A 57,671-nucleotide genomic window follows, 5' to 3' on the forward strand; every position below is an offset into this window, starting at 1 on the left:
AACAAGGGGACGGGGTATCAACATATCTGGCGTTGACTTTTAGCACGCTGTTGAGTTCTCAAAGAACGGACGCTTCCTTCGCAACCCTTTCACAGGCCACTCCGGGCGCTTCCCTCTCGGTGAATCCGACCTTACCAGAATCGCTTTCCTATTCCGTAATCCGGTCTTGGAAGGCTTCCGGCCGACGAGGTCCTCCGGACGAAGCTCGTCCGGTACCCGTCGAGGTGGAGCAGTAAACATACTCGGGCGGGGCGGCCCGATGCAAATCGAGGCGCCCCGCCCGGAGTTGGCGTCAGACCTCGACGACCACGGGGAGGATCATCGGGCGCCGGCGGTAGGTGTCGGAGACCCACTTGCCGACGGTACGGCGTACCAGCTGCTGGAGTTGGTGCGCCTCCGCGATGCCGTCCTGGGCCGTCTTGGCCAGGACCTCGTCGATCTTCGGCACGACGCGCTCGAAGTCCGCGTCGTCGATGCCCGATCCGCGCGACTGGATGTGCGGGCCGCCGACGATCTTGCCCGTGCTGCTGTCCACCACGACGAACACCGAGATGATGCCCTCGTCGCCGAGGATGCGACGGTCCTTGAGCGAGGACTCCGTCACATCGCCGACGGAGAGACCGTCCACGTACACGTAGCCCGCGTGCACCTTGCCGGAGATCTTGGCCTTGCCGTCCAACAGGTCGACGACGACGCCGTCTTCGGCGATGACGACACGGTCGCGGGGTACGCCGGTCTGGGCGCCGAGCTCCGCGTTGGCGCGCAGATGGCGCCATTCGCCGTGTACAGGCATCAGGTTCCGCGGCTGGCAGATGTTGTAGAAGTACAGCAGTTCGCCCGCGGAGGCGTGGCCTGAGACGTGGACCTTCGCGTTGCCCTTGTGGACGACGTTCGCGCCCCACCGCGTCAGGCCGTTGATGACCCGGTAGACGGCGTTCTCGTTGCCGGGGATGAGCGACGAGGCCAGGATCACCGTGTCACCCGGCACGATGCGGATCTGGTGGTCGCGGTTGGCCATGCGGGACAGTGCCGCCATCGGTTCGCCCTGCGACCCGGTGCACACCAGCACCACTTCGTCGTCCGGCAGGTCGTCCAGCGTCTTCACGTCGACGACGAGGCCGGCGGGGACGTTGAGGTAGCCCAGGTCGCGGGCGATGCCCATGTTGCGCACCATCGAGCGTCCTACGAACGCCACGCGGCGCCCGTATTCGTGTGCGGCGTCCAGGATCTGCTGGATCCGGTGCACGTGGCTCGCGAAGCTCGCGACGATGATGCGTTTCTGCGCGCTCGCGAAGACCTGCCGCAGGACGCCCGAGATCTCGCGCTCCGGCGGGACGAAGCCCGGCACCTCAGCGTTCGTCGAGTCGGACAGCAGGAGGTCGATGCCTTCCTCGCCGAGGCGGGCGAAGGCACGGAGGTCCGTGAGGCGGCCGTCGAGCGGAAGCTGGTCCATCTTGAAGTCGCCGGTGTGCACGAGCATTCCGGCGGGTGTGCGGACGGCCACAGCGAGGGCGTCCGGGATGGAGTGGTTGACCGAGACGAACTCGCAGTCGAAGGGGCCGATGCGCTCCCGGTGGCCTTCCTCGACCTCCAGGGTGTACGGCCGGATGCGGTGCTCCTGAAGCTTGGCCTCGATGAGGGCGAGGGTCAGCTTGGAGCCGATGAGCGGGATGTCGGCCTTCTCGCGAAGGAGGAAGGGCACGCCGCCGATGTGGTCTTCGTGGCCGTGCGTGAGCACGATGCCGTCGATGTCGTCGAGGCGGTCCCGGATCGAACTGAAGTCCGGAAGGATCAGGTCGATCCCGGGCTGCTCCTCCTCGGGGAAGAGCACACCACAGTCGATGATCAGCAGGCGGCCGCCGAATTCGATGACCGTCATGTTGCGGCCGATCTCGCCGAGACCACCGAGCGGTGTGACCCGCAGGCCGCCTTCGGCGAGCTTCGGCGGCGAGCCGAGCTCGGGATGCGGATGACTCAAAAGACTCTCCTCACCAGACGCGCGCCACGCTCCCCCTGGCCTCCGGCATGGGGACCCTCTGGCCCCCGGCTCGGGGAACCCCCTGGGACACGTGGCGCGCGCGATATTCGTGAATGCTTCGTTATGCGTATTCGGTCGTTCTGATCATGTCGTCGTTATGCGGGCTTCGCCCGTCGTGCTGCCGTCGCGTCGGTGTTCAGATTTCTACGCCGCCGTGGGCGAGGTCATGCCTGAGCTGCTGGGTCTCCTCGGGGGAGAGCTCGACGAGAGGCATCCGCAGCGGGCCGGCGGGCAGCCCGCGGAGCGCGAGGGCGGCCTTCGTCGTGATGACGCCCTGCGTGCGGAACATGCCCGTGAAGACGGGCAGGAGCTTCTGGTGGATCTCCGTGGCCTTCGTGACGTCCCCGCTCAGGTGCGCCTCCAGCATGGAGCGCAACTCTGGGGTGACGAGATGGCCGACGACGGATACATACCCGACCGCGCCGACGGAGAGCAGCGGCAGGTTCAACATGTCGTCTCCGCTGTACCAGGCGAGGCCGCTGGTGGCGATGGCCCAGCTCGCGCGCCCGAGGTCGCCCTTGGCGTCCTTGTTCGCGACGATGCGCGGGTGCTCCGCGAGGCGGACGATCGTCTCCGTGTTGATGGGGACACCGGAGCGGCCGGGGATGTCGTACAGCATCACCGGCAGGTCGGTGGCGTCGGCGATCGCGGTGAAGTGCCGGAAGAGGCCTTCCTGCGGCGGCTTGCTGTAGTAAGGCGTCACCGCGAGGAGGCCGTGCGCACCGGCCTTGGCGGCGTCGCGGGCCAGCTCGAGGCTGTGTGCCGTGTCGTTCGTGCCGGCTCCGGCGACGACATGGGCGCGGTCTCCGACCGCCTCGACCACCGCCCGGACGAGCTGGGCTTTCTCGACATCGCTGGTGGTCGGGGATTCGCCGGTGGTGCCGTTGACGATCAGACCGTCGTTGCCTGCGTCGACCAGATGGACGGCGAGTCGCTGCGCTCCGTCGAGGTCGAGAGCACCGTCAGCGGTGAACGGCGAGACCATCGCGGTCAGGACCCGCCCGAAGGGCGTGTGCGGTGTGGAGGTCGGAGCCATGGGGTCCACGCTACTCGCAGCCAGGCCCGGCGGGGGCCCTCGGGGCCATCGTCCTGGTCATCCGCGACGTGACGGGCCTCACCATGAGGGAGACCCGGCACTGCCTGCTCGGGGGTTCAGGCAGTACCGAGCCTCGTTTTCAGCGTAGGCGCACTTCGCGAATCCCCGCAATCCAGACAGTTACGGCGCGACGCGACCGTTGGCATTGAAGGCCGCGTGCGTCAGGGGCATCAGCTTCGCCCACTGCTCCTCCATCAACTCGCCCACCATCTCGATCTCGCGCTGGGGGAAGGAGGGCACCTTCGCCTGCTCGTGCTGGGTGCGCAGGCCGAGGAAGTGCATGAGCGACCGGGCGTTGCAGGTGGCGTACATCGAGGAGTAGAGCCCGACCGGGAGGACGGCACGCGCGACCTCGCGGGCGACGCCCGCCTCCAGCAGACGCTGGTAGGTCTCGTACGCCTGACGGTAGGACTCCTCCATCGCCGTGGCGGTAAGGCTGTGCTGCTCCGGGGTGCCCTCCACGAACTCGTACTTGCCGGGGCGGCCCTGCTGGACGAGTTTGCGCGCGGCGTCAGGCGTGTAGAAGACCGGCTGCAGCTCGCGGTACCGGCCGGACTCCTCGTTGTAGGACCAGCCGACGCGGTGGCGGTGGAACTCCCGGAACACGAACAGGGGGGCGCTGATGAAGAAGGTCATCGAGTTGTGCTCGAAAGGACTGCCGTGCCGGTCCCTCATCAGGAAGTTGATCAGCCCCTTGGAGCGCTCGGGATCCTTGTGCAGCTCCTCGAGGGATTTCTCGCCTCCGGTCGAGACCCTGGCGGCCCAGAGCACGTCGGTGTCCGCAGCGCTGTGCTTGACCAGTTCGACGGTCATCTCGCTGCGGAAGCTGGGGGCAGCTGTCCCTACGGGGGTCTCGGTCACTGACAGGTCCTTCCGGTAGTGCAACGGAGCGCGCCCAGCCTACGGCGCTCCGCCGACAGCCCGGCCGCGCGCTCCCCCGGCGAAGAAGCGGGGCCGCATGACGCAGGGCTGCGGACGCGGACTCGCCCGCGGGACAAATCAGGAAGGCGCTTCGCCCCGATATGCGACTTTCGTCAGGACAAATGGATCTTCCTTTTGAGATAAGGCACCCCGGTGCACGAAGTCACAAGGGCGCTTGGTACTTTTCACTGACGATCCCGGGCCTCGTGGCACTTCTCAGCCCTCCCGGACGTTCTTCACATCGCAGCCAAACACACGACCTCAAGACAGGAGCCCCCTGCCCATGCCCCGCCGCGGAGAGTCAGTTCCGTTCGCGTTCATCGCCGACGCCGACCGGTTCCGCAGCAATGTCACACCGCCGCCTCGCGCCGAGCGCAGCCTCGCCCAGCGGGCAGGAAGTGCGCTGTTCGGCCTGACCGTGGTCGCGGGGCTGGCCGGCTCCCTCCTCCTGGGCGTTCCGGCTCTCGACCCCGACGAGCAGTCCCAGCGGGGCGGCCCCGCCGCGGCTGAGGGCCGCTGACACACCCGCACGGCACACGTTCGACGCGCCGCGTCGACCTGCCGGGCTGGCCGGGTTCCGCAATAGCTCGCTAATGTCCTCGCGCACCACCCGAACGAGTCCACCGCGAGCGAGGATCAGCCTGTGCCACTGCCTTTTCTGACGGCCGATGGCCAAGCGGACAGCGACCACGCGGATCTGACCCCGCTGCCGCACGACGCACGCGAGTACTGGCGCCGGCCCTACCGGCCCGGCCCCTGGCGGGTCGGCGGGGCGGCGCTGCTGCTGCTGCTCGCTTCCTACCTGCTGTTCTCAGCGTTGATCATCGCGCTGGCCGGAGCCCTGCCCGGCATGGCCGTGTGCCTCGGCGCAGGTCTGCTGGTGATCGCTCTGGCGCTGCGGCTGCTGCGCGTGGGGATCTGGGTGAGCGCCTACGGAATGCGCCAGGTGAGGCTGCTGAACACGGTGTCGCTGAGCTGGCGCCGGGTGGCAGCCGTCCGCACCGTGCAGCAGCCCGTCAAGTGGCTCGGACTGCCCCGGACCGTGCAGGGGCAGGCCCTCGCCGTCGTACGTCAGGGTGACGACGAGCCGCTTCGTCCCCTGCTGACCGATCACAACGCCGACTTCCTCGCGAGACCGGAAGCGTTCGACCGTGCCGCGGACGTCATCGAAAGCTGGGCCGCTGAGTCCCGTCCGGGAGCCTCCCGGTAGCACTGCTGCCGGCGGCGGTCAGCCCTGGTCGCGTCCGGTGTCGTCGCCGACGCTGCCGTGGGTGCCGTCCTGACGCGTGCCGCGCTGCTGAGCAGCAGGCGCGGATACTTCGGCCCCGTCGTGCAGGACGATGGCGTGCCGCATGGCCTTGCGGGCGCGTGGTGTGTCACGGGCGTCTCGGTAGGCGACGGCGAGACGGAACCAGCACCGCCAGTCGTCCGGCGACTGCTCGACCTCGGTCTGACGCTTCGCGAACACGGCGTCCGCCGAATCCCTGTCGATCCGGCCCGAGGGTGTGCGCCGCAGTTCGTCGACGGGCAGACCGCCCTCGGCCTCCAGTTCGCGGGCCAGGCGCCCGGCGCTCCGGGCGAACCGTGTGGTGTGCCAGAGGAACCAGACGCCGATCACGGGCAGGACCAGCACCGCGAGCCCGAAGACGACGGTCACCGGGGTGCCCTGTTGGATCAGCAGCACCCCCCGGCTTCCGACCAGCACGAAGTAGAAGACCAGCAGCGCGGCGAGCGCGAAGTATCCGAGTCTGGCGCGCACGCTCGTCATCGGTCCAAGTCGAGGAAGTGCTCAAGCCCGAACGTGAGTCCAGGCGTGGAGACCACCCGCCGCACGCCGAGCAGCACACCCGGCATGAAGGAGCTGCGGTGCAGCGAGTCGTGCCGGATGGTGAGCGTCTCGCCCTCACCGCCGAGCAGCACCTCCTGGTGCGCGACGAGTCCGCGCAGCCGCACGGCGTGCACAGGAACGCCGTCCACGTCGGCGCCGCGGGCACCTTCGAGGCCGGTGCTGGTGGCGTCGGGCTGGTCGGGGAGGCCTGCTTCCTCGCGGGCGCCGGCGATGATCTGGGCGGTGCGTACCGCCGTACCGCTGGGTGCGTCGGCCTTTCCGGGGTGGTGCAGTTCGACGACCTCAGCCGATTCGAAGAACCGGGCGGCCTGCTGTGCGAACCGCATGGTCAGCACGGCACCAATCCCGAAGTTCGGTGCGATGAGCACACCGGTCCCTGGCGAACCGTCGAGCCAGCCCCGCACGGTCTCCAGACGCTCGTCCGTCCAGCCAGTGGTACCGACGACACAGTGGATGCCGTTGCGGACGCAGTGCTCCAGGTTGCCCATCACGGCGTCGGGATGGGTCAGGTCGACGGCGACCTGTGTGCCGGCGCCCCTGAGGGCTTCGAGGCTGTCGTCGCGGTCGAGCGCGGCGGCCAGCTCCATGTCGTCGGCGGCCTCCACGGCCCGTACGGCCTCGGAACCCATTCGGCCCTCGGAGCCGAGGACGGCCACACGCAGCTTGCTCATGGTTCTTTCCTTCGCGGACTTGCAGAGATGACGGCGGGACGGACTGAGAGGCCGAAGCCGTCAGGCGACGGCCTCGTGCAGCTGCGACGCCTGACGGTCGGTGAGCGGGCCGATCACGGCCAGCGACGGACGCTGGTCGAGGACGTCCCGTGCCACTGCCCGGACGTCGTCGGGAGTGACGGCGGAGATCTTCGCGAGCATGTCGTCGACCGACAGCTGCTCGCCCCAGCACAGTTCGCTCTTCCCGAGCCTGTGCATCAGCGCGCCGGTGTCCTCCAAGCCCAGAACGGTCGAACCGGTCAACTGGCCGATGGCGCGCTTGAGCTCGTCGTCGGGCAAGCCGTGGCGTGCTGCCTGGTCCAGCTCGTCGCGGCAGATCTTCAGCACGTCCGAGACCTGACCGGGACGGCACCCCGCGTAGACGCCGAAGAGACCGCAGTCGGCGAATCCAGAGGTGTAGGAGTACGTGCTGTAGGCGAGGCCGCGCTTCTCACGGATCTCCTGGAACAGACGGGAGCTCATGCCCCCGCCGAGAGCCGCGCTGAGCACGCCCAGCGCCCAGCGCCGGTCGTCGTTCCGGGAGACCCCCGGCATGCCCAGTACGAGATGTGCCTGCTCGGTACGGCGGTCGGACAGATCGACGCGGCCCTGAGCGCGCACGGACCGCGTGCCGGTGCGGGGCCCTACGGGTTCCGCGCTCCCGTCCGTACGGCTGAGGGCGCCTGCCCGGTCGAAGGCGGCACGCACCTGCTCGACGACCGTGTCGTGATCCAGGTTGCCCGCGGCGGCGACGACCAGGTGCGGCGGGTCGTAGTGCTTGCGGTAGAAGCGGGCGATGCGGTCGCGGGTCAGCGAGTTGACCGTCTCCACGGTGCCGAGCACCGGGCGGCCGAGCGGTGAGTCACCGAACATCGTGTGGGCGAACAGGTCGTGCACGCAGTCGCCCGGGTCGTCCTCGGTCATCGCGATCTCTTCGAGAATGACACCGCGTTCCGCCTCGATCTCGGCGGGATCGAGAACGGAGCTGGTCAGCATGTCGCCGACGACGTCGATGGCCAGGGGAAGGTCCGCGTCGAGGACGCGCGCGTAGTAGCACGTGAACTCTTTGGAGGTGAAGGCGTTCATCTCACCGCCGACGGCGTCCAGCGCGGCCGAGATCTCCAGCGCGCTGCGGCGTTCCGTGCCCTTGAAGAGCACGTGCTCCAGGTAGTGGGTCGCTCCGTTGAGGGCGGGCGACTCGTCGCGGGAGCCGACGTGGACCCAGATGCCGATGGTGGCGGAGCGCACGGTGGGCACTCTCTCGGTCAGAACCCGCAGCCCGCCGGGCAGCACGGTCTTGCGGACCTCGCCCCCGCCCGTAGCGCTGCCGGCGCTGCCGCCGCCGCTTCCACCGACGCGTCCGCCGACGGACATCGGCTTCACCCTCCCTGGTGTACGGGCGACGGCCCGCCCCTCCGTGGTGGTGGGGCGGGCCGTCGCGCGGTGCGTGTCTGTCACTTGTCGCCCGCGGCGTCCGCGGACGCGCCGTCGCTCTCCTCGGACTTCTCGGAGCCTTCGGCGTCCTCGTCCAGCACGGGGATCAGCGAGAGCTTGCCGCGCTGGTCGATCTCGGCGATCTCGACCTGGACCTTCTGGCCGACACCGAGGACGTCTTCGACGTTCTCCACGCGCTTGCCGCCGGCGAGCTTGCGGATCTGCGAGATGTGCAGCAGACCGTCCTTGCCCGGCAGGAGCGAGACGAATGCCCCGAAGGTGGTCGTCTTCACGACCGTGCCCAGGTAGCGCTCGCCGACCTCGGGCATCGTCGGGTTGGCGATGCCGTTGATCGTCGTGCGGGCGGCCTCGGCGGCGGGGCCGTCGGCGGCACCGATGTAGATGGTGCCGTCGTCCTCGATCGTGATGTCGGCGCCCGTGTCCTCCTGGATCTGGTTGATCATCTTGCCCTTGGGGCCGATGACCTCGCCGATCTTGTCCACGGGGATCTTCACGGTGATGATCCGCGGCGCGTTCGGAGACATCTCGTCCGGGACGTCGATGGCCTCGTTCATCACGTCGAGGATGTGCAGGCGCGCGTCGCGGGCCTGCTTCAGCGCCGCGGCGAGCACCGACGCCGGGATGCCGTCGAGCTTGGTGTCGAGCTGCAGCGCCGTGACGAACTGGCGGGTGCCGGCGACCTTGAAGTCCATGTCGCCGTAGGCGTCCTCCGCACCGAGGATGTCGGTGAGGGTGACGTAGTGCGTCTCACCCTCGATCTCCTTGGAGATCAGGCCCATGGCGATACCGGCGACGGGAGCCTTGAGCGGCACGCCCGCGTTCAGCAGCGACATCGTGGAGGCGCAGACCGAACCCATGGACGTCGACCCGTTTGAGCCGAGCGCCTCGGAGACCTGCCGGATCGCGTAGGGGAACTCCTCGCGGGTCGGCAGGACCGGCACGATGGCGCGCTCGGCCAGCGCTCCGTGGCCGATCTCGCGGCGCTTGGGAGAACCGACGCGCCCCGTCTCACCGGTGGAGTAGGGCGGGAAGTTGTAGTTGTGCATGTAGCGCTTGCGGGTCACCGGGGAGAGGGTGTCCAGCTGCTGCTCCATGCGGAGCATGTTCAGCGTCGTCACGCCGAGGATCTGCGTCTCGCCGCGCTCGAAGAGCGCCGAGCCGTGCACCCGCGGGATGGCCTCGACCTCGGCGGCGAGCGTACGGATGTCCGTGACGCCGCGGCCGTCGATGCGCTTCTTCTCCTTGATGACGCGCTCGCGGACCAGTTCCTTGGTCAGCGTGCGGTACGCCGCGGAGATCTCCTTCTCGCGCCCCTCGAACTGGGGAAGCAGCTTCTCGGCCGCCAGGCCCTTCACGCGGTCCAGCTCTGCCTCGCGCTCCTGCTTGGCGGCGATCGTCAGAGCCTGGGCCAGCTCGTCGCGCACGGCTGCGGTGAGGGCCTCCAGCACGTCGTCCTGGTGGTCCAGGAAGATCGGGAACTCGGCGACCGGCTTCGCTGCCTTGCCCGCGAGGTCCGACTGGGCCTTGCACAGCACCTTGATGAAGGGCTTCGCCGCCTCGAGACCGGCGGCGACGACCTCCTCGGTCGGCGCCTCGGCTCCGCCCTTGACCAGCTCGACGGTCTTCTCGGTGGCCTCGGCCTCGACCATCATCACCGCGACGTCCCCGTCGGGGAGGGTGCGGCCGGCGACGACCATGTCGAAGACGGCGTCCTCGAGCTCGGTGTGCGTCGGGAACGCCACCCACTGGCCGCGGATCAGCGCGACGCGCGTGGCGCCGATGGGGCCCGAGAAGGGCAGGCCGGACAGCTGCGTGGAGCAGGAGGCGGCGTTGATGGCGACCACGTCGTAGAGGTGGTCGGGGTTGAGCGCCATGATCGTCTCGACGATCTGGATCTCGTTGCGCAGGCCCTTCTTGAAGGACGGGCGCAGCGGGCGGTCGATCAGGCGGCAGGTGAGGACCGCGTCCTCGGAAGGGCGGCCCTCGCGGCGGAAGAAGGAGCCGGGGATCTTGCCGGCCGAGTACATCCGCTCCTCGACGTCGACCGTCAGGGGGAAGAAGTCGAGCTGGTCCTTGGGCTGCTTGGAGGCGGTGGTGGCCGACAGCACCATGGTGTCGTCGTCCAGGTACGCCACGGCGGATCCGGCGGCCTGCCTGGCCAGCCGGCCCGTCTCGAATCGGATGGTGCGGGTACCGAAGGCGCCGTTGTCGATGACGGCTTCGGCGTAGTGGGTCTCGTTCTCCACCAGGGATATCTCCTCGTCTGCGTCCACCGCCCGTGTGGCGGTGGACCGGCTGCGGAGGAGCGCTCCGTGTGCGGGCCGGTCTTCGATCGAAGCACCCGGAACCGTCTGGGTGTCCGGGGGCCACTACCGAGGACCGGCTACGGGCGGGGCGCCCCTGCCGCGTCAGTCTGCGTAGTGAGCGTGCATGTGTTCTGTTTCCGTACGGCCTGCCGTACGTGTTTCCGTCGCGCCGGCCGCATGTCGTGCTGAGGCCAGCCTACAAACCTTCCTGGCCCGGCAGGTACGGCGAAGGGAGCGGCCCCCTGCTGCGGGAACCGCTCCCTCCTTCACGTTCAGCGGGCGCCGGCCGCGCCACGGCGGATGCCGAGGCGCTCCACGAGCGCACGGAAACGCTGGATGTCCTTCTTCGCGAGGTACTGCAGCAGGCGGCGGCGCTGGCCGACCAGCAGCAGCAGACCACGGCGCGAGTGGTGGTCGTGCTTGTGGCTCTTGAGGTGCTCGGTCAGGTCCGAGATCCGGCGGGAAAGCAGCGCCACCTGGACCTCGGGGGAGCCGGTGTCACCCTCCTTGGTGGCGAACTCGGACATGATCTGCTTCTTGGTCGCGGCATCGAGAGACGACACACGTACTCCTTCAGGGGATCTGCCCGGCGAGCGCCCCTGGTCTTCGTCTCAGGGGATGCTTCGGCTACTCGGAGGGCCGGCCCAGCCTACCAGCGCTTCCGGACGCCTCCGCCCGCCCCCCGTGCTGCTGGGGGCGGGCGGAGGCACTGACGGCACAGGCGCGTACTCAGCCTCCGACGGAGCCGCGGACGGCGGCGTAGACGTCGAGCACCGCGAGGCAGAGCGGGATCAGCGACAGCAGGACGAACGTCTCCGTGAGCTCCATGACGCGGCCCCAGAAGGGGGTGAGGCCCGTCCGCGGCACGATCAGGCCGACGGCCGAGACCAGCGCCGCGGCGACCGCGATGGACGCCGCGATCCAGACCGTACGGACGTCGAGCCCGGCGCTGTCGCCCGTGACGAGGTCGCGGACCAGCTCCGTCGGCGGGTTCAGGGAGAGACCGAGCGCCAGCAGGGTCAGCGCGCCGAGTCCGGCGACGAGCGCACACGTGACCTGGGAGGTGTAGCGGAAGAGGCGGGCGCGCAGCAGCATCGCGATGCCGGTGGCGAGCGCGAGGAGCTGTCCCCAGCCGTTGTGGGAGAAGCCCAGCACGGCCGCCGAACCCACCACGGCGGCGCACCAGCCGCCCACGAGACCGACGAGCATCTCGTGTCCGCGGCGGGCCTGGGCGGCGATGCGCTCGGCGTCGAGGGGGCCCTGGATGGAGCGTCCGCTGTCGCGGGAGTTCTCGTAGCCGCCCGCGCGGGGTTCGAAGCCTATGGGCAGCCGCGCGAAGCGCGCGGACAGGCCGGGGAGGAAGGCGATGGTCCCGACGGAGAAGGGGGCAGCCACCGCCGCCGCGTCGACCGCTCCGATGTCGGCGATGACGGCGATGAAGGTGAAGACGGTGCCCACCGCCGAGACGATGGCGGACGCGACGAACGGGCCGTCACCCCGTGGCGTGATCGCGATCAGCACCGCCGAGGCGAGCAGCACCGCGACGCAGCCCAGCAGGAACTGGAGCCGGCCGATCCCCTCACCCTCGTCCAGGGGCAGGATCCCGGACCCGGCGATCATGATGTGCGGCATGGCGCCGAGCCCGAGGGCGATGGACGTCGCCCTGTCCTCGTAGACGCGGGCGCGGACGCATGCGAGCGCGACCAGCAGGACTCCCGCCGCGGCGGCGATGATGCCGGGCAGCCCGTGCATGTCGTGCTTGACCGGATCGGCGAACCACAGGGCGAAGGCCATGAGCACCAGCAGCACACCGCCGCCGGTGAGTCCGGCCGCCCGCATGTGCCGCTCGTTCCACAGGGCGCGGTCGCGCCGCACGCCCGAGGCGACGGCGTCGCTCACGTCGTCGAAGACGGCGGAGGGCAGCGAGTCGGCGAAGGGGCGCAGGAGCAGCACCTCGCCGTCCCGGATGCCGTTGCCCGCCAGGGACAGGCCCGACTCGAGGACCCGCCCGTCCCGGCGCACGAGGTGGTACCCCGAGAGCGAGCCCTCGGCGGGGCTGCCTCCGGAGAGCCGGGCGATCTCCGGATAGACGTCGGACAGGGGCACGTCCTCGGGCAGCGCCACATCGATGCGCCCCCCGGGAGCAACTACCGTGACGCGGCAGAAGCCTGTCGCTGCGGTCGTGGCCACCTTCTTGTTCCCCCTTGCTGACTGCTCGGACTCGGCGTCACGCCGAAATAAGACATCTCGGGCTTTGTGGATTGCCCCAAACTCCCGCGCCGTGGAAGCACTTGGGGAAGATTGCGCGTCACCTTACCGTCCGCGGCGGACAGTCGGTCCTCCCGGATACCGGAGACTCCCACACCTACTAGGATCAGCGTCTGCATGACCGGTAGCTGTTGCGAGGGCGGGGGCGTCGGTGCGGAATTGCGAAATAATCGTGAAGGACTGATGTAACGGTGAGTGTGGTCATCGTGAAGCGGCAGCCACGGGTCATGCCGCCGACCGTGCCCGAAGGGGAAGTCAAGCTGGAATCCCCTCCCGAACTGCCGCGCGACGGGGACAACGACATCTGGATGAATCTTCTGCCCGTGATGGGCATGGGAGGTTCGGTCGCATTCTTCTTCATGCCGGGCTCACAGCCTTACATGAAGGTCGTCGGCGGTCTGATGGCGGTCTCCACGGTCGCCATGGCGATCGCACAGGTCGTGAGGGCGCGGCGAGGGGGCCGCGCCCAGATGGTGCAGGCGCGGAGGGACTACTTCCGCTATCTCGACCAGATCCGCAAGGACGTCCGCAAGACCTCGGAGGCGCAGCGCAGCGCGCAGCTGTATCAGCACCCGAGTCCGGAGCAGCTCTGGGCGATCGCCGGTGACGGCAAACGGCTGTGGGAACGCCGGCCGTCCGACAACGACTTCTCGTCCGTGCGAATCGGCACCGGCTGGCAGCAGTTGAGCACTCCGCTCGTGGCGCCGGAAACAGCGCCGAAGGACGAACTGGAGCCGCTCACAGCGGAAGCGATGAAGTCCTTCCTGGACATTCACCGTTCACTTCCGGATCTCCCCATCGCGGTGAGCCTGAGGGCCTTTTACCACGTTGTCGTCACCGGAACTACCGACGAGGTGTACGGCAATGTCCGCGCGGCGCTCGGACAGCTCTCCGCGCTCCACTCACCCGAAGAGCTGATGATCGCCGTCGTCGCCCACCCGGGTTCGATGGCGGAATGGGACTGGACGAAGTGGCTGCCGCACGCGCAGCATCCGTCGCAGTCCGACGGGGCGGGCCAGGCCCGGCTGTTCTACGACGACCTCGGGCAGCTCGAGGAGTCGCTCTCCAGCCAGCTCGACGGCAGGGCGCGCTGGAACCGCGACGGGACGCCCGTGGCGGACCAGCCGCACATCGTCGTCGTCCTCGACGGCGGCTCGATCCCCCCGGACTCGCAGCTCGCCGGCGCCGAGGGCCTGCAGGGCGTCACGTTCATCGAGGTGGCCCCCGGCTCACTGGACGACCAGATGTCCGGCGGCCTCACCGTGCACGTACGTGAGAAGGCTCTCGACCTCTACGTCGGCCGGGAGGCGGCGTACTCGGGCAAGCCCGACCTGCTCAGCTACGAGCAGGCGGAAGCGCTGGCGCGGCAGCTCTCCCCCTTCCGGATGGGCAGCGGCGACGAGGGCGAACCCCTGCTCTCCAACCTCGACTTCACCGACCTCATGGGCATCGGCGACGCGGGCTCCGTCGACATGTCCCGGACCTGGCGGCCGCGCTCGCTGCACGAGCGGCTCCGCGTGCCCATCGGCATCGGCGGCGAGGGCGAACCCGTCATGCTGGACATCAAGGAGGCGTCGCAGGAAGGAATGGGCCCCCACGGGCTGTGCGTCGGCGCCACCGGCTCCGGCAAGTCGGAGCTGCTCCGTACGCTCGTGCTCGGCCTGGCGGTGACGCACTCCTCGGAGACGCTCAACTTCATCCTCGCCGACTTCAAGGGCGGCGCGACCTTCACGGGCATGGCCGACATGCCGCACACGGCGGCGGTCATCACCAACCTCGCCGACGAGCTCACGCTCGTCGACCGCATGCGCGACGCGATCACCGGTGAGCTCAACCGGCGGCAGGAAGTGCTGCGCAAGGCGGGCAACTACGCGAACATCACGGACTACGAGAAGGCGCGCGCGGCGGGAGCGGCGCTCGATCCGCTGCCCTCCCTCGTCCTGATCATCGACGAGTTCAGCGAGCTCCTCACCGCGAAGCCCGACTTCATCGACATGTTCATCCAGATCGGCCGCATCGGCCGCTCCCTGGGTGTGCACATGCTGCTGGCCTCGCAGCGGCTGGAAGAGGGCAAGCTCCGCGGTCTGGACACGTTCCTGTCGTACCGGATCGGTCTGCGGACGTTCTCCGCCGCGGAGTCCCGCACCGCGATCGGCGTTCCGGACGCCTACCACCTGCCCAACGTGCCCGGCGCCGGCTACCTCAAGTACGACACCGAGACGATGGTGCAGTTCAAGGCGGCGTACGTCTCCGGCGCCTACCGGGCAGCCGGCCCGACCCGGGTCAGCCAGTCCACGCAGACGCGGCCGGTCGAGTTCACCGCCACACCCGTGGCGCTGCCCGCGACGCCGGAGCCGCAGACCGTCGACAACGACACCGTCGACGACGCTCTCGCCGACACCGTGCTCGACGTCATCGTGCAGAAGATGGTCGGACAGGGCCCGTCGGCGCACCAGGTGTGGCTGCCCCCGCTGGACGAAGCCCCGTCCATCGACCAGCTGCTGCCCTCGCTGGCGCCCACTCCGGAACGCGGACTGACGGCGCCGGAGTACACGGCGCTCGGGCGTCTCGTCGTGCCGGTAGCACTGCTGGACAAGCCGTTCGAGCAGCGGCGTGACGTGCTGTACCGCGACTTCTCCGGGGCCGCCGGCCACGGCTTCTTCATCGGCGGTCCGCAGTCGGGCAAGTCGACGCTGCTGCGCACGCTGATGACGTCGTTCGCGCTCACCCACACCCCATCCGAAGTGCAGTTCTACTGCCTGGACTTCGGCGGCGGCTCGCTGCTGGCGATGGAGGGCCTCCACCACGTCGGCGGCGTGGCGAACCGTCTGGACGGCGAGAAGGTGCGCCGCACGGTCAGCGAGGTCATGGCGATCCTCAACGAGCGTGAGGAGTACTTCCGCTCCAACAACGTCGACTCGATCGCCACCTTCCGCCAGCGCCGCGCCGCGGGGCAGCTGCCGGACCAGAAGTGGGGCGACGTCTTCCTCGTCATCGACGGCTGGGCGACGTTCAAGAACGACTACGAGATGCTGGAGAGCGACATCACCGACATCGCCACGCGCGGTCTCGGATTCGGCGTCCACCTCATCCTCACCGCGTCGCGGTACACGGAGGTGCGTCCGGCGCTCAAGGACCTGCTGCAGAACCGGGTCGAGCTGCGGCTCGGCGACCCGTCCGAGTCCGAGATCGACCGCAAGGTGGCCGCGAACGTCCCGGCGGGGCTGCCCGGCCGGGGTCTCAGCCCCGACAAGCTGCACCTGATGACGGCGCTGCCGCGCATCGACGGCTCGTCGACGCTGGAGGACCTCTCCGACGCGACCCAGCAGACGATCCGCGCGGTGAACGACCACTGGAAGGGCGACCCCGCGCCGGCGGTGCGGCTGCTGCCGACGATGCTGGAGGCGTCGCGGCTGCCCAAGGGGTCGGACTACCCGGAGCTCGGTCTCCCGTTCGGCATCGACGAGGCCTCGCTGCGGCCCGTGTTCGTCAACTTCGAGACGGACCCGCTGTTCGTCGTCTTCGGCGAGAGCGAGTCCGGTAAGAGCGCACTGCTGCGGCTGCTCATCCAGAAGATCACGGAGCGGTACTCGCCGGACAAGGCGAAGATCGTCGTCGGTGACTACCGGCGTGCGCATCTGCAGGGCGTGCCGGAGACGCATCTGTCGCGCTACTGCGCGGCCGCGCCCGCCCTGCAGGAGACGCTGGAGGGCCTGGCGGGGTCGATGTCGCGCCGCATGCCGGGGCCGGACGTCACGCCGGAGCAACTGCGCAACCGCAGCTGGTACGACAGCCCGGACGCCTTCGTCATCATCGACGACTACGACCTGGTGGCCACGGGGCAGAACCCGCTGATGCCGCTGCTGGAGTACCTGCCGTTCGCGCGCGACGTGGGCCTGCGCGTCATCATCGCCCGTTCGTCCGGCGGCGCCAGCCGCGCGCTGTACGAGCCGGTGATGCAGCGCATGAAGGAACTGGGCGCACAGGGCATCGTCCTTTCGGGCGACAGGTCCGAGGGCGCGCTGCTGGGCAACATCTCGCCCACGCAACTGCCCGCCGGCCGGGGCTACTTCCAGACGCGGCGACGGGGCGGTCAGCTCGTCCAGACGGGATGGCTGCCGGCGCACAACTGAGGCGGCCGGGGCCCGCGGCAACGCTGCGCCTCGCACACGCGGGATCGGAGCCGGGCAGGGACGTGATCCCTGCCCGGCTCATGTGTGCGGGGCCGGACCGGGCCTCACCGGAACCGACTGTTTCCGTCACACCTCGTGATCGTCACGTGGGATGATGAGGGGACGGGCGCGGGGGCTGAGAACGCACGGAGTACGGACGGTCGCGCTGCCCGCCGCAGAACGCGAACCGGCACGGGAACGAGAAGGAGCAGGCGGCGATGGGGACGCAGCAGGAGAAGGACGAGCTGTACGCGATGGACATCTCCGACGCCGTCTGGGAGTCGGCGCCCGGCGCTCCCGAAGAGGAACGGGTCGAGATCGCCCATCTCCCCGGAGGCGCCGTCGCGATGCGCAACTCCAAGGACCCCGGCACAGTGCTGCGCTACACGCAGGCTGAGTGGCGGGCTTTCGTACTCGGCGCGCGGGACGGCGAGTTCGACCTCGAACCGGCACCGGAGAACGGCCGGGAGTGACGCGGGCGGACCCGGTGCGACCTCGCCGTGGCTCCTGACGGAGCGCCGGTCAGTCCCGGCCCGGGGCAGCAGCGAGGATGTCCGCGTAGTCGGTTCTGGCCGAGCGCCGTTCCATCGAGAGCACCTGCGTCCTGCGCCGCACGGTCATCAGCGCGTTGCCGCCCGGCAGCGCCAGGACACCGCCCAGTTCGAGATCCCCGGCGTACCAAGCGCCCCGCTGCATCGACTCGTCCCAGCGGTTCCAGCGAAGGGGATCGCGGGCGCACATGCTTTCCGACCAGGCCGATCCGTCGTCGTCCACGTACGTGCTCCTGCCGTCCCGCTCATGCCTGTCGGGCAGCCGGAACTGCACGGGAACGCCCCCTGCTTCCTTCGTCCCGGACAGCTTCCGCACCGCCGGGAGCGGTCGCCAGGGGTAGGCCTCCAGGATCCTGCGGGCCTTGGTCAGGCGGGACAGGGCACCGCAGCAGCAGTACAGCGCGCACGGGTACGCCAGGACGGCCGCCGCGCCGATGAGCCCTCCGGCGCTGTTGCCGTCCCGGGCGTCGGCGCCGTCCCACCGCACCTCGGCGAACACGCCGCTCAGCACCAGGGCCGCGACGAACAGGACGCTCCACATCCAGAGCTTGGCCACGACCCGGCGTCGCATGGCCTTCCACACGGCCTGAGTGCCCGGCTCGTCGAACGCCACCGGTGCCGACGGCAGTGGAGGCCCGCTGACTCCCACTTCCGGCTCCTCTCCTCGTGCGCCTGTCCTGGGGCGTGCACGCCTCATAGCGTGCGCGGGCTACAGCGACCGCCGTTCGAGACCTGCGCGACGGGCCTTCTCCAGGCGCTCGGTGCCGGCACGACCGCGCGCTGCGGCGAGCTCGTCCCACTTCAGCGGCTGTACCAGCATCAACTCGCCCGAGCCGGGCACCATCACGACTCCCCCGAAGATCTCGTCGCCCGCGAACCACACGCCGTCCTCGATGTCCCTCGGCCACAGCTTGCCCACCGGCTGGTGGGCGGCCAGTTCCGGGGAGCCTCCGCCGCTCCCGTCCCCAACGCCGAGGCGCAGCAAACGCTTGCCGGAGGCACGCAAGTTGAGCTTCTCCACCGGGCTGCGGAAGGTGAATTCGTAAACCTCCAGCACACGGGCGGCGAGCCGCACCGTGCGCATCTGCGCACCGCAGAAGCCCGTCCCGGTGAAGAAGGTGACAACCGCGGCGGGAGCAGCCATCACGGCGTAGTCGGACTTGCTCAGCGGCACCGCCGCCACCACCACGGCGACGCACCCCACGAGCAGTGCGTAACGCCTCAGCACGACGTTGCAGTGGTGACGCACCACCCCCCGGCGGTCCGAACCGTCCGTCGCGTACGGAACCTTGCCGCGGAAGGGCTCGTAGACCAGCAGCAACGTCGCCGTGACGCTCAGCGCCATGAGAGCGATCAGCCCCGGCACCGCGAGTACCACGAGATGATCGGTCAGCACCGTGAGGGAGAGCCCGTAGGCGGCGACGAACGCCAGGGCCCACTTCAGCAGCAACGCCGGCCGTGACGGCTGCCGCGCACTGCCCGGCCGCACCACGCGCCCCTTTCCCCCGCTGCCCGCCGGCTGCTCCGCGCTCACCCGAAGTCGCTCCGCACGGCGTGGGCGACCGACCCCGCCTCGGGCTCGGCGTGCCCCGGGGACGGATCGGTGAACGTGACCGTACTCGCCACGCCGCGCAGCACGTTCCGGAAGTCGTCGACCGACTGCAGGGACGGCGTGACCAGTTGAATGGCGATGATGGCACCCGCACGCGTGTCCGGAATGGCGACCATGCCCTGCCACACACGGGCCTCCTCCGGACCGTCGGCCCCTGCGGCGGCCGCCCCCGGCACCACGCTGCGCTTGACGGACTCGGTGAGGAACCCCGGCCCGCAAGGGAGTTCGAGAGGGACGATCCCGCTGTCGGCGCCCTCCCCCGCCCCCGAAGCCATGAGCGTGGCGAGTACCGCCTTCGGGTTGACCCCCTGCACCCCCACGCTGGACACCGTGAGCACGGACGTGGCGACGTCCCCCTGCCCGTCCGGATGCATACCGATCGCGCAGCCCTGCACGCGGTGCTTCTGCATCTCCCACATGGTGAGGGCATACAGACGGAACACCTGGTCCGCGCGCTCCCGCACGTCCTCCGGCAGGGCCAGGATCTGCCGCGCCATCCCGTCGAGCTGCTCGCGGTCCGGCCGGACTTCGAGCTGCAGGTAACCGTGGGGGACGTCGTACCAGAACTGCGTGGGCAGCCGTACGGCCGGCTCCTCGCGGGCGGTGCTCACAGTCTCAGGCCCGCTACGAGGTCGCCCACCCCGTCGGCCAGGTCGGCGACGCCGCCCGGCGCTCCGTAGGCGGCCGCACCGGCCTTGGTGAACTCCGCTCCGTCATGGGCGGGCCCGGCGTCCGGGATGACGCCCGCCGTCTCCAGGGAGGACGCCCCGTTGGCGAGCACGTTCGCTCCGTTGATGCCGTACTGCAGCAGCCCCGTGTTGGGGTCCGTGGCGACGTCGAGCGCCTTGAAGTTGAACGCGGAGACCGTCTCCCTGCCGAAGGCCGCGACCTTCGATCCGGCGGACATCACCTCGCCGCCTTCCCTGGCGGCACCGGAGAGCATGCTCACCTCACCGCCGGCCTTGCCGAGGGCGCCGGCGCCGGGGATCATCCCCAGCGCGTCGCCGCCCACGGACGCCCAGGCGCTGAAGGCCTCCATGCCGCCGTACTTGCCCATCAGCGAATTGCGGAAGTCCTCGCTCGCGAGGTTCTTGCTCATGGAGGCGGCACTGGCGACGACGGCGATGCCCGCGAAGACCGGCGCCAGCGGGGTGGGGAACAGGGCCAGGAGACCCGCGATCGCACCGATCGTGCCCGCGTGGTCCAGGAGGAACTTGCCCGCGGCCTTCAGCCCGTCACCGATGGCGCCGAGGGTCTTGCTCAGCCAGCCGGGTTCCTTCGGAGCGAGGTCGTCCTCCGCCTCGTCCAGGGCGTCGGCGACCGAGTTGGCCTCGCGCTCGTGTTCCTTCTCCAGCTCCTTGGCCTTCGAAATAACGCTCTCGTACGCCTTGTTGGCCTTCTCCAGGCTGGCGGAGGCGGACTTGAGGCGGCCCTCCGCGGCGCGCAGGCGCGCGGTCGCCGCGTCGGCCTCGGCCTGGCTCGGAAACTCCTTGCCGCCGAGCTTCAGGTCGGGGTCCTTGCCGGCCTCGTCCTGCTGCGTCTTGGCCGAGCCCTGGGCGGCCTTGGCTTCCTTCGCCTCGTCGTCGTACTTCTTCGCCAGTTCGCGGTTGGACGTCAGGTCGCCGTCCCACTTCTTGAGCTGGGCCGCCGCCTTCTCCAGGGACGCCGCGGCGTTCTTCATGTACTTCGGCAGGTCGCCGTCGAGTTCGTCGCGGAACGCGTTCGCCGCGTCGCCCTCCCAGTGGCTGCTCTCGCCGAGCAGCCGCTCGATCTGCTGGTGCGAACTGCGCAGGGCCTTCGCGGCCTTGTCCACCTTCGTCTTCAGGGAGTGGACCTCGCTCGGGATGCCCGGCACCGGGTTCCAGCCGAGATTCGGGTACGGATTCGCCGCCATCAGTTGCCCCCGCCGGAAGTGCCCTGGTCCGCCATCTGCTTGAGGGCCTTCTCCAGGTTGTCTTCCATCTCCTTGTAGCTCTTCTTGTTCGCCTTCACACCCTCTTTGATGCCGCCGATCAGCTCGCTGATCTGCTCGGAGCCGTACTTCCACTTGTCCTGGAAGGTGTCACACGCCTCGTCGAGCCGTGACGTTCCGATCTGGTCACCACGGACGTGAGAGAGAGCGGTACGGGCCTCGTCCAGGTCCTTGACACTGCTCTCCAACGACTTGACGAACTGATCGAGTTGATCAGTGTCCGTCTTGAAGTGATCCCCCATGACGTACCTCTCCTGAATGCGGACTGAGCACAAAGAGATGCTGGAGCGACGCAGTTACCCGCAGGAAGGGCTGGGCAGAGCGTTGCGCGCCGCGTAGGGCGCCGAGTATACGAGTCCAGGGAACGCCGACAGGCCACCCCGTGTGACAGGTCTGTACCGGTAGCTCTCAGCCACGGCCGACTCCCCGCTCTGCACGTCAAGTCGAACGCAAGCGGCGGTGACTTCCCCTGTAGACGGGCCACTTCAGGCCGGACATCCGAGCGGCCCGGAGCCCGGCATCGTCGCTTTCACTACCTCCGCGACCGCTCTCCGGCACGGCAAGGCATGATGGGCACCTCTCCAACGCGGTGCGAACACCGAAGTGCGGCATGACAGAAGGGCGGATCAGTGAACAACCAGCCCCGGGGCAACGCGTCGGGCGGAACTCCGCCGGGCCCGCAGTCCCAGAACAGGACCATGCTGAAGATCTTCCTGGGTCTCCTGGTGGTCGCCGCCGTCGCCTGGCTCGCGCTCGTGCTCACCGACGCCGCAAAGCCGTCGGACGCCCTCGTCACGGTCGGCGGCGCCTTCGTCATCCTCGCCGCGATCACCGACGCGACGATGCGCCACAAGAGGCAGGCCCGTCAGCGCAGCCCCTTCTCCCTCGACGACATCCGGCAGCGGGTCGACAGCGACGCCCTGCGGCAGCTGAGGGACTCAAAGGGCGAGGTGCCCGCCGTGAAGGAGCTCCGCAAGCAGGTTCCGGAAGCGTCGCTTCTCGACGCCACGAAGGTCATCAGGAGTCTGTGAGGAACAGGAAGGACTTATTGAGGGTTTTCCAACCTGCTTGCTGGCCGGACAGTTGAGGTGCGGAAGTATAGAAGCTCCTGGTAGACGGGTGGGTGTCGAGTCCAAGCCGTCCTGACAGGAGCTTCCGCGTGCTTGTCTACCCAGCCGGCGTCGATCTGTCCATCTCGGCCCTGCGCTTCCTCTCCCGTGAACTGGCCGCACATCGACGGGAACAGGGCACCCGGTGGCGTCGGTTGACCACGGGACGGCAGGCCCTGCTGGTGCTGGCGCATCTGCGGTGCGGCCACACATACGCCCAGCTCGCTGCCGGGTACGGCGTGGGCACCACCACCGCCCTACCGATACATCACCGAGGCCGTCGGCCTCCTGGCCGCCCTCGCTGCGACTCTCGCCGAGGCGATAAAGACCGCATCCACCAAGGCATTCGTGATCCTGGACGGCACCCTGCTGCCGATCGACCGGATCGCCGCCGACCGGCCCTTCTACTCCGGCAAACACAAGAAACACGGCATGAACGTACAGGTCATCACTGACCCGCACGGGCGGCCGCTATGGGCCTCACCTGCGCTGCCCGGAGCCGTCCACGACATCAAGGCCGCGCGCACCCACGGCATCATCGAAGCCCTGTCCGAAGCGGGCGTCGAATGCTGGGCCGACAAGGGCTACCGGGCGCCGGCGGCACCATACGGCTGCCCTACTGGGGTCGCTGGGAGCGACTCTCCGCAGGACAGCAGGCCGTCAACCGCTCGCACGCGAAAATCCGCGCGCTCGTCGAGCAGGCCATGGCCACCCTCAAGAAGATGCGAAGTCCTCAGAGCCCCGAGAGGTCAGGATTTTCTTCTGTCGGAAGGGCGGATGTCAGAAAGGTAGAGGCCGGCGAGCATCAGCACCAAGAAGGGGCTGGCAATGCCGACAGCCCAACGCCACGAAGTGGGAACCTCAAACGTCATCAGGGCACTACACGACATGATCAAGGCGAAGACGATCAGTGTCGGGCGTCCGATGTAGGTAGGCCACAGCGAACGAGGATCCCAGAGTTTCAGGGATGCTTCGTTCGAAGACGTTCCGCCCTTCTCTACAGGAATGCTGACTGGCGCCAGCTCCTTCGACTCGACTGAGGGAAGCATGCCGTGCAACACCCAACCACTGTCCGCTACAAGCGCAGCGGGAGTCCCGCTCAGGGAGAAGCGTCCCTCCCGGGATCCTCGCAACACGTCCCAACAGAGCCACAAAGACTCGCCCTTGATCGACTCAGGCAGGTCACCTTCTGAAAGATCAACGATAAAGTGCGCTGTGACATCGGCATCCGTTTCGATCGCCAGAGTGCGCTTGGCTCCCTCATTCGTCTGACCGTTGGAACCACCCGGCTTGCTCCGGAAGGCGGCCGCCCCCAGACACTTTCCGCGGACCGCTCTATCCCGCCGCCCCAATCGGCCGAAGCCACGCAATCCAAGTGAGCCGTATACAAGGGCAATGCCGCCCAAAATGCCGACCGCCCATACTCCGAGCAAAATCCACTTCACCTGGGATGGCAATGTGTCACCGCGTACCTTGTGAATCAGCTGATCCTTGCTGCCTGCCACAGCGCCCAGGCTCGGATCCTTTGGCGCGTACAGAACTGGCACACCGTCTCCCCGGCGAAGTGGGGCAGAAGACTCAGGCTTCACGTTCGCCGTGATGGAATTCTCACCACCACGCGCCGGCAACCGCACAGTTGCCGTGGCGGTGTAGTAGGATTTTCCTCTGCTTGGATCGTGGAATTCTACATCAGTGACCCTGACAATTTCCGCGTTCGCGAATTTTGCACCGACGGAATGAATCCTCTCCACTTCGCTTGGTCGCTGCGGTTCGCCCATCGCCATGACGACAAGCCCCAGCGTGATCGTCCAGATCCCAATAGCGGCGGCGAGAGAGCGAAGTAACTGCTGCTTCCGCGAGGGAATCTTCAGAGGAGGAGCAGCACGGCCTTCCGAAGTATTTCCAGCGACCGAGCTCAAAAAACTGTCAGTGACAACCCTGCTGAATGTTCTCCGACCCGCTTTATGCTGCCACCCGGAAATCGCAGCCAAAACGACAATGCCGGAACCGAGTGCGGAAAGAATCAACATCCTGCGCGAAGACGGTTCCGAACTGAAGGTCCAGGTCACTATCACCGCAAAGAGCACCGCGATCGCTACTGACGCACAAACGCCGCCGAGCTTCTTGCTCTTCTGCTGCTCTTGAGGTTCAGGCATCATCCGAAATCCTCACGAATCTTGTCAAGCGGTGATGCGTTATCACCGGCGACGCCTTTGCTTGCTCCTGAACTTGCGTCGCCGGCGACTTGATCGATCTCTTCGGCAGCGTCCTTTCCCGTATTGGCAGAGATACCACCCGAAACTTCAGCTGATGAGCCGAAGGCTAGATCGCCAGCGATCCTGTCGTGTTCTGGCCTCTCACCCCTGTAATTGAAATCGCTGGACATGTCATCCGCGATGTCTTTCATGCCACGGTCGAACCCCCTGGCAGTACTGGAGAGCCCTCCTGCGGCCCCACCAGTAATCGCCGTAACCGCTGACTGTTTCACGTCAAATTCTTTGTCACTGAATACTGGCGTCGAATTCAATGCGTCACCTGCTACTCCTCCAACTGCCCCAGTAGCCACACCGCTAGCAAAGTCTCCCTTCCCCAACGCAGATGCTGCCTTTCCTGCTGCCGCCCCAGCGGTGGCGCCACCGAGGCCTCCGGCTAGGTTGCTGGAAACCTCGAAACCTTTGCCGCTTACCAGGCTCGTAGCCATGCCACCAGCTGTTCCGCTCGCCCAATTTGCCAAGCCCTCGGCCGCCAGTTTTCCAGCCCTTCCGGAGTTATATAGAGTTCGAAATGCAGTTCCTACCGCCCTCAAGAGAGTACCCAGCCCGCGACATAGATCGAGTGCCCGGTTCACCAACATGGTGACTCGAGCCGTTCCTACAGCAGCCGATACACCGACAGTCAGAAAGGACATACCGACGGAAACTGCCACCGAGATTCCGATCTCGATATAGATTTTTTCAACCTTTTCGTTGACCTCCTTAATCCCTTTTGCAGCCTTATCCAAACCTTCAGCTGCTTCATCAAATTGCGCAGTGGATTTCTCAACCGTTGACTTGAAGTTTTTCCAATGCTGTTCGAACGCCTCTGCTGCTGGACCTCGCCAGGTATCACCTACAGCCCTTTCGACCTCTTTATTGAGGTCCCTGAGAATGCCTTCGACTTCTGATTTCAGGCTTCGCCATTCTTTCGCGGCCTGCTTTAGCTCCTCAGGTCGCCCTCCGGGCTTGATGACCTCAATCCCGAGCTCAATAATCTCTTCGGCGGTCGATTCCTCACCACTCACCCGCTTTCCCCCTACTGCTTACCGAACAAGACGGCCACTTGCTCGTCGTTATCCTCGGTATTCTTCGTTACTTTCTTCAACGCTTCGGCGATGGCATCTAAATGCTCATGTACGATCTTGATCGCGCTCGCAACATCATGAGAATAATCAACGTAGGCTGACGTTACCTCCTCTGATTCCGTCAGCACTCCGAAGCCGTCCGAGATTGCCTCCTCGCCCGTCTCCTGTTTAAATTTTTTTAGATGCGCTTGCAGATCGTACGCATGCAGCTCAAAGCTCTTAGCGAGCCTTTTCATTTTGACAGGATCGACGTAAGATTCCTCGCTCAAGTGAGCTCCTCGACTGTAATGATATTTCGTTCTTGCACAGGTTTACTACCGACCGTGATCGGTGTTATTCGGTGCTTCGGAATCAATCTGAGCCTCCGCCTCTTCGATGAGAGTCGAAAAGGGGAAGCATGACTGATCGAGAAACCCCGACGAGAACTCGCATCAAGCCATGGGTAGTGCGACGAATTGGCCGGAGACCTAGTGAGAATTCCTGGACATCGATTTTGTTGTAGTCATCCGGCTCTTGTCGAGGAAGAACACTCCCCTCCCCGGGTATACGACGGGAGGGGCCACAGAGCCGAACGGTGCGGCCTACGGAGTCCAGGCGCGCATCCTGCCGACATAGACGATCGACAACCTGCGAACCGCAGATTGCGGAGGCTCTCGAACAGCTGAGCCGCAACGAGACGCGGGTGCTGGGCGGATCGGCGCTGTGGCCGTAGCCCATAACCCACTCCCTGCTGTCTGAAGCCTTACCGCGAAGGGGTATTCACCTCTGCGCCCGGCGCCGACCGCTTCCGGCGGTAGTCCCGGGCTGCGATCGCGGTGCCGCCGATGAGGAGCGTCAGCACAGTGCCGGCCGTCATGACGTAGACGGAGATCCGCTGGGTGCGTTCCGTCTTGCTCTCGCCGACGGTCAGCTTCATCGGCGTGACGTGCCGGTCCTGGTCCGCCTTGTCGGGGACGGGCGCGTCCTGCGGGGTGTCGTCCCCGGTCAGGGCCGCGACAGGATCGACGACGCCCCAGCCGAGCTGGTCGTCGCGGTCGGCGCCGGGCCTGTCGGCCGTCTGAGCCATTCGCGCGGCGATCTGGTCAGCGGTCCACTTCGGGTACTTCTCGTACATCAGCGCGGCCACGCCCGCGACGTACGGCGCCGAGAACGAGGTGCCGTCGGCTGAGCACTGCCCGCCCTTGGGGACAGTGGAGACCATGCCGACGCCGGGCGCGGCGATGTCAACGAAGTCTCCCGACTGGGAGAAGAAGGCCCGCTCGTTGTTGCGGTCCGAGGCTCCGACGGCGAGGACGCCGTCGTAGGCAGCGGGATAGGTCCTCTCAGACTTGCCGTTCGCGCCGTCGTTGCCTGCGGCGGCCACGACGAGGATGCCCGCGTCGACGGCCTTGCTGATGGCGGAAGCCAGGTAGGGGTCCGACTCCTTCCTGACGGTGTCGGAGCTGATGTTGATGATCTCGACTTTCTGGGAGACCGCATGGAGGATCGCCTTCGACATCGTCTTGGCGTCGCCCTGTTTCTCGGGGTCGTCGCCACCCGTGTACTGAAGCGGGAGGATCTTCGCTTCCGGCGCGATCCCAGAAAAGCCTGTGTTGGCGGCCTTCCGAGCAGCGATGATGCCGGCGACTCGCGTCCCGTGGCCGTCGGTGTCCGTCGCGCCGGTGGATTTGCCGACGAAACCCTTGCCGCTGCCCTCCAGGGCCGGTCGGATCTGGCGGTTGCCCTTGTCGACTCCCGTGTCGATGACGGCGACCGTGACGCCCTCGCCGGTCGCCTCGCTCCACAACTCGTCGAGGAGTACGCGCTGGAGCGACCACGGCGTGCTCTTGATGTTCTTGCCGCCGAACTTGCATTCGCCGCTGTCGAGACCGAAGTCCGGGATCCGGCCGTCCTGCGTACGCCCCGCGGACGGGCTGCCGCCGTCGGACCGCGCGGCGGAGTCGGCGGCGGCCGGTGCTACGGAGCCGGCCGCGGTCAGGCCCAGTGCCGCGAGCGCGACGAGTGCCCGCTGAGCGCGGCGCGTTCGCCGGAGCCCCGGTGTCACCGCTTCCGCGTTGAGGCGTTGTTCATTCGAAGTAGCGGCAATGGCCATCGTGATTCTCCCCCGGGAAGGCCGGCGAATGCGGAGGCGCTCCCCGGCCCCAGTCGTACACCCGGACGCAACTGCAGGAGCGGGCCGGCCAACGAAACTGGCCGACCCACTCCCTAACGAGCACTGTCGGTTGCTCAGTTGCCCCAGACGCTCGCGTTGCTCTTCTCGGTGGACTGGTAGTTGTCAGCCGAGTTCTGCAGCGCGGTCGCGATCTTGAGCAGCACCTGGTGCAGGTGGTCCGCCGTCTGGTCCCACTGACGCTGCTTGGCCTGGTAGCCCTCCTGAGCGGAGCCCTCCCAGGTGTTGGCGACGCGCTTGACCATGGCCTCAAGGTCGTCGAGCTGGCTCTTGATGCGGCCGGCAGTGGACCTCACGTCCTGCGAAGCCTGCGTCACAGTCTGGAAATTAACGAGAATTCCGGACACTTACGACTCCTCCTTCAGCGATTCTTCGGTAGTAGTAGCTGTGAACTCGTGCGGCGCGGGCGCCGGTTGATACAGGCCGAGCGGGCCTGGATCAGCCGAAGTCCGACATGATCTTGCTGACCTCGGAGTTCTGCTGCTCTTCCGTCGCCGAGTAGTTCTTACGCGTGGAGTCGACGGCTTCCTTGATGTCGTTGAGGATGTTGTTCATCTTGCGTGCATCCTCGTTCCACTGCTGCTGCAGCCGGTGGTAAGCACTGGCGGCCTGGCCCTGCCAGCCGCCGGCGATCTGGCTGATCACACCGTCGAGGCGCTTGACCTCACCCTGGACGGAGCTGTTGACCTCGCTGATCTTCGACGACAGAGCTCGGAGCTCGTCCTCTGTTACCCGAAACTGTCCTGCCATGGCACACCTTCCCCCATGCTCATCCTGTGAACGTCTCAGCAGCCCGGATCGGGCTGGTGGGTCACCCTATGCCACGTACAGAACGGGCCGTCAGCTGACACCGTGAGCACACTATCCTGCCGCACCGACACAACCGTTCGCATGGGATTACCGTCACCTGCTCAACACACCGCCGCGACCGACTTGTTATCCCACCGTGGCCGGTGCTTTGCAGAATCGGACCGAAATGGGCGCCGACCGGGGTCCCAGACCCATTGAACCCGAGAAAGACGTAACTCCCCCCATTCGGGGAGAGTTACGTACCACCCACGGCGCCGGTCTTCGATGCCTCGGAGGATGGCAGCAGCGGCTACAGCCCCTGCTCCTGTGACGCGCTGTCCGTGTCCAGCGTCGGGCCCTTCGGCAGGAGCGACGACCAACTCTCCGGTACCGGAGGCTCCTTGACCTTCTCGTAGCCCAGGCGCGCCGTCGGGCTGTCCTCCTGGGCTCCACCGCCTCCCTGGGAGCCGTCGCCTCCCTTGGGGAGGGCGTAGCGGAGACCCGAGTCGGTCAGCAGGTAGCGGGCACCGCCGCCACCGCCGCCGCGGCCGCTGAACTCCTGGTACAGCAGCCCGGATCCGGAGCTGACGTACGCGCTGGCCGACCCGTCGACGATGTTCGCGGGGTACTCGGGCCCGGCCCACGCGGCCAGTTTGGGAGTGCCGCCGGACCTCTTCCCCGTGTAGACGCTGCAGGAGACGGTGCGGCGAGTGGAGTCGATGCCGTCGGCCTCGCGGTTCACGCGAGTCAGTACATCCTCCGGCCAGCCATTGCCTCCGGTGTCTTCTTCGCCCTCCGCGCCCGCGTTGGTGGCCTGGATGTCGTTGATGGGGATCGGCTTGCGCTGACCGAGACGAGCGCCGCCCATCACAAGCTTCGCGACGAGTGGACTCGCCCGCTGGACCTTGTCCTTCATCACCACGTAGTGATACGGGGTACCCGTGTCCGTGGACTTCAGGACCCTGCCGATCTGGCGGGCCGCGGCGGGGATTTCGTCGACCCCGTCGAATTGGGCGGGACTTCCGGCCCTGCCGCCGAGGTTGGGGAAGGTGAGCGTGGCCCCGTTGTTCAGGGTCTTCAGCCATTGGGTGGACACCTGTTGCGGCTTCTCAGGCTCTTCCATCGCCAGCCTGGTCAGCAGGCTGCGTTGCCCCAGGAACTCCCTGTTGTTCTGCGTGCGCCCGTGCAGGAGCATCTTCGTGCCCGTGCCGTCGACCACGTACTGGTCCCCGGTCTTGCTGTCCTCGACGAAGAGCGCTTCGCCGTCGCCCAGTCGGTACTTGTTCTGCAGCTTGTCCTTGTCGCGGCCGCCCAGCACGAAGACCCCCTGCTGAGGCTCTCCCCGGCCGCCGGGCTTCTCGCAGACGGCCCACTCCTTGGACGCCTCGGCGTCCGCCTTGCTGGGCAGCCGGTCGGGGGCGTACGGAATTCCGATGGTGGCGCCGCGGGCGATCGGGCTTTCGTCGATGTCCTTGCCCGAGACCTCTATGACTTCGCCCTTGCCCTTGTCCAGCACGAGTTTGGCCGACGCGAAGTTCATGACGGGGTGCAGTTGCTTCTTGCTGTTCTTGTTCTCCTGCAGGACGACGTATCTCGTCGTGGAATCGCTGTCGACGATGATGTGCTCGCCCACGTCGTCCCAACCGGGAGGCGCACTGGGGGCGATGGCGCCCCATGCGACGAATCCGGCCACGAGAACGATGCTCATGACGGCACTCGGCATCATCGCCCGAACCGGACGCGGAGCCTCCTCGTCCGAGACTCTCGATTCCGGCTGCAGAAAGGCTGCAAGCGTGCGCTTCCGCGCGAAGGTGTGGGCGCTGAGCTCGTCCCGCCGCGTCGCCATCGGTCCCCGTCTCTCCCGTTCCCGTGCTGGTGAAATACCCGGTGGTGGTGGTGTTTTGGCGGGGTGCCGAATTCACGTCGTGCGCCTCGCGCCGTCGCGCACGGCTTCGCGCCGTCCCCGAGTCCGCCTCCCCCGGCGGCACTACTATGCCGCCCCACCGTGCTCACGCAAACGCCCGGGTGGCGCGACAGGTCGCGGTATCCGCACAATGCCCTCACGGGCTCTGCTGTCGGCCGCATGCGGGACGGCGTCCGCGATGAGTATCCTGACCCGGCCGGTATCCGCTGCGGTGCAGGCCGGTCCGGCCGCGTACGGCGCCGGGGGCCGGAGCAGGGCACACACCGCGACCGGCGAACGACGGCAAGCAGGGGGCGACCGCAGACTCCGCGGCGGCGAATCGCCGGAGCGGGAAATCACCGAAAGCATGACGCAGGCACGCGGACGGAAACGCCGTGCAGCCGGAGCGCTTCCGGTTGCCAGTACGACGGGCGCACCGCACGCAGAAGCGGCGACTGCGGTCAGCAGCCGAGCAGATGACACCTCGAAGGGGAAGTACGGGGGATGACGAGCGCCACCCGCAGCCGGTCCCGGGACCGGCGCGTCCCGTCCCAGCACGACGACGGGCAACAGACCCCGGCGGCATCGCCGGCACCGACGACCGCGACGCTGCGGCTGAGCAGCAAGCCGGGCAGCTTCGGCCCGGTGCGGCTGCAGCAACTGGTCCTGATCGAGATCGCGGCGGGGCTCCTGGTCGTCGCCTGGATCTCACAGAAGTGGCTGCTGGTGCCCGCCGCGGTGGTGGCGGGTCTTCTGACCCTCTTCGCGCTCGTACGCCGCAGGCAGCACCCCCTGTCCGAGTGGTACGAGCTGAAGCGCTCGCTGCGGCGGCGCAAGCGCGGTGAGAGGCATCCGATCCCACAGGGCACCGACCCGAGCCTCGCGCCCGTCGTCGAGTGCGACCCGGCGATCCAGACGTCCACGTACGTGACGCGTGAGGACCGGGCCGTCGGCATGGTCGGCGACGGCACGTTCCTGACGGCGCTGATCGCGGTCGAGGGCAGGGACGCTCCCCTCAAGCCCGGGCGGCTGGGGCGGGTCGAGCGCCCGCTGCCGCTGAACGTCCTGCACGACGCGCTGGCGACCGACGACATCCGGCTGGAGTCCGTGCAGGTCGTCCAGCACACCCAGCCCGCCCCGGCCCCGCATCTGCCCGAACAGTCCGTGGTGGCACGGTCGTACGGGATGCTGCAGGAGGCCTCGGGCATCCCCTCGCTGCGGATGACGTGGGTCGCCCTGAAGCTCACGCCCGAGCTGACCCCCGAGGCCGTCGAGGCCCGCGGCGGCGGACTGGGGGGCGCGCAGCGGTCGCTCGTGCGCGCCGCAGATCAGCTCGCGAGCCGGCTCGAAGGCGCGGGCTTCAGCGCCTCGGTGCTCAACGAGGCTGAGGTCATCCAGGCGCTCGCCACCTCCTCCTGCCTCAACCCCCGCGCCAACAACCCCACTTCACCGGACGGCCGCACCCTCCAGCGGCGCACGGAGGAGTCCGTCCGCGGTTGGCGCTGCGACGACCGCTGGCACGCCACGTACTGGATCAACCGCTGGCCGCAGGTGGGCCCGAGCGCGGTGAGCTCGGCGCACCTGGCGTCGATACTCACGTCGCTGCGCGTGTTCACGTCCGTCTTCAGCCTGACTCTCGGGCCGGGCGACGGGCGTTCGGCGTCCATCGCCGGTCACGTGCGCATCGTCACCCGCAGCGAGGACGACCTGTCGACCGCGCGTCGCGAACTGCAGCGCACGGCGAGCCGGGCGAAGACCGGTCTCGTTCCGCTGGACCGGGAGCAGGTGCCCGGCGTGCTCGCCACTCTGCCCCTCGGAGGCACCAGCTGATGTCCACCCCGATGATGCCCAGGCAGACCGGAATGCCCGGCGCGGGCCTTGGCCGTCAGCAGCCGCAGGGCGGTCTCGGTCAGGACGGCGGACCGGCTGCGCAGCCGCGCCACGTCGCCACAGCCACCGACACGGGCATGATCCCCGTCTTCGGCCGCAACGACGAGACCGACCAGGAGTCCCCGCACCCCCGCCGCCCCGGGTTCGGCCTGCGCGGCCCCCGCCACCTCCGGCACCGGGTCGCCCTCGACGAACTCGCCGCTGTGGGCGTGCCGTTGGGTGACGACGGCATCGTCATCGGCACCGACGCGCAGAAGCAGCCCGCCGTCCTCGGTCTGAGCAGGCGGACCGCGTACGACGTGCTGCTGATCGGCGGTCTGTGGACGGCGCAGGTGCTGGCCCTGCGGGCCGCGGGCACGGGTGCCCGGGTGGCCGTCGAGACGGGGCGTTCGCACGTGTGGACCTCGCTGGTGCGGGCGGCCGGAGCCGAGCAGCAGTGCATCACCATGCACGACGTCGGCCAGGTCCCGTCGCTGGGCCCGTCCTCGAGCAGCCCTGTGATCATCATCCGCGACTGCGGCATGAAGCCGCCGCGCGGGCGCGTGACTTCGGCGCCATGGCAGTCGGTCGTGACGCTGCTCCCCTACCTGAGCCCGGCGGCCCCCCGCCTGCTGCAGACCTCCTCGCTCGTCGGCATCCAGCGCGTGTCCCCGGACGAGGCCGCGCACCTGTCGCGGACGATGCGTCTCCCGCGGGAGGAGACGGAGACCCTTTCGACGCTGGGTGACGGCGTCACCCTGTGGTGCACGCGGAAGGACCGGTACTACTCCCTGACGACGCCGACCGACGCCGAGGCCGGGCTGCTGGGCACCGCGCGGCGTCTCGACTGAGCGCGGCGACGCCGCTTCCGCGATGCCGCGGTCGATGCCGCCGGAGGCCCGGCCCCGGCGGCGTCTGGGCCGAGCGGCAGGTGCACACGGATTCCCGGACCTGACAGGGCCTCCGACAAGCGGAGTTGACCCCAGAACTCCGCGCTCCGAGACTGGACCGAGACCTTCGACTGGTTGAGTCGGGTCGTATCGACAGAGGCGGCCTCCGGGCACGGTGTGCGGACGGGGCCTCAGTGCCGTGCCCAATGCCATGTTGATTAGGCTGGGCCGTGCGCGACAAACGGGGTGTGCGACCACACAGCAGGAGGCATTGTGAGCAGCGATCGGGACGAGATCCGCTGGGGCAGGACGGCGCCCGATACCGATCGGTTCGATGCTGATTCCACGCCCGAGCAGGACAACGAGTCGACGGGCCAGTTCACCATCGACTACACGCCTCCGGCCTGGTACACACAGGACGCCGACAGCGCCGCCGCCCCCAACACCCCTGGCGTGGGCGGGAACCCGAGCGGTCCGATGACTCCGCCTCCTCCGGTCCCCGGTCCTCCTCAGCCGCTGCCGGGTACGCCTCCCGAGCAGCAGCAGGTCGCGCCTGCCCCCGAGCCGCCCCGGTTCCCGGCCGTCGCGCCCGGCACCCCCGCGCCTCCGACTCAGGAACCCGCCGCGCAGAACGACTTCCCGCACGGCATGCCCTCAGCTCCCCCCGCCGAGCCGCGAGGGGGCTCGGACGCGTACGTCCAGCCGCCGCCCGCGTTCCCGCTGGCAGCGGAGCCTCCGGCGCAGCAGGACCCCCGGAGTACAGGGGAGTTCACGCTCCCTCCTGGCCCCATTGACACAGGCCGGACGGACGCCGGCGCGTCCGGTTCCATAGCGGCTTCGGACAGCTTCGACGCCTTCGCCCCCGCGTCGCCGCCCTCTTCCGACGGTCCTGGAACGGGGCATGGGGAGACCGGCGAGTCCGAGCGGAACACCGAGCCGAACGGAGGTCCCGCGGACGCGGACGCGTCGGACGACGACAGCGCTCCCGACGATGCACAGGCTGCGGAAGCAGGGACGCCCGCAGAGCCGGAGGAGCCGGCCGCCGACGTCCAGCAGGAGGACGGCGACTCCGGCGGCGACGCCGACACGTCGGGCGACGTACCGGACAGTGCGGCTGAACAGGACAAGACCGGCGGTACGGCCCCAGTCACGGGTTCGGGCGGCGCGGAAGACGGTGCGTCCGCGCAGGCGCCCGAGCCTCCGTCGCAGGCGCCGTCCTGGCCGCCGAACAACGGCGGCGGTGGTGCTCCGGCGGGCCAGTCGGCCGAACTGCCGCCCCTGCCCCCGGACTTCCCGCCCGCCGATCCCCAGCCCGAGGCACAGACCCCACCGGCGGCGCAGCCTGCCGCCGGCGCCGAGCCTGCCGCGGCCGAGGCCGACCCCGCCGACACGCCCCCCGCGGCACCGATGCCGACGGACGGCACCACCGTGCTGTCCCTGCCTCCGCAGGGGGGATACGGCTACCCGCAGCAGCCTCAGCCCGGCCAGCAGCAGGGACAGCAGGTACCGCCGCAGCAGCCCGGACAGCCCCAGCAGGGCGCGGCCTGGCAGCAGCAAGGACAGCCGCTGCCCCAGCAGCAGCCCGCACCCCAACCCGGCTACGGATACCCGCAGCAGGGGCAGCCCGGACAGCAACCCCCGCAGGCCCAGCACCCCGCGGCCCCCAACACCCAGCAGCCCCAGCCCGGATACGGCTACCCCCAACCCGGACAGCCCCAGCACCCCGCACAGCCCCAGCAGGGCGCGGCCTGGCAGCAGCAAGGACAGCCGCTGCCCCAGCAGCAGCCCGCACCCCAACCCGGCTACGGATACCCCCAACCCGGCCAGCCCCAGCAGCCTCAGCCGGGGCAGCAACCCCCGCAGGCCCAGCACCCCGCAGCCCCCAACACCCAGCAGCCCCAGCCCGGATACGGCTACCCCCAACCCGGACAACCCCAGCACCCCGCACAACCCCAGCAGGGTCAGCCGGGCCAGCCTGGTTACAGCTACGCGCAGCAGGGGCAGCAGGGCCCCGTCGGTCCGGCACCGCACGCGCAGCAGCCGCCGGTCGGCGACCCGGGCGCGGGAGCGGGCCACGTCCCGGGCGAGGACGCGCGCCGTCAGAGCCAGGGCGGTAATCCCCTGGGTTACACGGCCGCAGTGGAACTGTCGTCCGACCGGCTGGTCAACAACCGCAAGAAGCCGCGGTCCCAGAACCCCGCTCTCGGCGGGAAGTTCCGGTTCGGTTCGAAGAAGGAGGAGGCCGAGCGGCAGCGGAAGCTGGATCTGATCCGCACCCCGGTCCTCTCCTGCTACCGCATCGCGGTGATCAGCCTGAAGGGTGGTGTCGGCAAGACGACGACCACCACCGCCCTCGGTTCGACGCTCGCGACGGAGCGCCAGGACAAGGTCATCGCGATCGACGCCAACCCTGACGCCGGGACGCTCGGCCGCCGGGTACGCCGCGAGACGGGTGCGACGATCCGCGACCTCGTCTCCGCGATCCCGTACATCAACAGCTACATGGACGTCCGCCGGTTCACCTCGCAGGCGGCGTCCGGGCTGGAGATCCTCGCCAACGACGTCGACCCGGCCGTCTCGACGACCTTCAACGACGACGACTACCGCCGCGTCATCGACGTCCTCGGCAAGCAGTACCCGATCATCCTCACCGACTCGGGCACGGGCCTGCTCTACTCGGCGATGCGCGGAGTGCTCGACCTGGCCGACCAGTTGGTCGTGATCTCGACTCCGTCCGTGGACGGCGCGAGCAGCGCCAGCACGACGCTGGACTGGCTCTCGGCCCACGGCTACGGGGATCTGGTGCAGCGCAGCATCACGGTGATCTCAGGTGTCCGCGAGACCGGCAAGATGATCAAGGTCGAGGACATCGTGTCGCACTTCCAGACGCGCTGCCGGGCGGTCGTGACCATCCCCTTCGACGAACACCTCTCCGCAGGTGCCGAGTTGGAGCTGGACATGATGCGGCCGAAGACCCGGGAGGCCTACTTCACCCTCTCCGCTCTGATCGCCGAGGACTTCGCGCGTCAGCAGCAGGAGCAGGGCCTCTGGCAGGGCAACGGCAACAACCCGCCCGCCCAGATGCCGCCGCCGCTGCCCGGCCCCCAGCAGGGGTTCCCCCCTCAGCAGCCGTACGCGCAGCAGCCCGGTCAGGTACCGCCGCAGCCGTACGCGCAGCAACCGGGGCAGGTACCGCCGCAGCAGCAGCCTTACCCGCAGCAGGGTGGCTGGCAGCAGCAACAGCCCGGCCAGGTACCGCCGCAGGGCCAGTGAGCAGCAGTCCGAGCTGAAGAGCATCAGTCCGTGAGTCGACGAGACTCGGTCGGACGACGCAGGGAGGGCCGGTCCGGATCATCGGACCGGCTCTTCCGTGCTGACAGTCCGGATGGCCCTGCTAGCGCGCCCGTCGGCAAGCCGAACGCTGGAGAACCGGGTCAACTTGTGGCTGCCGGGCCTTCCTCGGCCCGGGCCACCAGGTCGCGGCAACGGTCGACGTCGCCGGCCATGCGCTCCAGGAACGCCTCGAGGGTGTCGAACTTCTCCTGCCCGCGGATGTACTCGAGGAAGTCGACGGCGACGTGCTTCCCGTACAGGTCGAGGTCGACGCGGTCGATCGCGTACGCCTCGACAGTGCGCTCCGTGCCGTTGAACTGCGGGTTCGTGCCGACCGAGATGGCCGCCGGCATCCGCTCGCCGTCCGCGGTGAGCCAGCCAGCGTAGACACCGTCGGCGGGGACGGCGGTGTGGGGCACGGTCTCCACGTTCGCCGTGGGGTATCCGAGTTCGCGGCCGCGCTGAGCACCGCGCACCACCACGCCCTCGACGCGGTGCGGGCGTCCGAGGACCTCCGCGGCGCCTGCCACGTCGCCCTCTCCGACGAGCCGCCGGACCAGCGTCGAGGAGAAGGGCTCGCCTCCGCCCGCCGTACCGCGCTCGTACAGATCGACGACCACGACGTCGTAGTCGTACGTCGCACCCAGCTCGGAGAGGAAGGCGACGTCACCGGCCGCGCGGTGCCCGAACCGGAAGTTGGGCCCCTCGACGACGCTGCACGCGTGCAGCTTGTCGACCAGCACCTTGACCACGAAGTCCGCGGGAGAGAGCTGCGAGAACTCGGCGGTGAACGGCAGCACGAGCACCGCGTCAACGCCCAGCTCGGCCATGAGATCTGCGCGCCTCGAGTGCGGAGCCAGCAGCGGCGGATGGCTGCCCGGCCGTACGACCTCGCTCGGATGGGGATCGAAGGTGACGACCACAGCGGGTACGCCGAGTTCGCGAGCGCGTGACACCGTCCTGCCGATGATCAGCTGGTGCCCCCGGTGCACCCCGTCGTAGGAGCCGATGGTGACGACGCTGCGCCCCCAGCCCTCCGGGATGTCCTCCAAACCACGCCAGCGCTGCACGTCCTGCTCCTCGCCGATGCCGATGTGTTTCGCCGGTCCAAGGGTGCCATGCCGCTGGGCGGCACCCGCACCGGACCCGCTACTACACGCAGTCGGCCAGCGCCTCTCTCGCACCACGCACTCCCGGTCCGGCCAGCGCGGTCCAAGCGCCCGGAGCGGCTTGGGCGACGGCTGTCCACGCGGCCGGTTCAGCTGCCGTCCAGGCGCGCAGGAGGCGCCCGAAGTCCGGCTGCCCGTCCGCCAGCCCGGTCAGGCGGCGGTCGTAGCAGGCCGCGCCCTCCGGCGTGCGGGCCATCAGCAGACCGAGGCGCCGCACGAGTTCTCCCTGCCCCTGCCCGGACCGGGCCGGTCCGTATGGCTGTGCGTCCTGCGCCGCCTCGGAACGCTGCCGCTCGGCTGCCTCGGCGGCTCCCTGCTGGGACGCCGCTTCCAGCGCCCCCTCCAGCGCCGCGTCCAGGACGTCCAGGTCGCCTTCGCCGAGGAGCAGCACGTCCAGCAGCTCGTCCCGTACCGGGTCCTCAGGTGCGGCGGCGAGCATGCGGGCGAGGCTCGCGCGCAGCGACCCGTAGGGCGAGGTCAGCAGGGCGTCCACCAGCGTCTCCAGCCCGGCTCGGCCTTCGTCGCGATGGGTCAGCCGGAGACGGACGAACGAGGCCAGCGGCTCGCCCGCCCGCTCTGGACGCAGCTCCGCGTACTGGCGGACGAGGTCCGCGGTCGGCTGGGCCAGGCTCGGGTCCCGGACGGTCGCCAGCGCGCCTACCAGGTGGTGCGCGCCGCTGCCGGGTTCGCACAGGCGCCTGCGGAAGGCGGCGAGCACCGGCTCGGGCCGCTCCCGGAGGGCTGCGGTGAGCGCCTCGGAGAGCACCGGCGCCCCCGTGGCGGCGAGCTTCTCGAGCGCCGCGTCCAGATGCTGTTCCCAGCGTTGATCGACGCGCAGGAGCAGAGCCAGGGCCGATTCGTGCAGGAACTGCTCGCCCGGGCGCTCCAGCAGTGCCATGGCTGCTCGCTGGAGAGCGGGGCGTCGCGCTGCTTCGCCGTCGCGAGGACTGTCCTCGCAGACGGCCGGACGGGGCTCGCGGCCCGCCAGCCGCAGCCCGTACTCGGCTGCGGCGGCGCGGCGGAGACAGCGGTCGTCTCCCGCCCAGCGTTCGACTGCCCGGCACAGTTCGGCAGGTTCCTCCTGGCCGAGCTCACCGAGCAGTTCGTCGGCGTGCGGATGGCACGCGTCGATCAGCAGGTCGAGCAACTGCCCGGGAGCGGCGGTGCGGTGGGCGTACAGCAGGGCCTGTGCCGCGGACGCCACCGTGGGCGCGGAGTCGGCGCCCGTACGGGAGTCTGCGCGGCAGCCGAGACTCCGCCGGTCGGTGAACCACGCGCACAGCAGCGGCTGTACGGCCCTGGGCTCGGCGGCGAGCAGGTCGCCCACCACGTCGATGAAACGGCAGGGGCCGTGGTCGTCGTCCGAGCCGTGCGGTGGGTCGGCGGGGAGCATCAGACGCAGCAACTCCGTCTTCCTGGCCGCGGGCAGCGCGATTTCACGCCAGAACCAGGGGCCGAACACACCGGTCCGCCCGCCCCCGCCGATGCGTTCGGCCAGCTCGCGCAGCACACGGCTGTACGGCTGGGCGTCCGGTACGCGCAGAAGTGTCTCCAGCAGCAGACGCGAGGCCCACCAGGCGCGCTCCGTCCTGCCGGAGGCCAAGCAGACGCTGGTCAACGGCAGGAGACGCTGCTGGAGGGCTTCCGGACCGGCGGTCTCGGAGCACTGCAGCAGGGCCTGCACGACCGGCCCGATGCGGTGGCGGGGAACGGCCACGGCTGCCGGCCCCTCGTTGTCACTGTGTACGAGCGTCGCCAGGGAGGCGTCCAGATCGAGGTGGCGCCCCTGGAGCCAGTCGGCGAACTCCTCGTCGGCGAAGCGGAATCCGTCTCCGGCCGGTTCCAGCACCCCCTCGGTCAGCACTGCGGAGGCCCAGCCGCCGGCCTGCGGGAAGACCTCTGCCAGGTCGGCGCGGGCCACGGCGCCCCTGCCTCTTCCCAGGCACCGCCGTGCCGCCTCGTGCAGGGCTCCCGCAGCCCGAGTCGCAAGCCGCCGGACGTCACCGCTGCGTTCCGTACAGCCCTGTGCGACGGCGAGCCTGCGCGCGATCCGCAACGCGGTCAGGTCGAGATGCGCCGAGAACAGCTCGGAACGGCGCGCCAGCGGCGGTACGGGGGCGGCACTTACGCCGGGCAGGGCCTCTTCCGAATCTCCAGCCGCGTCCGCGGCCACGGTGAAGCCGGCAGACCCGGACGGTCCGGCGGGTTCAGCGGCATCGGCGGACTCGTGCCGCGGCCCTCGGGAGTCGGCTCCCAGCGCGGCCCGCACTTCGGCGAGCATCCGCATCGCCAGCGGATGCCCCCTGTCCGCCTCCGGCAACGCGTTCTCGTCCAGCCCGTACCGTTCACGGGCCTGTGCCGCGATCACGGGCGGCATGGGACCGAGCCGCACGCACGGCGGCAGCTCCGGCCCCGCGACTTCGTCGGTGGCACTCCGGGCGGCGCCGTCCGGCTGCCCGGTGTGGAGCATCTCGTGTGGGAGGAGTCCGCCTGCCAGCTCCCAGAATTCGCTGCCGCACGCGAGCACCATGCGCGCTCCCGATGCCCGCAGCCAGCTCGCGGTGCCCGTGATCCACTGCCTCAGCTCGCGGAAGAGCCCGGCGGGCATCTCCTCCGGCGCGTCCAGGAGTACGAGGAGGGGACAACGCACGTCCCGGGCCAGCCGTGCCACGACGTCCGCGCTCGGCACGCTCTCGTCGCCGGCCGGAAGCCCCGCTTCGAGCGGGCCGTTCGCGTACCTGGACCCCGCCCCGGTGACGGAGCGCGCGGCCTCGGTCAGCGCCCGCCCGACCGCCTCCCGCACGCTGCCGTCGCCCTCCTTGAGGGATGCGCCGCGCAGCCACACGGCCGGGGCCTGTTCGGCCGAGCACCGGGCCGCGAGAGCGGCCAGTTCCGTGCTGCGGCCCGTGCCCGGCCGCCCCACGAGGGCGACGACGGAGGCCTCGCTGCCGGCGAACCGGCCGAGCGCGTCGGAGACATGGGGCCGGCGTACGTGCAGCCGGGCGCGTTCGGCCACGGGCTTCAACGACGCCTGGGTCAGCTCCTGTACGCCCGCCGGGTTCAGATCGGGACCGTAGCCGGGGACGGTCCGCGCGTTACGCATCAGGACGTCCCGCAACTCCCCTTCACCCTCCCACAGTTCGTCGTCGGTGAGAGGCACCGCGAAGCAGGCCGTCCGGTCAGGCGTGTGCAGTGCGGTGCCCAGCACGCCCAGGACCGCGCCGGTGGACGCGTCGACGACCGGGGACCCCGACGCCCTGCTGCTGAGGTGCAGTGCGACGGCCTCCGCCTCCGGAAGGGCCAGCTCCACCACGTCGTCCAGCGTGTAGACGCGCTCCGTCGAGGTGTAGGTGACGCGTGCCCTGCCGGCCAGCCGCGCCTCCGTCCAGCTTCCGGACGGGACCGAGGAGGCCCGCGAGGGAGTCTGCCCCGTGCGCAGTCGCACGGCCGCACCCACGGCGCGGGTCCGCTCGTCCCCGATGACGAGAGGGGCGCCGTTCAGGCCCTCCGTCCGGATCAACGCCAGGTCGCGCTCCGGGAACTGAACGATCTGATGGGACTTCGCCAAATGGCTCCGGCCGTCCGGAGAGTGCACGACCAGGCGGCCGAGACCGTCGACGGCCTCGTGACTGGTGATCACCGTGCCGTCGTGGTCGGCGAAGAAGCCGCTGCCACGGGGGCGCCCGGCCAGATCGCAGATCCTCACCGACACGGGCTCAGTCAGCACCGCTCCCGCACCCATCACGCACCGTCCAACTCGCCGTACCTGCTGCCGACCCTCCCCCGACTCCTCGACGGTAGACGGGAGTTGATCAGTGAGGACAGGCTGTCGGAGAACGCGCCCCCTGCCACGCCGCCGACTCGCACCGAGCGCCCGGCCATTCGAGTGAACGCAGCTCACAGGACAGGCGGGCAGCGCGAGCTCCCTCTATCGAACTCGCGCGAGGCCGGTCTACGCGAAGACGGCCAGGCTCTTCGCCCGCCCCTTCCGCTCCTCGACGAGAGCGACGAAAGAGCCGTCGGGCCCGAACACGGCGACGGGCTCGGGTTCCTGGCCGGGTGCGCTGAACTCGCCTGCGGGCATGCGCAGCTGAGCACCGTTGCCGATCAGGCGCGCCTGCTCCGCGTCGACGTCCCAGCGGTGGAACGCCGCGGCGGCGGCCTCGTGGAGCGGCAGCACCGACATCGGAGCACCGCCGTCTACCTCCTGCTGCAGGTCGTCCAGCGTGCGCGCGTCCTCAAGCCGGTACGGTCCGACCCTCGTGCGCCGCAGCTCCGTCAGATGCCCGCCGGTCCCCAGGTCGCCCCCGAGGTCGCGGGCCAGCGCCCGCACATACGTCCCGGAGGAGCACACCACCGAGACGAGCAGGTCGGTCACGCACGTGCCGTCGTCGGCCTTCAGCTCACGCACGTCGTGCACGTCGAAGGAGGAGACGGTCACCGAGCGGGCGGCCAGCTCGAACTCCTCGCCCTCGCGGACCCGTTGATACGACCGCTTGCCGTCCACCTTGACCGCGCTGACCTTCGACGGCACCTGCTGGATCTCGCCTGTGAGCCGGGCCACGGCCGCGTCGACGGCCTCGCGGGCGACGCCGGAGGCGCCCTCGGAGGCCGTGACCTCGCCCTCGGCGTCGTCGGTCACGGTGGTCTGCCCGAGGCGCACCGTCGCGACGTACTCCTTCTCCGTGAGCGCCAGGTGCCCCAGCAGCCGCGTCGCCTTCTCGACGCCGATGACGAGCACTCCGGTCGCCATCGGATCCAGCGTCCCGGCGTGACCGACCCGCCGCGTGCGGGCGATTCCGCGCAGTTTCGCCACCACATCGTGCGATGTGAAACCGGCGGGCTTGTCGACGACCACAAGCCCGCCCGGTCCGTTGTCCTTCTTACGCGCCACAGATCATTCGCTCTCGTCCTCGTTCGCGTCACCGGCCTGCTCGTCCTCGCCCGGCTTGCGGTACGGGTCCGCCCCGCCCGCGTAGTCCGCGCCCGAGGAGGCCCTGCGGACCTCCTCGTCGGAGGCCTTCGCCCGAGCCAGCAGATCGTCGATCGTGCGGGCGTTCTCGGGCAGGGCGTCCGCGACGAACGTGAGGCTCGGGGTGTGCTTGACACCTGCCGCGGCCCCGACTGCCGTACGCAGCACGCCCTTCGCGCTCTCCAGCCCGGCAGCGGCCGCCTTGCGGTCCTCGTCGTCCCCGTACACCGTGTAGAAGACGGTCGCCTCCCGCAGGTCCCCGGTGACGCGGGTGTCCGTGACGGTCACATGTGTGCCGAGCCGCGGGTCCTTGATCCCCCGGTGCAGCTTTTCCGCGACCACCTCACGGATGAGGTCTGCCAGCCTCTTAGCCCGTGCATTGTCGGCCACTGGTCCGTCTCCTTGCTAATCGTCGTCTTCTCCGTGGAAGCGCCGCCGAACAGACAGCAGTTCCACCTCCGGCCGGGCGGCGACGAGCCGCTCGCACCGGTCGAGTACATCCGTCACATGCCCCGCGTCCCCCGACACCGTGGCGAGGCCCAGCCTGGTACGCCGGTGCAGATCCTGGTCGGCCACTTCCGCCACACTCACCGCGTACTTCCTCTGCAGCTCGGCGACGATGGGCCGGACGACGGAGCGCTTCTGCTTGAGCGAGTGAACATCGCCCAGCAACAGGTCGATCGAAAGAGTCCCCACATACACACGGTGATCGTACGAGATGCCGCCGGGGCCGATCGACGGAGTTTCCTCCGCCGACCGGCCCCGGACCGGCTCATGCGCTCTGCGCGCACTGCGAGTCGAGCACGACCGCGGCGTCAGCCGCGGGGCTTCTCCCGCATCTCGTACGTCGCGATGACGTCGTCGACCTTGATGTCGTTGTAGTTGCCGAGGTTGATACCACCCTCGAAACCGTCACGGATCTCGGTGACGTCGTCCTTGAAGCGCCGCAGCCCCTCGATGTTGAGGTTCTCCGCGATGACCTTGCCGTCGCGCAGCAGGCGGGCCTTGGTGTTCCGCTTGACCTCGCCGGAGCGGATGAGGACACCCGCGATGTTGCCGAGCTTGGAGGAGCGGAAGACCTCGCGGATCTCCGCCGTGCCGAGCTCGACCTCTTCGTACTCCGGCTTGAGCATGCCCTTGAGGGCCGCCTCGATCTCCTCGATGACCTGGTAGATCACCGAGTAGTAGCGGACGTCGACACCCTCGCGCTCGGCCATCTGCGTCGCACGCCCCTCGGCGCGGACGTTGAAGCCGATGACGATGGCGTCCGAACCCGTCGCCAGGTCGATGTCGGTCTCGGTGACCGCACCGACGCCGCGGTGCAGGATGCGCAGGTCGACCTCGTCGCCGACGTCCAGCTGCAGCAGCGAGGACTCCAGGGCCTCGACCGAACCGGAGGCGTCGCCCTTGATGATGAGGTTGAGCTGCTGCACCTCGCCCGCCTTGAGCACCTTGTCCAGGTCCTCCAGGGAGACCCTGCGGGTGCGCTTGGCGAACGCGGCGTTGCGCTCGCGGGCCGCACGCTTCTCGGCGATCTGCCGGGCCGTACGGTCCTCCTCGACCACCAGGAAGTTGTCGCCGGCGCCCGGGACGTTGGTCAGACCCAGGACCAGGACGGGGGTCGCGGGACCCGCTTCCTTGATGTTCTCGCCCTTGTCGTCGAGCATCGCGCGGACCCTGCCGTAGGCGTCGCCCACGACCATCGTGTCGCCGACGCGCAGGGTGCCCCGCTGGACCAGCACCGTCGCCACGGCGCCACGGCCGCGGTCGAGGTGGGCCTCGATCGCGATGCCCTGTGCGTCCTGCTCCGGGTTGGCCCGCAGGTCGAGCGCGGCGTCCGCGGTCAGCACGACCGCTTCGAGCAGCGCGTCGATGTTCTCGCCCTGCTTGGCGGAGATGTCGACGAACATGGTGTCGCCGCCGTACTCCTCGGCGACCAGGCCGTACTCGGTCAGCTGACCGCGCACCTTCGTCGGGTCGGCGCCCTCGACGTCGATCTTGTTGACCGCGACCACGATCGGCACCTCTGCCGCCTTGGCGTGGTTCAGCGCCTCGATCGTCTGCGGCATGACGCCGTCGTTCGCCGCGACCACGAGGATCGCGATGTCCGTCGACTTCGCACCGCGGGCACGCATGGCGGTGAACGCCTCGTGACCGGGGGTGTCGATGAAGGTGAGCTTGCGCTCCTCGTCGTTCACCTCTGTCGACGCCTGGTAGGCGCCGATGTGCTGGGTGATGCCGCCGGCCTCGCCAGCGATGACGTTGGTCTTGCGGATCGCGTCCAGCAGCCGCGTCTTACCGTGGTCGACGTGACCCATGACGGTCACTACCGGAGGCCGCGGCATGAGCGCCTTCTCGCCGCCCTCGTCCTCGCCGAACTCGATGTCGAAGGACTCGAGAAGCTCGCGGTCCTCCTCCTCCGGGCTGACGATCTGGACGACGTAGTTCATCTCCTCGCCGAGCAGGCTCAGCGTCTCGTCGGAGACGGACTGCGTCGCGGTGACCATCTCGCCCAGGTTGAACATCACCTGGACCAGCGACGCCGGGTTGGCGTTGATCTTCTCCGCGAAGTCGGTGAGCGAGGCACCGCGCGAGAGCCTCACAGTCTCGCCCTTGCCGCGCGGCAGCATCACGCCGCCGACCGACGGCGCCTGCATCTGCTCGTATTCCTGACGGCGCTGCCGCTTCGACTTGCGGCCACGCCGCGCCGGACCGCCGGGACGGCCGAAGGCACCCTGCGTACCGCCACGGCCGCCGGGTCCACCGGGACGCCCGCCGAAACCGGGACGGCCACCGCCGCCGGGACGACCGCCGAAGCCGCCGCCACCGCCCGGACGGCCACCGCCGCCACCGCCGGGACGTCCGCCGAAGCCGCCGCCACCGCCGGGACGGCCACCGCCGCCACCGCCGGGACGGGGACCGCCGCCCGGGCCGCCGCGGCCCGGACCGGGACGGGGAGCGGCAGCGGGACGCTGCGGCATCATGCCCGGGTTGGGGCGGTTGCCGCCGCCACCCGGACGCGGGCCGCCCTGGCCGCCGCCCTGCGGACGCGGCATGTTGCCCGGGGTCGCACGACCGCCCGGAGCCTGCGGACGCGGGCCGCCCTGGCCCTGCCCGGGCTTCGGGGGCTGACCCGGCTTCGGGGCGCCACCGGGGCGCGGCGCCTGCGGGCGCGCCATGCCGGTCGAGCCGCCGGACGTGAAGGGGTTGTTACCGGGGCGCGGACCCGAGGGCCTCGCGCCCGGCTTCGGGGCGCCCTGACCGGGACGCGCGCCGCCCTGGCCGCGACCGCCCTGGCCCTGACCGGGACGGGGCGCCTGCTGACCCGGCTTGGGAGCCTGGCTGGGCTTCGGTGCCGCCGTACCCGGCTTGGGTGCCTCCGCCGCGGGCGCGGTGAACTCCGGCTTCGCCGGACCCGGCTTGGGGGCGCCCGGCTTGGGGCCCTCCGAGGCGGGAGCCGCGGGTGTGACAGGACCGCCGGCCTCGCCGGCCGCAGGCCGGGCGGGGGACGACGGAGCTTCCGGTGCCGGCGCCGGTGCGCCGGGCTTGGGGGCCTGTGCCTTGGCAGGCTTGGCGGCGCTTCCCGCGCCGGTCTTCGCCGCGCCGCCCGGCTTGGGGGCGGCCTTCTTCGGCGCCGCAGGCTTCGCCGCGGACTTCTTGGCGGCGCCGCCACCGGCACCGCCGCCCGCGTCGAATGCGTCAGTCAGCTTGCGAACCACCGGCGCCTCGATCGTCGAGGACGCCGAGCGGACGAACTCGCCCAGTTCGTTGAGCTTGGCCATGACGACCTTGCTCTCGACTCCGAGCTCCTTCGCGAGCTCATATACCCGGACCTTAGCCACTTCGCTCCTTACGGTCCGGGGGGCTCTCCGCCGGACCTTCGCTACTTATGCATGGGCGTACTCACGCGTACTCATCGAGTGCTCATCGCAATCTCGACCTACTTCCGACTCGCGAGGTACCTCTCCGAACGGAGGGTTCCGAACGGACTGTCTTACGGTTTCGTCTGCTCGATCTGCTCCACCTGCCGGCGAAGCTCCGCCACGTCGAACGGGCCCGGGCCTCTGAAGGCCCGGTTGAACGCCCTCCGGCGCACTGCCTGCTCGAGGCATGCAGACGTGGGATGCAGATAAGCACCCCGGCCGGGCAGCGTACCCCGAAGATCGGGAACGCACCGTCCCGCGGTGAGCACCACACGCAGCAGATCGGGTTTGTCCGAGCGCTTCCGACAGCCCACGCAAGTGCGCTGTGGGCATGCTCGGACTTGCGTCCGGCCAGACACCTTTAAGTCTACCTCCCCGCGCCGCTGCACCCCTTCGGGGGTAAGCGGCACCCTTATGGTTTCAGCCCTGTTCGGCAGCGTGTCCGGAGGCCGATTCGGGCTCTGCGGAGACGGCCTCGCCGGCGTCCGCCGTGTCCGGGCGGATGTCGATGCGCCAGCCGGTCAGCCGGGCGGCGAGACGGGCGTTCTGACCTTCCTTGCCGATGGCCAGTGACAGCTGGTAGTCGGGCACCGTCACCCTGGCGGAGCGTGCAGCGAGATCGACGATCTCGACTTGATTCACGCGCGCCGGGGAGAGCGCGTGCGCGACGAGATCCGCCGGGTCGTCCGACCAGTCCACGATGTCGATCTTCTCCCCGTGGAGCTCCGCCATGACGTTGCGCACCCGGCCGCCCATGGGGCCGATGCAGGCGCCCTTGGCGTTCAGGCCGGAGCGGGTGGAGCGCACCGCGATCTTCGTACGGTGACCCGCCTCGCGCGCGATGGCGGCGATCTCGACCGAGCCGTCGGCGATCTCCGGGACCTCCAGCTCGAAGAGCTTCTTCACGAGGTTCGGGTGAGTGCGCGACAGCGTCACGGACGGGCCGCGCACGCCCTTGGCGACCCGGACCACGTACGTGCGCAGCCGCGTGCCGTGCGAGTAGTCCTCGCCGGGCACCTGCTCCTGCGGCGGAAGGATGGCCTCCAGCTTGCCGATGTCGACGAGCACGCTCTTGGGGTCCTTGCCCTGCTGCACGACGCCCGCGACGACGTCGCCCTCGCGGCCCGCGTACTCGCCGAAGGTGACCTCCTCCTCGGCGTCCCGCAGCCGCTGCAGGATGACCTGCTTGGCGGTGGTCGCGGCGATACGGCCGAAACCGCTGGGGGTGTCGTCGAACTCGCGCGGCTCGGCACCCTCCTCCAGTTCCGACGGGCTCTCCTTGGCCCACACCGTCACGTGGCCGGTCTTGCGGTCCAGCTCGACCCTGGCGTCACGGCGGCTGCCCTCCGTGCGGTGGTAGGCGATGAGGAGAGCGGACTCGATCGCCTCGATCAGCAGATCGAGCGAGATCTCCTTCTCCCTCACCAGCCCGCGCAGGGCGCTCATGTCGATGTCCACGGCTACGCCTCCTCCTTGCCTTCCTCGTCAGCGGCCGCGGACCCGTCCTGCGCTCTGCTCTCGGCGGCCTTGCGGTTGAACTCGATCTCCACCCGGGCCTTGGCGACGTCGCCGAAGGCGAGCCTGCGGCGGGTGGGCTTGCGGCCCTTCACGCCGGGGACCTCGAGGTCGATGCCCTCGTCGTCCACCGCCGTGATGCGGGCGGTGACCTCGCCGCCCCCTGCGGCGTCGGTGAGATCTGCCTTGATCAGCCGCCCTGAGGCGCGGCGGTAGTGCCGCAGCTCGGTCAGGGGGCGGTCCGCGCCGGGGGAGGTCACTTCCAGGACGTACGGGCTGCCGCCCATCACGTCCGTCTCGTCCAGCGCCGCCGAGAGCGTGCGGCTCAGCTCCGCGCACGTGTCCAGCTGGACTCCGTCGTCGGAGTCGACGACGACGCGGAGGACGCGGCGCTTGCCCGCGGGGGTCACCTCGACCTCTTCGAGGTCCAGCCCCTTCTCGCCGACCAGCGGTTCCAGCAGCCCGCGCAGCCTCTCGCTCTGGGTGGTGCTCATCCGGGTGACTCCTCGGCCGCGTGTGCTGTTGTAGGGGGCCTCGTGACAGGGGGCGTTCGCCGCCTCAAGCCTAACGTCTGGCGCGCGCACCGCCGACCAGATGGGGGATCCGCGCGGGAAGTCAGGAACGTTCGGGTACGCATGGGGCAACAGGGGCGGCCCGGCGGTGCGTTCGACAGCACGCGGGTACGCTCGCGTGGCGATGATCACCGTGCGCGGTGCTCACCGCAGATGTTCGAGCGATGACTCGTGTCCAAGGAGTGCCCCCCATGCCGCTCACGCCGTCACCGTCAGCCGGACCGCGCAGACGGTCGATGCTGACCGGGACGCTGAGCGCCCTGGGCCCCCTCGCAGCGCTGGGCGCGGCTTCGGGATGCACGGACGGCTCCGGCAGTGAGGACGAGGCGCAGACCGCCCGCAGGGAGCAGCGTCTGCGGAAGAAGGCGGCCGGGCAGAGCCGCGCGCTGGCGGCGCGCTACGAGGCGACGATCGACGCGCACTCCGGGCTCGCGGACCGGCTCCGTCCCCTGCACGCGGCGGCCCTCCGGCACGCCGAGGTCCTCGCGGGCAAGAAGGACGCCGGGCGCGGGAAGGACGGCGCGGCAGGCGACGGCAGCACCGAGGGCGGTGACGGCAAGGGCGCCGCCGTACCCCGTAAGGAGAAGGCGGCGCTGGCCGCGCTGGGAGACGCGGAGCGGCGCACGGCGGCCGAGCGGAACGCGGCGCTCGCGGAGGCGCCGCCCGAACTCGCGCGTCTGCTGGCGTCGGTGGCCGCCGCGGGCGCTGTCCACGCGTACCTGCTGGGAGCCGGCGAGCAGGACGGGGAGGACGAGGGCGAATGAAGAAGCTGGTCGACGCAGTGCAGGCGGCGCTCGCCGCGGAACACGCGACCGTCTACGGCTACGGCGTCGTGGGCGGGCGCATCTCGGAGGACCGGCGGGACGAAGCCCGTCAGGCGCACGACGCGCACCGGGCGCGGCGGGACGCACTGCGCCGCGAGGCGCGCGACCTGGGCGCCGAGCCGGAGGCGGCGGCCGCCGCGTACGCTCTGCCGTTCGCGGTGCCCGACAGTGCCGCGGCCGTACGTCTCGCCGCGGAGCTGGAGGACCGGCTGGCCGGCGCGTACGCGGATCTCGTACGGGCCGGTGAGGGCGCCCGCAGGCGCGAGGCCGCGGGCGCGCTGCGCGAGGCGGCGGTCCGGTCGGCGCGGTGGCGGGGCAGCGGCGTAGCCTTCCCTGGTCTCACCGAGCACTCCGACGGCGAGGACGCCGACCCCTCGGGCTCACCGGCGGAGAGCGCGACGTCAGATCCGCTCTGACCGTCCGCAGCCGCCGAGGTGCCGGTGACGGAACGTTTCGACCACCGCTTCGAAAGGCCGACCTCGCCGTATGCCTTCTGCACTGCCTCTCGACCCCCCGCAGCGGCTTGTGCGCTCCCTCCGCTCGCAGCACGGCCACGCCGGCGAGCAGACGGGAAAGGCCGGTGACCAGTGGCTCGACGGACTCTCCGCGCTGCTGGAACAGGTGCTCGACCGCTGGGAGCTGACGCCGGAGCGGATCGTCTCGCCTGGGGGCAGGAGCAGCCTCGTGGTGCTCGTGCGGCAGGCCGACGGCTCCCCCGCCGCGCTGAAGCTGCTCGCTCCGTACCTGGCCGGTGCACGGGAGCGCGCGGAGCGCGAGTGCGCCGCCCTGCGGCTGTGGGACGGCGGAGGAGCCGTGCGCCTGCTGCGTGCGGACGCCGAGGACGGTGCGCTGCTGCTGGAGCGGCTGCACGGGGAGACGTCCCTCCGCTCCATGCCGGAGGCGAAGGCCATGCTGGAGGCGGCTTCGGCCGTGCGCCGGCTGTGGGTGGCCCCCAGGGACGGGGCGGGTCCCGAGAGCATGGGGGCCGGGGCACCGGACGGTGCTGCCGCGCTCGCCACGCTCGCCGAGCACACCGCTGCCGGCAGCGCTCTGCTCCGCTCGTCCGCCCCGGAGGACGTCCGCCCGCTCCGGGACGAGGCGCTGGAGCTGCGGGAGGGACTGCTGGCCGACCAGCCGGAAGAGGTGCTGCTGCACGGCGACTTCCGTCAGGGGGCCGTGCTCGCGTCGGACGCCGGGCGCGCTCCGTGGCTGGCGGCGGGTCCCGATCCGCTGCTGGGGGAGCGCACGTTCGACCTGGCGCGGCTCGTACGGGACAGGCTGCACGACCTCGTCGCCTCTCCAGGTGCCGCCGCGGCTACCCGCCGGCGTCTGAACAAGCTCGCCGACGGCCTGGAGGTGGACCGCGAGCGCCTGCGCGGGTGGGCGCTCTACCGGGCCGTCGAGTCGGGCGTACGGCACATGAACAGCGGACAGCGCGAGGACGGGGAGTTGCTGCTGGAGTTCGCCGGGTGGCTCTGACGGCCGCCCGTGGAACCGGGCGGGGCCGCCTGGGCCGAAGTGGAGCCGCCTTCAGAGCACGATGGCGCCGGTGAGGAGCGCGGCGGCCGTCATGACGATCGTCGTGCCGAAGGCCCATCCGAAGATGAAGCGCTGGTGCTCCCCGAGCTGGACGCCCGTCATGCCGACCAGGATGAACGTCGAGGCCGTGAGCGGGCTGAGGGGGAAGCCCGTGGTCATCTGGCCGAGGATGGCGGCCCTGGCGATCTCGGCCCGTCCCGTGCCGAATCCTCCTGCCGTCTCGGAGAGGACGGGGAGGACGCCGAAGTAGTAGGCGTCGGGGGTGAGGGCGAGGCTGAGCGGCATTCCCGTGACGGCGACGACGCCCGGCAGGTGCCCGCCGAGGGACGGAGGGATGACCGAGACGAGGGCCTTCGCCATCTCGTCGATCATCTTGGTCTCGGTCAGTACGCCGGTGAGGACGCCCGCGGCGAAGATCATGGTGGTGACCAGGACGACGTTCTTACCGTGCCGGTCGAGCAGCGCCTGCTGGTCCTCCCACCTGGGGTGGTTGACGAGGAGGGCGACGGCGAAGCCGATGACGAACAGCACCTCCAGCGGCATGACTTGGAGGACCAGGGCGACCAGCAGCGTCAGCGTGAGCACCAGGTTGAAGACCGTCAGCCAGGTGCGGGGGCGCCCGCCGACGGCGAGCGAGACGGGCTCCTCCTCCGCTTCGGGGGCGGCCCTCCGGGGCTGCGCGCCCGGCTCGCCCGCCTCGTTGACGGGCTCGGCGGTCGTACCGGACGGCGCCGCGACCGTCCCGTCCGCCGCCTTCTCCGCGTCCGCACCGGGCAGTGCGGCGAGGGTGCCCAGGCGCTTCCGCTCGCGCCTGCCGATGAGGTACGAGGCGAGCAGCACCCATGCGATACCGCAGCCCATGGCGGGAAGCACCGGCAGGAAGACCTCGGAGGTGTCCAGCTTGAGCGCTGCCGCTGCCCGTACCGTCGGTCCGCCCCAGGGGATCATGTTCATCACGCCGGCCCCCAGGCAGATGATTCCGCTGAGCACCAGGGGGCGCATGCCGAGCCGCCGGTAGACGGGCAGCAGCGCGGAGACCGTGATGAGGAACGTGGACGCTCCGTCGCCGTCGAGGGCCACGCACATGGTGAGCACGGCCGTGCCCATGCATATTCGCAGCGGATCACGGCGGCCGAAGCGGAGGATGCCGCGGATGAGCGGGTCGAAGAGGCCGGCGTCGACCATGAGGCTGAAGAAGAGGTAGGCGAAGGCGATCATGATGCCGGTGGGGGCCACCGTCGTCAGGCCCTCGAGGATCATGTCGCCGAGCTGCCCCGCGAATCCCCCCGCCACAGCCGCGAGCACGGGCAGCAGCACCAGGGCGACGAGGACGGACAGCCGCCTGGTCATGGTGAGCACCAGGAAGAGCCCGATCGTGGTGAATCCCAGCGCTGCCAGCATGGTCTCTCGCTCTCGTCTGTCGTGGCGGCCGGCGGCGTACGTGGTGGGGGTGCTGCCGCATTGCCCGGCAGTGTCGAAGGCACATCGGATCGCTGTCCAGCATCGAACTGGGATTCATCTATGCGAGATGTGCATCAGTGCGTCAGGGAAGCACCTATGATCCGCGGTCATGGATGCCACCCTCCGGCAGTTGTCCGCCTTCGCGGCCGTCGCCCGGGCGGCGAGCTTCACTGCCGCGGCCGCCGAACTGCACGTCTCCCAGTCGTCGTTGAGCCGCGCCGTCGCCGATCTCGAGCGGCTCCTCGGCGCGCAGCTTCTCGAACGGGACACCCGGAACGTGCAGCTGACCGCGGCAGGTGTGGAAGCGCTGCGCATCGCCGACCAGATCGTCAACGCCCACCGGGCGGGGATGAAGGAGCTGCAACGCTTCCTGCTCGGGGAATCGGGAACCGTCGCGGTGGCGACCCTCCCCTCCGTCGCGGCCGTGCTGCTGCCGCGGGTGATCTCGGGTTTCCGCCGGGAGCGTCCCCAGGTCGCCATGCGGATCATGGACGGCCTCGAGCGCTCCGTACTGGACCGGGTGCTGGCGGGCGACGCCGACTTCGCGATCACCACCTTCGGCGAGACCTCGGGCCAGTTGGAGCACCGGCCGCTGGCGCGGGACCGGTTCGTCGCCGTCCTGCCGCCGGAGCACACACTCGCCGGGCAGGACGAGGTCTCCTGGGAGGAGCTGGCCGCGCACCCCTACCTCGCGGTCGGCCGGGACTCCAGCGTGCGGCGGCTGGCGGACGCCGCGTTCGCGCAGATCGACGCCCCGGTCGCCCCCTCGGCGGAGGCCGGGAACGTGGCGACCGTCGGCGGACTCGTGGCAGCGGGCCTGGGCGTCTCCGCGATGCCGGCGCTCGTCCTGCCCCTCCTCGGGTCCGGACCGTTCGTCTCGCGTCCGCTGGTGAGGCCCGTCGTCCACCGCCGGCTCGACGTCGTGATGCGCGCGAGGCGCACGGTGCCGCTGGCCGCGCACCGGTTCCTGGAGACGCTCGACGGGCTCCGCGAGGAAGGCGGGCAGCTGCCCGAGGGCGTCAGATGGGCGTGACGGACCCACACGGCGATCGTTCATGCGAAAAGCGCATCGATTGATGGTCCTTTCTTGCTGGACAGTCATTTCTCCCCTCGGAGACGCTGAGGCCGGAGCCTGAAGTCCCGTTCCGCGGCCACGAGCGGCGCGGGCGCAGCCTGAGCGGACCGAGCAAGGGAGAGACCGCCGTGCCGAAGGACCACCCCGCCGGCGCCGGAAGCGGGCAGCTGTCCGGCCTGAAAGTGGTCGAGTTCGCCCATGTCGTCGCCGGGCCGCTGGCCGGCTCGATGCTCGCCGACCAGGGTGCGGACGTCGTCCACGTCGAGCCGCCCGGCACGGGGGACGCGGCCCGCTCGATGGGTCCCCGGCGTGAGGGCGTCCCCCTGTGGTTCAAGGTGGCGGGACGCAACAAGCGGTCCGTCACCCTCGATCTCCGCCAGGACCAAGGACGTGAACTCGCACACCGGCTCGTCGCCTGGGCGGACGTCGTGATCGTCACCTTCCGCCCCGGGCGGCTGCGCGAGTGGGGGCTGGACTGGGAAGGGGTCCACCGTCTGAACCCCAAGGCCGTGATGCTGCAGATCTCGGGCTACGGAGCGACCTCCTCGCAGGCCGACCAGCCGGGTTTCGGGAAGATGGGCGAGGCCCGCAGCGGAGTCGTGCACCTCACGGGCTTCCCCGACGGGCCGCCGGTGCACACGGGCTTCTCCCACGGGGACGCGGTCAACGGGCTGATGGGGGCGTACGCGGTCCTGGCGGCGCTCCACCGCAAGGCGAACGACCCCGGCTTCGACGGCGAGTGGATCGACCTCGCGCTCTTCGAACCGCTCTTCCGGCTCGTCGAGTGGCAGGTCATCGTCCACGATCAGCTCGGAACGGTGCCGCAGCGCTCGGGCAACCAGCTTGCGATCGCACCGGCGGCCGTGATCAACACGTACCGGTCCATGGACGGCCAGTGGATCACTGTCACGTCGGCGACGCTGCGGTCCGTGCTGAACGTCGTACGCCTGCTCGGGCTGCCGGAGGAGGAGTTCGCCACGGTCGAACAGCAGCAGGCCGGGCGCGGACGCCTGGACGACGCACTGCGCGCGTGGGTCTCGGAGAGGCCGACGGCCGTCTGCCTGGAGGAGTTCGAACGCTGCGAGGTGGTGGCCTCCCGGGTGTTCGACGCCGCGGACATCGCGCAGGACCCGGTGTACGCCGAACGCGAGGACATCGTCACCGTCGACGACCCGCAGCTCGGCCCGGTGCGGATGCAGGCCGTCATCCCGCACTTCCGGCAGCAGCCCGGAAAGGTGTGGCGCACGGGTCCGGACCTGGGCCAGGACAACCGCCTCGTCTACCAGCAGTGGCTCGGTCTCGACGACGAGCGGCTGGCCGAACTGGAGCAGCAGGGTGTCGTCTGACAGCAGCGCCGCCGGCCGTACGGGCGCCGGAGGAACCAGCCGTCTCCCCCTGCGCTCCCTGCTGTTCGTGCCGGGCAACCGGACGGAGTGGCTGGCCAAGGCCGAGGCCGCGGGAGCCGACGCGGCGATTCTCGACCTCGAGGACGCCGTACCGGAGCAGGACAAGGCGGCAGCCTGCGCCGAAGTGGGCGAAGCCGTCGCCGCGCGGGGCGCGCACGCCGAAGACGCGGGGCGCATGGCCCTGTTCGTGCGCGTCAACGCCCTGGAGAGCTGGGCCGCGGCCGAAGCGCTCCGCACCGTCGCGGGCCCCGGTCTCGCGGGCGTCCTCCTGCCCAAGGTGCGGGACAAGGAAGACGTCCGGTTCGCGGACCGGCTGCTGGGCTGGTGCGAACGCGAAGAGGGCCTCGCGCCCGGCAGCGTCTCCCTGGTCCCGCTGCTGGAGAGCGCCGCGTCGCTGCGCAGCGCGTACGAGATCGGCTCGGCGGCCTCCCGCGTCGCCTACCTCGGCGCGCTCACCGGCGCCGGAGGGGACGTCGAACGCGCCGTCGGCTACCAGTGGAGCCCGGAGGGGCTGGAGACCCTCGCGCTGCGCTCACGCGTGCTGCTGGACGTCCGGGCCTCGGGCGCCCCCCATCCGGTGGCCGGCCTGTGGACGCGGATCGACGACCTCGACGGGCTGCGCCGCTTCGCGGAGCAGAACCGCTCCCTCGGCTACACGGGGATGATGGCCATCCACCCCTCGCACGTCCCCGTCGTCAACGACGTCTTCTCCCCCGGTGCGGCCGAACTCGACCGCTGCAGGCGACTGGTGGCCGCCGTGCGGGAGGCGCAGAGCAAGGGCAGGGGTGCCGTGGCCTTCGAAGGGCAGATGGTCGACGAGGCCATGGCGGCGACGGCTCAGCAGACGCTCGACCTGGAGCGGCGGAGGGCGCGGGCCGCCTCTGCGTGACCCTGCGCCGGCGCCGCGTCCGCCTGGCGCCGGGCTGTCGCGCGCTGCTCGCACGCCGACGGCCCGGCAGGGACCTGCCGGGCCGGGGCCTTCCGCGGCGGTGCGCCGCCGTCAGCCGTGGGAGAGCCGCGCGACCGCGTCCGCGATGGGCAGCTCCTCGCGCTCTCCGGTACGGCGGTCCTTCACCTCGACGAGGCCGTCCTTCGCTCCACGGCCCACGATGAGGATCGTGGGAACGCCGAGCAGTTCGGCGTCCGTGAACTTCACGCCCGGTGAGACGCCCGTGCGGTCGTCGACCAGCACACGCGTGCCGGCGGCACCGAGCTGTTCGGCGACCTCCAGGGCGAGTTCGGTCTGCATCGCCTTGCCCGCAGCGACGACGTGGACGTCGGCCGGCGCGATCTCACGCGGCCAGCACAGCCCCTGCTCGTCGGCTGTCTGCTCGGCGAGCGCTGCGACGGCGCGCGTCACACCGATGCCGTAGGAACCCATCGTCACGCGGGTGGGCTTGCCGTTCTGGCCGAGCACGTCGAGCTCGAAGGCATCGGCGTACTTGCGGCCGAGCTGGAAGATGTGGCCGATTTCGATCGCCCTGCCGAGCTCGATGCCCGCACCGCAGGACGGGCAGGGGTCGCCCGGCTCCACGACGACCACGTCCACGTAGTCGTCCACCTCGAAGTCGCGGCCGCACACGACGTGCCGTGCGTGCTTGTCCGCCTTGTTGGCGCCGGTGATCCACTCGGTGCCGGGGGCGACGCGCGGATCTGCGATGTAGCGGAAGGCCTTGCCGGCCATGCCGTTCTGCGGGCCGACGTAACCGCGGACGAGGTCGGGCCTGCCGACGAAGTCCTCCGCGGTGACCAACTCGACCTCGGCGGGGGCGAGATGCTCGGCGAGCTTGCCCATGTCCACTTCGCGGTTGCCCGGCACGCCCACAGCGACGATCTCGCCGTCGACCTTCACCAGCAGGTTCTTCAGCGTGGCGGAGGCCGGGACGCCGAGGTGCTCGGCGAGCGTCTCGATCGTCGGGGTGTCCGGGGTGTCCAGCTCCTCCGTGTCCGGGTGGTCCGCGGACGGCGCGGGCACGACGGCGACCGACAGCGCCTCGGTGTTCGCGGCGAAGCCGCAGGACGGGCACTGCGCGTAGGTGTCCTCACCGGCGGCGGCCGGGGCGAGGAACTCCTCCGACGCGGAACCGCCCATGGCGCCGCTGACGGCGGAGACGATCCGGTAGTCGAGACCGAGGCGCTCGAAGATCCGCGTGTACGCCTCCCGCTGCTGCCGGTAGGACTCGGCGAGGCCCTCGTCGCTGAGGTCGAAGGAGTAGGCGTCCTTCATCGTGAACTCGCGGCCGCGGAGGATGCCCGAGCGGGGCCGTGCCTCGTCCCGGTACTTCGTCTGGATCTGGTACAGCGTGACGGGCAGGTCCTTGTAGGACGAGCACTGGTCCTTGACGACCTGGGTGAAGATCTCCTCGTGCGTGGGACCGAGCAGATAGTCCGCGCCCTTGCGGTCCTTGAGGCGGAAGAGGAGGTCGCCGTACTCGTCGTAGCGCCCCGAGACCTCGTACGGCTCCTTGGGGAGCAGCGCCGGGAGGAGCACCTCCTGGGCGCCCGCGGCGTCCATCTCCTCGCGCACGACCCGCGTGACGTTCTCCAGGACCTGGAGCCCGAGGGGCAACCACGTCCAGATGCCCGCGGCCGTGCGGCGCACGTAACCCGCGCGCACCAGCAGCTTGTGGCTGACGGTCTCGGCGTCGGCCGGGTCGTCGCGCAGTGTCTTCAGCATCGACCGGGACAAACGCTGGACTCGGGCTGCCATGGAATTCTCCGTGCGGTGGTTGAAGTGACTGGGCAGAGCCTATCCGGCGCCGCACACGCCAAGGAAATGCGTTCCTCACCGCCGCCTGAGCGGCAGCCACGCCCCCATCACGGCGTACGGGCTGGGGGCGCTGGGGAAGTGGACCTCGCGCG

Annotated in this window: 47 protein-coding genes and 1 pseudogene (1 of these 48 running past the window's edge); 15 read left to right on the forward strand and 33 right to left on the reverse strand. The window is 69.6% G+C overall.

Translation table 11 applies throughout. The features are described from left to right. Nucleotides 1–292: 292 nt before the first annotated feature. From IEY56_RS10165 to thyX, 3 genes are all read right to left on the reverse strand, one after another. Complete coding sequence (locus tag IEY56_RS10165) at nt 293–1,978, reverse strand: ribonuclease J (protein ID WP_189036822.1); 1,686 nt, start codon at nt 1,976–1,978, stop codon at nt 293–295. A 196-nt stretch (nt 1,979–2,174) separates the two neighbouring features. Continuing rightward, nucleotides 2,175–3,074, reverse strand: coding sequence for a 4-hydroxy-tetrahydrodipicolinate synthase (gene dapA / locus IEY56_RS10170; protein ID WP_045865087.1), 900 nt, complete (start codon nt 3,072–3,074; stop codon nt 2,175–2,177). Between the two features lie 180 nt (nt 3,075–3,254). Then, complete coding sequence (thyX, locus tag IEY56_RS10175; protein ID WP_229711799.1) at nt 3,255–3,947, reverse strand: FAD-dependent thymidylate synthase; 693 nt, start codon at nt 3,945–3,947, stop codon at nt 3,255–3,257. A gap of 391 nt (nt 3,948–4,338) precedes the next feature. On the opposite strand from thyX, the gene IEY56_RS10180 reads away from it, so the two are divergent. Both IEY56_RS10180 and IEY56_RS10185 read left to right on the forward strand, forming a co-directional pair. Further along, on the forward strand, nt 4,339–4,575 hold the full coding sequence (locus IEY56_RS10180; protein WP_045865085.1) for a hypothetical protein: 237 nt from the start codon (nt 4,339–4,341) through the stop codon (nt 4,573–4,575). A gap of 123 nt (nt 4,576–4,698) precedes the next feature. Then, on the forward strand, nt 4,699–5,265 hold the full coding sequence (locus IEY56_RS10185) for an SCO5741 family PH domain-containing membrane protein (protein WP_189036824.1): 567 nt from the start codon (nt 4,699–4,701) through the stop codon (nt 5,263–5,265). An 18-nt stretch (nt 5,266–5,283) separates the two neighbouring features. Here IEY56_RS10185 and IEY56_RS10190 read toward each other — a convergent pair whose 3' ends face one another. The 6 genes from IEY56_RS10190 to eccD form a co-directional block, all read right to left on the reverse strand. Continuing rightward, complete coding sequence (locus IEY56_RS10190; RefSeq protein WP_229711800.1) at nt 5,284–5,814, reverse strand: tetratricopeptide repeat protein; 531 nt, start codon at nt 5,812–5,814, stop codon at nt 5,284–5,286. A gap of 5 nt (nt 5,815–5,819) precedes the next feature. Beyond that, complete coding sequence (dapB, locus tag IEY56_RS10195; protein WP_189036825.1) at nt 5,820–6,575, reverse strand: 4-hydroxy-tetrahydrodipicolinate reductase; 756 nt, start codon at nt 6,573–6,575, stop codon at nt 5,820–5,822. Between the two features lie 60 nt (nt 6,576–6,635). Further along, entirely contained in the window at nt 6,636–7,988 is a 1,353-nt protein-coding gene (locus IEY56_RS10200) for a M16 family metallopeptidase (RefSeq protein WP_373292060.1), read from the reverse strand. Between the two features lie 80 nt (nt 7,989–8,068). Then, complete coding sequence (locus IEY56_RS10205; protein ID WP_189036827.1) at nt 8,069–10,315, reverse strand: polyribonucleotide nucleotidyltransferase; 2,247 nt, start codon at nt 10,313–10,315, stop codon at nt 8,069–8,071. Nucleotides 10,316–10,647: 332 nt separating this feature from the next. Then, nucleotides 10,648–10,938, reverse strand: coding sequence for a 30S ribosomal protein S15 (rpsO, locus tag IEY56_RS10210; protein WP_074467888.1), 291 nt, complete (start codon nt 10,936–10,938; stop codon nt 10,648–10,650). Nucleotides 10,939–11,104: 166 nt separating this feature from the next. After that, nucleotides 11,105–12,565, reverse strand: coding sequence for a type VII secretion integral membrane protein EccD (gene eccD / locus IEY56_RS10215; protein WP_189036828.1), 1,461 nt, complete (start codon nt 12,563–12,565; stop codon nt 11,105–11,107). 269 nt (nt 12,566–12,834) lie between these two features. Between eccD and eccCa the strand changes: the two genes are divergently transcribed. Together eccCa and IEY56_RS10225 are read left to right on the forward strand one after the other, a co-directional pair. Continuing rightward, nucleotides 12,835–16,776, forward strand: a complete 3,942-nt coding sequence (gene eccCa / locus IEY56_RS10220; RefSeq protein WP_189036829.1) for a type VII secretion protein EccCa — start codon at nt 12,835–12,837, stop codon at nt 16,774–16,776. Nucleotides 16,777–17,033: 257 nt separating this feature from the next. Then, nucleotides 17,034–17,288 carry a DUF397 domain-containing protein gene (locus tag IEY56_RS10225; protein WP_045865078.1) on the forward strand — a complete coding sequence of 85 codons (255 nt, stop codon included), beginning with the start codon at nt 17,034–17,036 and terminating at the stop codon, nt 17,286–17,288. A 49-nt stretch (nt 17,289–17,337) separates the two neighbouring features. On the opposite strand, the gene IEY56_RS10230 is transcribed toward IEY56_RS10225, so the two are convergent. The 5 genes from IEY56_RS10230 to IEY56_RS10250 are packed head-to-tail and all read right to left on the reverse strand — an operon-like array spanning nt 17,338 to nt 21,192. Beyond that, nucleotides 17,338–18,015 carry a hypothetical protein gene (locus tag IEY56_RS10230; RefSeq protein ID WP_189036830.1) on the reverse strand — a complete coding sequence of 226 codons (678 nt, stop codon included), beginning with the start codon at nt 18,013–18,015 and terminating at the stop codon, nt 17,338–17,340. 60 nt (nt 18,016–18,075) lie between these two features. Beyond that, the gene (locus IEY56_RS10235; RefSeq protein ID WP_189036831.1) at nt 18,076–18,900 is read right to left on the reverse strand and encodes a hypothetical protein; all 825 of its coding nucleotides are present in this window, start codon (nt 18,898–18,900) and stop codon (nt 18,076–18,078) included. Next, entirely contained in the window at nt 18,897–19,589 is a 693-nt protein-coding gene (locus IEY56_RS10240; RefSeq protein ID WP_189036832.1) for a hypothetical protein, read from the reverse strand. Before IEY56_RS10240 ends, IEY56_RS10235 begins: the two co-directional genes overlap by 4 nt. Then, on the reverse strand, nt 19,586–20,872 hold the full coding sequence (locus IEY56_RS10245; protein WP_189036833.1) for a putative T7SS-secreted protein: 1,287 nt from the start codon (nt 20,870–20,872) through the stop codon (nt 19,586–19,588). The genes IEY56_RS10240 and IEY56_RS10245 overlap by 4 nt, the downstream gene beginning before the upstream one ends. Next, a complete protein-coding gene (locus IEY56_RS10250) occupies nt 20,872–21,192 on the reverse strand; it encodes a DUF6317 family protein (RefSeq protein ID WP_189036834.1) in 321 nt (106 codons plus the stop codon). Before IEY56_RS10250 ends, IEY56_RS10245 begins: the two co-directional genes overlap by 1 nt. A 456-nt stretch (nt 21,193–21,648) precedes the next feature. Here IEY56_RS10250 and IEY56_RS10255 point away from each other — a divergent pair, with 456 nt between their 5' ends. Beyond that, on the forward strand, nt 21,649–21,981 hold the full coding sequence (locus IEY56_RS10255) for a hypothetical protein (protein ID WP_189036835.1): 333 nt from the start codon (nt 21,649–21,651) through the stop codon (nt 21,979–21,981). Nucleotides 21,982–22,109: 128 nt separating this feature from the next. After that, nucleotides 22,110–22,787: pseudogene (locus IEY56_RS10260) on the forward strand (transposase family protein); the annotation flags it as partial. Nucleotides 22,788–22,808: 21 nt separating this feature from the next. Here IEY56_RS10260 and IEY56_RS10265 read toward each other — a convergent pair. From IEY56_RS10265 to eccB, 7 genes are all read right to left on the reverse strand, one after another. After that, nucleotides 22,809–24,218: a DUF3592 domain-containing protein gene (locus IEY56_RS10265; protein ID WP_189037083.1), complete on the reverse strand. Its 1,410-nt coding sequence runs from the start codon at nt 24,216–24,218 to the stop codon at nt 22,809–22,811. Beyond that, entirely contained in the window at nt 24,215–25,339 is a 1,125-nt protein-coding gene (locus tag IEY56_RS10270) for a WXG100 family type VII secretion target (protein WP_189036836.1), read from the reverse strand. The genes IEY56_RS10265 and IEY56_RS10270 overlap by 4 nt, the downstream gene beginning before the upstream one ends. Before the next feature lie 11 nt (nt 25,340–25,350). Beyond that, entirely contained in the window at nt 25,351–25,668 is a 318-nt protein-coding gene (locus IEY56_RS10275) for a hypothetical protein (protein ID WP_229711772.1), read from the reverse strand. A gap of 473 nt (nt 25,669–26,141) precedes the next feature. Continuing rightward, nucleotides 26,142–27,491 carry a type VII secretion-associated serine protease mycosin gene (mycP, locus tag IEY56_RS10280; RefSeq protein ID WP_189036837.1) on the reverse strand — a complete coding sequence of 450 codons (1,350 nt, stop codon included), beginning with the start codon at nt 27,489–27,491 and terminating at the stop codon, nt 26,142–26,144. Nucleotides 27,492–27,625: 134 nt separating this feature from the next. Further along, nucleotides 27,626–27,916, reverse strand: a complete 291-nt coding sequence (locus IEY56_RS10285; RefSeq protein WP_189036838.1) for a WXG100 family type VII secretion target — start codon at nt 27,914–27,916, stop codon at nt 27,626–27,628. Between the two features lie 91 nt (nt 27,917–28,007). Further along, nucleotides 28,008–28,319, reverse strand: coding sequence for a WXG100 family type VII secretion target (locus IEY56_RS10290; RefSeq protein WP_045865071.1), 312 nt, complete (start codon nt 28,317–28,319; stop codon nt 28,008–28,010). Between the two features lie 349 nt (nt 28,320–28,668). Next, nucleotides 28,669–30,204, reverse strand: coding sequence for a type VII secretion protein EccB (eccB, locus tag IEY56_RS10295; RefSeq protein WP_189036839.1), 1,536 nt, complete (start codon nt 30,202–30,204; stop codon nt 28,669–28,671). Between the two features lie 561 nt (nt 30,205–30,765). On the opposite strand from eccB, the gene eccE reads away from it, so the two are divergent. The 3 genes from eccE (at nt 30,766) to IEY56_RS10310 (ending at nt 36,293) form a co-directional block, all read left to right on the forward strand. After that, nucleotides 30,766–32,091 carry a type VII secretion protein EccE gene (gene eccE, locus IEY56_RS10300; protein ID WP_189036840.1) on the forward strand — a complete coding sequence of 442 codons (1,326 nt, stop codon included), beginning with the start codon at nt 30,766–30,768 and terminating at the stop codon, nt 32,089–32,091. Between the two features lie 32 nt (nt 32,092–32,123). Further along, nucleotides 32,124–32,981: a hypothetical protein gene (locus IEY56_RS10305; RefSeq protein ID WP_373292065.1), complete on the forward strand. Its 858-nt coding sequence runs from the start codon at nt 32,124–32,126 to the stop codon at nt 32,979–32,981. A 312-nt stretch (nt 32,982–33,293) separates the two neighbouring features. Continuing rightward, the gene (locus IEY56_RS10310; protein ID WP_189036841.1) at nt 33,294–36,293 is read left to right on the forward strand and encodes an SCO5717 family growth-regulating ATPase; all 3,000 of its coding nucleotides are present in this window, start codon (nt 33,294–33,296) and stop codon (nt 36,291–36,293) included. A 161-nt stretch (nt 36,294–36,454) separates the two neighbouring features. Here the strand turns inward: IEY56_RS10310 and IEY56_RS10315 are convergent, their stop codons facing one another. The 9 genes from IEY56_RS10315 to rimP all read right to left on the reverse strand — a co-directional run bounded on the left by IEY56_RS10315 (nt 36,455) and on the right by rimP (nt 48,426). Further along, nucleotides 36,455–37,423: a bifunctional riboflavin kinase/FAD synthetase gene (locus tag IEY56_RS10315; RefSeq protein WP_189036842.1), complete on the reverse strand. Its 969-nt coding sequence runs from the start codon at nt 37,421–37,423 to the stop codon at nt 36,455–36,457. A gap of 82 nt (nt 37,424–37,505) precedes the next feature. Beyond that, on the reverse strand, nt 37,506–41,249 hold the full coding sequence (locus IEY56_RS10320) for a S1 family peptidase (RefSeq protein ID WP_189036843.1): 3,744 nt from the start codon (nt 41,247–41,249) through the stop codon (nt 37,506–37,508). A gap of 225 nt (nt 41,250–41,474) precedes the next feature. Next, nucleotides 41,475–42,416 carry a tRNA pseudouridine(55) synthase TruB gene (gene truB / locus IEY56_RS10325; protein WP_189036844.1) on the reverse strand — a complete coding sequence of 314 codons (942 nt, stop codon included), beginning with the start codon at nt 42,414–42,416 and terminating at the stop codon, nt 41,475–41,477. Between the two features lie 3 nt (nt 42,417–42,419). After that, complete coding sequence (rbfA, locus tag IEY56_RS10330; protein ID WP_189036845.1) at nt 42,420–42,884, reverse strand: 30S ribosome-binding factor RbfA; 465 nt, start codon at nt 42,882–42,884, stop codon at nt 42,420–42,422. Between the two features lie 15 nt (nt 42,885–42,899). Continuing rightward, a complete protein-coding gene (locus IEY56_RS10335) occupies nt 42,900–43,196 on the reverse strand; it encodes a DUF503 domain-containing protein (RefSeq protein WP_045865062.1) in 297 nt (98 codons plus the stop codon). A gap of 113 nt (nt 43,197–43,309) precedes the next feature. Next, on the reverse strand, nt 43,310–46,336 hold the full coding sequence (gene infB / locus IEY56_RS10340) for a translation initiation factor IF-2 (RefSeq protein WP_189036846.1): 3,027 nt from the start codon (nt 46,334–46,336) through the stop codon (nt 43,310–43,312). 152 nt (nt 46,337–46,488) lie between these two features. Next, nucleotides 46,489–46,776 (reverse strand): YlxR family protein, encoded by a 288-nt coding sequence (locus IEY56_RS10345; RefSeq protein WP_074467893.1) that lies wholly within the window; start codon nt 46,774–46,776, stop codon nt 46,489–46,491. Nucleotides 46,777–46,837: 61 nt separating this feature from the next. Then, nucleotides 46,838–47,875 carry a transcription termination factor NusA gene (gene nusA, locus IEY56_RS10350; RefSeq protein WP_189036847.1) on the reverse strand — a complete coding sequence of 346 codons (1,038 nt, stop codon included), beginning with the start codon at nt 47,873–47,875 and terminating at the stop codon, nt 46,838–46,840. A gap of 2 nt (nt 47,876–47,877) precedes the next feature. After that, entirely contained in the window at nt 47,878–48,426 is a 549-nt protein-coding gene (rimP, locus tag IEY56_RS10355) for a ribosome maturation factor RimP (RefSeq protein WP_189036848.1), read from the reverse strand. A gap of 269 nt (nt 48,427–48,695) precedes the next feature. Between rimP and IEY56_RS10360 the strand changes: the two genes are divergently transcribed. The 3 genes from IEY56_RS10360 to IEY56_RS10370 all read left to right on the forward strand — a co-directional run bounded on the left by IEY56_RS10360 (nt 48,696) and on the right by IEY56_RS10370 (nt 50,807). Then, on the forward strand, nt 48,696–49,268 hold the full coding sequence (locus IEY56_RS10360) for a hypothetical protein (protein ID WP_229711773.1): 573 nt from the start codon (nt 48,696–48,698) through the stop codon (nt 49,266–49,268). After that, complete coding sequence (locus IEY56_RS10365) at nt 49,265–49,744, forward strand: ferritin-like domain-containing protein (protein WP_189036849.1); 480 nt, start codon at nt 49,265–49,267, stop codon at nt 49,742–49,744. The genes IEY56_RS10360 and IEY56_RS10365 overlap by 4 nt, the downstream gene beginning before the upstream one ends. Before the next feature lie 70 nt (nt 49,745–49,814). Further along, complete coding sequence (locus IEY56_RS10370) at nt 49,815–50,807, forward strand: aminoglycoside phosphotransferase family protein (protein WP_189036850.1); 993 nt, start codon at nt 49,815–49,817, stop codon at nt 50,805–50,807. A 51-nt stretch (nt 50,808–50,858) separates the two neighbouring features. Here IEY56_RS10370 and IEY56_RS10375 read toward each other — a convergent pair whose 3' ends face one another. Beyond that, complete coding sequence (locus tag IEY56_RS10375; protein WP_189036851.1) at nt 50,859–52,268, reverse strand: CitMHS family transporter; 1,410 nt, start codon at nt 52,266–52,268, stop codon at nt 50,859–50,861. A 169-nt stretch (nt 52,269–52,437) separates the two neighbouring features. Here IEY56_RS10375 and IEY56_RS10380 point away from each other — a divergent pair, with 169 nt between their 5' ends. The 3 genes from IEY56_RS10380 (at nt 52,438) to IEY56_RS10390 (ending at nt 55,698) form a co-directional block, all read left to right on the forward strand. After that, the gene (locus IEY56_RS10380) at nt 52,438–53,361 is read left to right on the forward strand and encodes a LysR family transcriptional regulator (protein ID WP_189036852.1); all 924 of its coding nucleotides are present in this window, start codon (nt 52,438–52,440) and stop codon (nt 53,359–53,361) included. Nucleotides 53,362–53,531: 170 nt separating this feature from the next. Further along, on the forward strand, nt 53,532–54,749 hold the full coding sequence (locus tag IEY56_RS10385; RefSeq protein ID WP_189036853.1) for a CaiB/BaiF CoA transferase family protein: 1,218 nt from the start codon (nt 53,532–53,534) through the stop codon (nt 54,747–54,749). Then, nucleotides 54,739–55,698, forward strand: coding sequence for an HpcH/HpaI aldolase/citrate lyase family protein (locus tag IEY56_RS10390; RefSeq protein ID WP_189036854.1), 960 nt, complete (start codon nt 54,739–54,741; stop codon nt 55,696–55,698). The genes IEY56_RS10385 and IEY56_RS10390 overlap by 11 nt, the downstream gene beginning before the upstream one ends. 111 nt (nt 55,699–55,809) lie before the next feature. Here IEY56_RS10390 and IEY56_RS10395 read toward each other — a convergent pair whose 3' ends face one another. Together IEY56_RS10395 and IEY56_RS10400 are read right to left on the reverse strand one after the other, a co-directional pair. Then, nucleotides 55,810–57,519 (reverse strand): proline--tRNA ligase, encoded by a 1,710-nt coding sequence (locus IEY56_RS10395; protein WP_189036855.1) that lies wholly within the window; start codon nt 57,517–57,519, stop codon nt 55,810–55,812. A 75-nt stretch (nt 57,520–57,594) separates the two neighbouring features. Beyond that, a protein-coding gene (locus tag IEY56_RS10400; RefSeq protein ID WP_189036856.1) for a GNAT family N-acetyltransferase crosses the window boundary here: on the reverse strand, nt 57,595–57,671 show its final stretch. Its footprint extends 496 nt past the window's final position; the window shows 77 of its 573 coding nt (coding positions 497–573); its start codon lies beyond the right edge, outside the window; it ends in the stop codon at nt 57,595–57,597.

This window comes from Streptomyces daqingensis, assembly GCF_014645895.1.
Taxonomy (GTDB): Bacteria; Actinomycetota; Actinomycetes; order Streptomycetales; family Streptomycetaceae; genus Streptomyces; species Streptomyces daqingensis.

Excerpts from the sequence above, each read along its gene's own strand:
- IEY56_RS10200 (WP_373292060.1), bottom strand. The coding sequence starts at position 7,988 with ATGTCCGTCGGCGGACGCGTCGGTGGAAGCGGCGGCGGCAGCGCCGGC.
- IEY56_RS10255 (WP_189036835.1), top strand. The coding sequence starts at position 21,649 with ATGCTGAAGATCTTCCTGGGTCTCCTGGTGGTCGCCGCCGTCGCCTGG.
- dapB (WP_189036825.1), bottom strand. The coding sequence starts at position 6,575 with ATGAGCAAGCTGCGTGTGGCCGTCCTCGGCTCCGAGGGCCGAATGGGT.
- dapA (WP_045865087.1), bottom strand. The coding sequence starts at position 3,074 with ATGGCTCCGACCTCCACACCGCACACGCCCTTCGGGCGGGTCCTGACC.
- rimP (WP_189036848.1), bottom strand. The coding sequence starts at position 48,426 with ATGAGCACCACCCAGAGCGAGAGGCTGCGCGGGCTGCTGGAACCGCTG.
- IEY56_RS10290 (WP_045865071.1), bottom strand. The coding sequence starts at position 28,319 with ATGGCAGGACAGTTTCGGGTAACAGAGGACGAGCTCCGAGCTCTGTCG.
- IEY56_RS10305 (WP_373292065.1), top strand. The coding sequence starts at position 32,124 with ATGCCCGGCGCGGGCCTTGGCCGTCAGCAGCCGCAGGGCGGTCTCGGT.
- IEY56_RS10360 (WP_229711773.1), top strand. The coding sequence starts at position 48,696 with ATGCCGCTCACGCCGTCACCGTCAGCCGGACCGCGCAGACGGTCGATG.
- IEY56_RS10265 (WP_189037083.1), bottom strand. The coding sequence starts at position 24,218 with ATGATGCCTGAACCTCAAGAGCAGCAGAAGAGCAAGAAGCTCGGCGGC.
- IEY56_RS10245 (WP_189036833.1), bottom strand. The coding sequence starts at position 20,872 with ATGGCGGCGAATCCGTACCCGAATCTCGGCTGGAACCCGGTGCCGGGC.
- IEY56_RS10180 (WP_045865085.1), top strand. The coding sequence starts at position 4,339 with ATGCCCCGCCGCGGAGAGTCAGTTCCGTTCGCGTTCATCGCCGACGCC.
- thyX (WP_229711799.1), bottom strand. The coding sequence starts at position 3,947 with ATGACCGTCGAACTGGTCAAGCACAGCGCTGCGGACACCGACGTGCTC.
- IEY56_RS10365 (WP_189036849.1), top strand. The coding sequence starts at position 49,265 with ATGAAGAAGCTGGTCGACGCAGTGCAGGCGGCGCTCGCCGCGGAACAC.
- IEY56_RS10395 (WP_189036855.1), bottom strand. The coding sequence starts at position 57,519 with ATGGCAGCCCGAGTCCAGCGTTTGTCCCGGTCGATGCTGAAGACACTG.
- IEY56_RS10370 (WP_189036850.1), top strand. The coding sequence starts at position 49,815 with ATGCCTTCTGCACTGCCTCTCGACCCCCCGCAGCGGCTTGTGCGCTCC.
- eccB (WP_189036839.1), bottom strand. The coding sequence starts at position 30,204 with ATGGCGACGCGGCGGGACGAGCTCAGCGCCCACACCTTCGCGCGGAAG.
- IEY56_RS10375 (WP_189036851.1), bottom strand. The coding sequence starts at position 52,268 with ATGCTGGCAGCGCTGGGATTCACCACGATCGGGCTCTTCCTGGTGCTC.
- eccE (WP_189036840.1), top strand. The coding sequence starts at position 30,766 with ATGACGAGCGCCACCCGCAGCCGGTCCCGGGACCGGCGCGTCCCGTCC.
- IEY56_RS10380 (WP_189036852.1), top strand. The coding sequence starts at position 52,438 with ATGGATGCCACCCTCCGGCAGTTGTCCGCCTTCGCGGCCGTCGCCCGG.
- IEY56_RS10225 (WP_045865078.1), top strand. The coding sequence starts at position 17,034 with ATGGGGACGCAGCAGGAGAAGGACGAGCTGTACGCGATGGACATCTCC.
- IEY56_RS10250 (WP_189036834.1), bottom strand. The coding sequence starts at position 21,192 with ATGGGGGATCACTTCAAGACGGACACTGATCAACTCGATCAGTTCGTC.
- mycP (WP_189036837.1), bottom strand. The coding sequence starts at position 27,491 with ATGGCCATTGCCGCTACTTCGAATGAACAACGCCTCAACGCGGAAGCG.